The sequence below is a fragment of the Lacticaseibacillus saniviri JCM 17471 = DSM 24301 genome, assembly GCF_001311785.1.
In the GTDB taxonomy this organism is placed as follows: Bacteria; Bacillota; Bacilli; order Lactobacillales; family Lactobacillaceae; genus Lacticaseibacillus; species Lacticaseibacillus saniviri.
Map to the genome: position 1 here is coordinate 1 of NZ_BBBX01000018.1, position 57,671 is coordinate 57,671.

The window sequence follows — 57,671 nt, forward strand, 5'->3', positions numbered from 1 at the left end:
TTTTGTTGGTTTTATTATCACGGACATACGCCACAAGTCCCGCCAGCACAACGCTCAAGAACAATAATACTAACCGCTGTGGTAACGGTACTGCATAGGCGCGCCACGTTTCTTCCAGGCCACCTACGACAAGCATGACAACAAATAAACCAAAATTGACGCCAATTGATCATGTTAACCGCCTCTGTTATCAGCTTTGCGTCACCGTGGCTTACAAGGCTTGGTCATCCACCGCGTCCAATGCAGCTTGAATGGGTTTTAAGGTATCTGCCAAAGTGCTTGGCTCAAACGGTGAAGCCAGATGGCCCGTTTGAATCAGCTGTAATAAGGTTTGGCTGCCACCCGCTTTGGCCATTGCCATGTAGTCCGGCCAGGCCTGCTCGTCGTGGTCCACGTTGAATCGTTTCCAGAACTGATACGCGACCACTTGGGCAATCGTGTAGTCGATGTAATAGAAGGGTGATTCAAAAATATGCCCTTGGCGGAACCAGAAGATACCTGAATCCAATGCCGCGTTCTCGCTGTAATCGCGATCCGGCGTGTACTGGCGTTCGAGCTCACGCCACGCTTGCTTGCGCTCACTCGGCGTCCACTCGGGATGGGTGTAGATCTCATGTTGGAAATGATCGACCAGAATCCCATAAGGTAGGAACTCAACGGCATCCTGCAAGTGAGCGTACTTGTACTTTTCCGTCTCTTGGCCAAAGAAGAGCGTCATCCATGGGTAGGTAATGAATTCCATGCTCATTGAAAAAATCTCGGCGGCCTCAAATGTTGGAAAGACGGTATCCCCCGGCTTAATCCACTTGGCCTGATAGGTTTGGAAAGCGTGTCCTGCTTCATGTGTTAAGACGTCGACATCACCGGATGTGCCATTAAAGTTGGCAAAGATAAATGGTGCTTGAATCTCGGGCAAGAATTCTGCATACCCGCCACTCGCCTTCCCCTTCTTGGCGACCAGGTCGAGCAAGTTGCTGTCGACCATGAAGTCAAAAAGCTGCCAGTCTCTGGCGACAATTCGTGATACATCTGATTAGCCTTTGCCACCAATTCTTCCGGACTGCCCTGTGGCACCGCATTACCTGACTTGAACTGCACATCCAAATCATAATAGGCCAACTGATCGAGACCTAACCGTTTGGCCTGTTTCTCGCGCTGATGCAAGACAACCGGGACAACCTGCTCAAGAACGGCTTGGCGATACTTGGTCACAACGGTTTCATCGTAGTCAAACCGATCCATCATCACGTAACTCATCTGAGCAAAGTCGTCAAACCCCAAAGTTTGCGCCATCTTGGTGCGCACTTTGACCATCTCATCATAGATGCGATCAAAGTCAGCTTCGTGGTCACTAAAGAATTGCCAGTAAGCTTCATTTGCGGCCTTGCGCACTACCCGGTCCTGACTCTGCCGCAATGGGCCGAGCTGAGCCAGTGTGTAGACTTGACCATCAAACGGAATCTGGGCACTCGCAATCAGGTTGCTGTATTCACTGATCAGTTGATTGTCGCGTTGCTGGTCGGCAATGATAGCACTATCTTGCAATCGCAGCCGATCCTTAGCCTTCATCATAAAGGTTTTGGGGTACACTGCTGTTAAGACCTCTTGATAGGGACTCGCCAAAAGCTGTTTGAGATATGGCGCGGTCGCATCTTCGAATTGTGGGCCATACTCGTTCCAATAGTCATCTTCGGCCTGATAAAATTGATCAGTCGTATCAATCGTGTGGCGAATCGAGGCAATCATCGCCTGTGTATCGACATGATTGAGATAGGTCACTGCCTTGTCGGCCACTGCCAGAGCTTCATCGGCACTGCTGGCGTTCCCCAGTTGAATCTCGAGATCAGTTAAACGCTGTTTGAATGCCAGATAGTCTGGTCGTTCATAAGGTACTTGTGTAAAATCCACGCGCTCATCAACTCCTTTTATGTGACTAGCTTACATTACCAAGACAAAAAAGCACCCGCGTGGATGCTTTTTTATTGCGGTTTTTAGTCCGCAAATTGATTATCGATTAAGTTAGTTGCCTTCACTTCTTCAATGTTGTGGCTCCCCGTCAATTGCATGGCAATCAACAATTCGTTTTCAAGTTCCTTGAAGACGGCTTCAACCCCTTGACTGCCACCAAGGGCCAAGCCATAGATGACAGGCCGGCCAATCGCAACCAGATCAGCGCCACTTGCCAATGCCTTAAAGACGTGCATCCCACGCCGAACACCAGAATCAAAGACGATTGGTACCCGCTTGCGGGCAGCTTTAGCAACCACTTGCAAGGCATCGAAGGAAGCGACCCCACCGTCTAATTGACGGCCACCGTGATTGGAAACCCAAATCCCGTCGGCACCCGCTTGAATGGCAATTTCGGTATCTTCAGCGGTTTGGACACCCTTCACAAAGACAGGTAAGCCGGAGTAAGACTTGATAAAGTCGATATCCTTAGGACTCAGGGACTGCTTCGCTGACTTGTAAACATTATCCATGGTCTGATCGACCCCATTTTGATATGGGACGATTGGTAGGCCTACAGGGAAAGTAAAGCCGTTGCGCTTGTCCGCTTCACGATAGCCACCGACTGTTGCATCGGCGGTTAAGACGATGGCCTTGGCCCCATTTTTCTTGGCGACATCGAGCATTTGCTTGGTCGCATTGTCATCCTTACTTTGATAGAGCTGGAACCATTGTGGTTGGCCATTTGCTTCTGCGGCTTGCGCTTCATATGTTTCAGATGCAAAGGAACTGATGGTGAAAATAGTGCCGTAGCGACTGACACCCTTGGCCGTTGCCACTTCACCTTGTGTATTGGCTAACTTATGTGCCGCAACCGGCGCCATGATAATTGGTGAGGTTAACTTATCCCCCCAGAATGTGGTTGATGGATCAGGTGGAAATGCAATATCCTGCAAGACACGTGGTGCAACCAACTTGTGATTGAACGCCTTAATATTCTCCTGAATCGTGTACAGATCTGCGGCACCACTGCTGATGTAGCCGAAGCCACCCTTTGGAATCACCTTTTCAGCATCGCGTTCGAGATCATACACATTGATCACATTGAGTGGGTTTTCTGCGGAACTTGTTTGATAGTCTTGAGCCATAAGTCTTACCACCTTTGATATTAGTTGTAAGCAATTAAGTTTTGCACTCACGCTTACCATACGTTCATAATATCACGAGACGTAAGCGGTTGCAAAAGAATTGTATCGTTAATTCATTATTTAGTAATAATTTTGAACAAACAAAAAGGCTGCCCCGAGGGACAACCTTTTTGTAAGAATTAAGCTAAAGCTTTCTTAGCTGTTTCTGCTAAAGCTGTGAAGCTTTCTGGATCAGAAATAGCAAGATCAGCCAGCATCTTACGGTTCATGTCAATGTTAGCCAACTTCAAACCGTGCATTAACTTGCTGTATGATAAGTCGTTCATCCGTGCAGCAGCGTTGATCCGTGCGATCCAAAGACGACGGAAATCACGCTTCTTAGCGCGACGATCGCGGAAAGCATACCGGTATGAGACCATGACTTGGGTGTTAGCAGACTTGAAAAGTAAGTGCTTAGCACCGCGATAGCCCTTAGCAAGCTTTAAAACCTTTTTACGACGTTTACGAGTTACAGTTCCACCTTTTACACGTGGCATCAGAAATTCCTCCTCAAAAATAAATCTGGTTAGTATTACTTCATGTAGGTCAGCATTTGACGGATCCGCTTCATATCTGAATGGGACACTACGCCAGACTTACGTAATTGACGACGTTGCTTCTTAGTCTTACCGTGAAAACGGTGGGATGTATAAGCGTGGCTACGCTTTAAGGCACCGGAACCGGTACGCTTAAAACGTTTAGCTGAAGCACGGTGAGTCTTGAATTTTGGCATGACATTTTCCTCCTAAAAACAAATTACTGATTAATTTTCTTTATCAGCTTTTGGTGCAAGCATCAAGAACATGCTACGACCGTCCATCTTAGGACGGGACTCAACAGTAGCGATATCCTTGGTGGCTTCCGCCAGCTGTTCAAGAACTTTTTGACCAATCTCTTTATGAGTAATGGCACGACCCTTGAATCGAACGGACGCCTTCACCTTGTCACCCTTATTCAGGAACTTGATGGCATTGTTCAACTTGGTCTGGAAGTCGTTCTCCTCAATAGTAGGACTCAAACGAACTTCTTTAATGTTGATCGTCTTTTGCTTCTTGCGAGCATCACGTTGCTTCTTTTGAAGTTCAAAACGATACTTACCATAATCCATAATCCGGGCAACTGGCGGTTTAGCTGTAGGTGCGACTAAAACAACATCTAAATTAGCAGCTTCCGCGAGGGCGAGTGCGTCAGTGGTACTCTTAACACCCAATTGTTCGCCATCTTGAGCGATCAAACGAACTTCACGAGCACGAATACCATCATTGACCATCATATCTTTTGCTATGGTTGTTCACCTCCAGGTTTAGTCCGAGAAAATGCAGAAAGCGACCGGAGCACACTTGCTCCCGCCGCTAATTATATACCGTACGATATCAGCCCAGAGGTCCAAAGACTTAGGCGAGAAGCGGGAAACTTCTGCTTGTTTTCTCAACAGGTAATACTATACCGGATTCTTGCACGTTCGTCAAGTCCCTTTTCAGAAACCCCTATTCGTGCGCTGAAAATGCTGAATCAAACTGGACGACACCATGAAGATGAGCCAATGCATCAGCCATCATCGGTTTGATTAAGAAATCCTCTCGCACGTCAGCAGGTGCCTGAATGTCGAATTGACTGGCCGCTACAAAACCAAATGTTTGATAGTAATCAGCATCACCCATGACTGCAATCGCACGGCCGCCGTTATCAGCCACTTGTGCTTCAAGATAACCAATCATGGCACCACCGAGACCGTTACCTTGTAGCTCTGGTAAGACGCTGAGGGATGCGAGCACCCAAATGCGTTGATCGGCAAGCATTGACGCCATCAACATCGCGTGGCCGACCACACGCTCCTGATCATCAACCACAACAATATCATAATCGGGCCGATATTGCGCTGATTGTCGCAATCGGGTGACACGATTTGCTGCGGCTACATCGGCAAATGCAGTTTGAGTGACAGCTAGACTGGCCGCAATTGTTTGCGCCGTCACTGGTTTGATTATCATTGTTCCTTCACCTCGCACCTAGTGTACCGCAAAATCAGGTGAGCAAACAGGTATGATTGATGCTTACCGCTAGCCATAAAAAGAGACCACTAACAAAACATTCGCTTTGTTCATGGCCGCAATTCGCTGCTGATTTTTATTTTATTTGGCCCAGACGATACGATTGATCGTCTCGGTTTCGCACGTCTGTAGCACAATCTGTTCACCCTGGTCCGCGTTCACAATGTTAGGAAAGAGATTGATGCCCGTTCCCACTTGGATAGCCTGGTCATTGACCGAAGCCACCTTATAAACACGATAGGTGCGAACTTGATTGGAGAAATCAGTCACCGTGATGGCATCACCAACTTGAAGCCGTTTGACGGAATTGAAATTAGTGGGACCATCGTGCCCAATGATATGGGTCGATAATTGATCGGTAACTGATAATTGAGTCGCGCCCCCCCAGGTTTGACCCATGTTACCGGCAGGTGCATCAGCCACCTGCCGATCACCCGCAATCACGGGTGTTGTCAGGCCCAAAAACTGAACCTGACCGCGTGTTTGAAAATTGGCGTACTGACCATCGATCCACTGATCCCGCCCGAGTTGATACCAGGTTTGTCCATCACGCTGTTCGCGCGCAAGAACTCGCCATTGACTCCCATGAGCAAGATAGCGGCCGGTGAAACGACCTGAAATGCCAGACCAGAGCGCGATCCCGTAGCCTGGTTGATACTGAATGGTTGCAATGCCATTAATTGACTCTGCTGCGGCGACTGGACGTTCCCCCGAAAAACCAATCGCTAGACCTAATCCGACTAAAAAGCAACTATCAGTGATTTGATGCGCATTAACTTACACTCCCATACACATCAGCAGCTATGTTTAGTATAAGTCAGTGCCACACCTGATTGCAATCATAACATTTATTTTATAACTCAGTTTATATTATTATCACTCATTTTACGATGTTTTTTTCGCCAAAAAATGACTAGCAGCCCTAAAAGGATGATGACGAGGACACCAATGATGAGCCATAACCACCAATTATTGTTTCCGGGGCGGAAGATGTCTTGCTGTGTTGCCGCGGTTTGTGTGCCGGAAACGGTGAAATCCTTGGTTAGTTGCCAAGTTTTATTAGGTGCCTTAATGGTGACCTTAGCTTGATAATTGCCCGATGGTAACGGTTGACTACCTGTTGGAACAGCATAGTTAAATGTACTGTTAGGGGCGAGTGAACCTTTGGTGGTGGTCTTTTTGCAACGGTTCTACCGGATGCGCGATCCACAATTTTGACATCCATCGTCATCTGCGGAACGTACCGGGGCTGGTTGTTTTGTAATTTCAAGCTCACCACGGGTTTATTTTGCAAAACGGCCAAGTTGGCTTGTGATAGCGTCGGATTAGCTTGCGGTAATTGATCTTGCTCCGACAAAACCACCGCAATCGCAGACGCAAATTGATTGGTCAGTTCACCCGCTTTTGTGGCCGCCTTGGTTTGGTCTAAGGCATAGATACTCCCCAATAGCTGACCATTGAAGGCTTGTTTGGGCACGATATATTCAAACGTGACCACTTTGCCTTCTTCTGGTTTCAAGGTCACCGTGACCGGTTTCGGAAACAGACTGGTGAATGTGAACGCCGCTGCTGCGTTGGGTTGGCGTTTGGCCGGTGTGTAATCAATCTGTGCCGAATCATTGGTCGTCGCATTCACTGGCTGTACCAGAATCGTCCGACTCGTCGTCTTACTGCGATTTTGTACCAACACGGCAACCTTACCCGTTTTGCCGGGGGTCACCTTGAGATTGAAATAGCCGTTATCTGCCTGCTCGCGCTGATCTTGATTTTGGACCGGCTGCAACGTGAATTCAGCCCCAGCGGCTTGTACCAATTGGCTTTTTCCAAAAATAAAAATGTCATTAATAAACCAAAAAAAGTGATTAATCGTTTCATCGCAATTCTCCCTTATTGAGGGGCACGTGTCACAGTCCATGTGGCAATTGACTGATAGGTGCCCCGTTTAACCGCACCATTCGGTAAGGTAACAGTTGTATTGGTGTTCAGTGTCGCGTTGAGATCCCTGGTTTGATTTGTTAGCACTGGCTGGTTGTTGCCGTCACCAGTGATGGCAATATTCTGCCCATTCAGGCCGAGATTAAACTGCCCAATCGCCGTACTCGTTTGGCCGCCAAGAAAAGCATTTGACGCGGTCTGACGAAACGGGTTGAATGCGACGGCAAGTGACCATTGCGGCCCCTTCACTGATAAGAAATTGGCATTATTCCCATCATAAGCCTGACTCGTTTGATTCTGGCTCGTGTTCTTGAGGCGTAATACCACTGGTGTCGTACCGGCAAAGTCCTCTACCGTCGGATCTTGACCATCTGCCTTGGCAAACATCATGTTAGGCACGGCAATCAATTGCGCGGACTGTTGATTGACATGGAGCTGGGCAATATTGGAATAACGATTGATTGTTGTGGTATTACTCCCTGAAGTCACCTGCCAGCTCACTGTCACCTGGAAGTACATGCCATCTAATGCCATCGATGCATTTGGAACCGTCAATGTTGGTTTGTTTGTCACGCTTTGATCTGGCCAGGATTGCTCTTGATTGTTTGCGTTATAGAGATGCCAAGTATAGGTCGGTGTACCCACAACCCCAGTCAGATGATCGAGCGCCGTAGGATGATAGGACAGTGTTGCGCCCTCATTGAGGGTTTGACTCGTGATCCCGCCCACCGTCACCTGCGTGGTCCCAGTCAGGCCATTTGATGTCGCATGAAGTGTGGCCGCTGTTCCCTCATTCTTTAGCGACGCGTCTGTTGCACTGGCAGGAACTGTCGTTGTGAGGTTGACCAGACTGCTATCGGTGCGATCCAAGCTGCCTAATGAGGTCGTCCAATTATTGATTGGCGTCGTTGCGTTCTCTGGTGTCAGCGTCGCTTTGACCTGCGTGCTTTCACCCCACAGGATACTTGGATACTGGGGCGAAAGTGTGATGGCCGTTGCTGGCACCGCTTGTGGCGCCACATTGACCGTAAACACCCGCGAATAGCGAACATCGTTGGATAATGCACAGTGGCTTGATAATAATGCGTCCCGACACTCAGACCTGCGGGTAAAGTCACATCGGCCGAGGAGGTCGGCTCGCTGTGAGAAATCGACGTTCCAACATTAACCGCCTGCCAACTACCATTGACATATTCATTGACCGAAACCGAACTGATTTTATTACCAGTAAAAATAAACCAGCCATTTTGATTGACCGCGGTCATCGGCACCGTCACGCGCGTATTCGCACCATACACCACAGCGGTATCGGCAGGTTGCGCCGTTAATCCTGTGTTTGAGACCCACAGAACATTCACCAAGGGAATATACCCATAGCTCCCCGGATCAGATTGCGGATATTGTGGCGCTGGTGCCGCCCGTGTCTCTGCCAAAACGGGTGTTGGGGGCGTCGAGGTATCTAAAAGCTGGGCCACACCCAGAAAAAATCCCAATAGTAAGAGCCATTTCAGTAATCGGTTCATGTGCGCCCTCCTTTCACTTGGATTCAATTCACTGACTTTGTATGCTGTTTTATCAATCATATTTAGCTTATCTTTCTGCGGCCTTGAACTCAAGCAAAGCACTTTTGGCCACTAAAAAACGGTGCCGACATTCGCCGCCACCGTTGATTAAACTCATTATGAAGCTGCGGCCGTCAGTGTCCAGGTTAATGGTGTCTGGTACACAGCATTATTCTTTAGGGTCACGTTTTCGCCCCCAAAATTAACGGTTGCACTCTCAGTTGAACCCATAGTCCAGCTGAATTGGCCCTTACCTTGATCATCACCAGCAGTCGCAATCGATGCGCCTGTGGCTGTGATATCACTACCGGCCAACGCGATATTCGCCTATGAAGTTGGCTTGGTTGCCGTTGGCGCTGAGATAGCTAATGAAGCCTTGGTGATTGTGTCACTACCATCTGTCGTCGTCGTGAAATCACCACCGGTTTTCAGACTCAGTGTCCAACCGGAAGTCACCCCACGGAAGTCATTGATCTGAACCAAACCACCGGCGTTCCCGTCAAAGGCATTCGTGTTCTTGCTTGTCACACCAGATGTTGTCACACTATTATTCAAAAGGCTTTGTGTCCCGCCCTGAACGACTTTATCAATTGAGACGGTACTAAAGTTAAAGTCAGGCACCGCGATTAAGCGTAATTGACCACCTTGAATCGTGAACTCCGCTGAGGAAATCCCCGATGCAGGTCCACCCGTGGTACTGAAGTAATTGCCTGTACTTGTCACAGAGGTATTGGCTGACAAATTATATTGTGCATCGCCAGATCCAGTGCTCCCAGCTTCTGCTGCGGCGTGAACGCTTTGGGCAGTCACCCCCGCTGATGTTAACGCTAGTAAACTGGCACCAAAATCATCCATGTCTTTTTGAGCATTGATATTGCCCCCTTATCAATTTAATTGTACACAATATATCACGAATATTTTAATATGTCTAGTTTTAAAAACATAATAATTATTTCTTAAAGATTATTTGAATAATCATGGTATAGACCACGAATAAAATAAGGATAAAATGGTACTTGATATTTATTCACAAATAAAAAAGCATGTGCAACATTGAATAATCAATGTTGCACATGCTTTTTGATTGCGGCGGATTAATCCTTCACCGTCAATTATCGGCTGTAATTACCAATTTCAGCCACAATTGATTCGATGAACATCTTCGCTGATTCTTCGGTTGTCGAGTCTTCACCGTACTTACGAACGGCAACACCGGCTTCACCCATTTCCTTATCCCCAACAACTAAGGTATAAGGGACCTTCTTGGTTTGGGCTTCACGGATCTTGTAACCCATCTTTTCATTGCGGTCGTCAATCTTAACCCGCAGGCCTGCTGCGACCATCTTTTGACGCAATTCCTTGACGTAATCCATGTGTAAGTCCAAGTTAACTGGAATCAGTTCAACTTGTGTAGGAGCCAACCAAGTTGGGAAGGCACCCTTGTACATTTCGATTAAGTAAGAAACAAACCGTTCCATTGTGCCAACAATCCCACGGTGAATCATAACGGGACGGTGGTCTTCCCCATCGTTACCCACATATGTCAGATCAAAGCGTTCTGGCAACATGAAGTCTAACTGGATGGTGGACATGGTTTCTTCGTTGCCCAGGGCTGTCTTGGTTTGGATATCAAGCTTTGGACCATAGAAGGCAGCTTCGCCTTCAGCTTCATAGTAGTCTAAGCCCATTTCATCCATCGCAGCCTTCAACATGGTTTGGCTTTGGTTCCACATCTTGTCATCATCGAAGTACTTTTCGGTGTTAGCAGGATCGCGGTAGCTCAAACGGAAGGTATAATCATTGATGTTGAAGTCTTTGTAAACATCCATGATTAATGACAGAATCTTCTTGAATTCTTCTTGCACTTGGTCGAGCGCCACGAATGTGTGACCATCGTTCAAGGTCATTTCACGCACACGTTGTAACCCAGAGAGGGCACCGGACTTTTCATAACGGTGCATTTGACCCAATTCAGCAATCCGCAATGGTAATTCACGGTAAGAACGAATGTGATGCTTGTAAATTTGGATGTGGCTTGGGCAGTTCATTGGGCGCAATTCAAGCATTTCGCCGTCGCCCATGTCCATTGGTGGGAACATGTCTTCGCGATAGTGATCCCAGTGACCAGATGTCTTGTAGAGATCCAAGTTAGCAAGGACTGGTGTGTAGACATGTTCGTAGCCATCAGCAACTTCCTTATCGACGATGTAGCGTTCAATCGTCCGACGAATAGTTGCCCCGTTTGGCATCCAGTAAGGTAAGCCAGCACCGACTTCTGGATCAACGAAGAACAGGTCTAGGTCACGGCCGATGACACGGTGATCACGATCCTTGGCTTCTTGACGTCGCTTAGCATCTTCAACAAGGTCTTCTTCCTTGAAGTAAGCTGTCCCATAAATCCGTTGCAACATTGGGTTGGAAGACTTGCCTTCCCAATAAGCGCCGGCGACAGATAACAGGCTAAAGTGCTTCAAGACACTCAAGCTTGGTGCCAAAACGCCAGATTCAAAGTCTACGAAATCGCCTAATTGGTAGCCCTTGATGGGATCCCCTGCAGCTTCAACCAATTGCTTCTTGAAAGGATCATTCTTGAACATTTCAAAAGCTTCAGCACGGCTCAATAACACTGGCTTCAAAGCCGCATTGGCCTTGATTAATTCGCGCATCTTCTTAGCAACCGTTTCAAGATCGTCTGCAGAAACCTGACCATCCTTACGATCGGTGTCGTAGTAGAAGCCGTCTTCAATTGCAGCACCCTGACCGAAGTGGATATCGGGATAGAGTTCTTTTAACGCAGCAGCTAAAACAAATGCCCCTGTTTGCCAAAGAATTTGTAACCCTTCATCGCTATCCTTAGTGATAATTTCAAGGGCCCCATCGTGTTCGATAGGTAAGTTCAAGTCGATGAATTCACCATCGAGTTTACCGGCAACGGCCTTCTTAGCCAGGCTGTTACTGATACCACTGGCAATGGCTGAGACAGTTACGCCATCTTCAAAATCTTGTTGATGCTGATCTGGAAAAGTAATCTGAATTGACATATGTATAGCTTCCTTTCTTTTGAGAAAACAAAATCCCTGACGACACACTCATGTGTCATCAGGGACGATAAATATCGCGGTTCCACCCAGTTTGGAAGTTGCCTTCCCACTCATTTCCTCGTAACCTGAGGTCTTGGACCATATAGGTATCTCGGAAAGTGGTGCGGTTAACCGATCTGGCTTTCAGCAATTGCCAAACTCTCTGTGGGTGGTTACCTTTTTGCTTTCGTCTTCGATAAACTGATTAAACCACAACTTTGAATGACCTGCAAGTCAGGATAACAAAATTTTTCAGCTCAGGCGGCGATTGATGCCACCGACTGTGACCTCACGACTCAGATACTGAATGCGCTGCATGATGCGCTGCGCCTTAGGTAGCTCATCATCGCCGCGGTCGTTACCGGCCAGAAATTCGGTCAGTTCCGCCATGGTTTTATTTGATGTAAACAATGTCGGTAATTCTTCCTGCATGCGGTACTGCAGGATAATCCCTAACACTTCATCCCGAATCCAGGGACTGAAAGATTCAGCGCCGATATCATCCAACATCAAAATTGGGGCACGCTTGATGCGATTAATGGTTGGTACAACCTTTTGATCAGAGATGGCTGCCTTCATTTCGACCGCAAATGTTGGAAAATGCAGCAGTGTTGACGCCTGATTCTGGTCCGCCAAGTAATTGGCAATCGCGCCAATCAGATAGGTCTTACCGACCCCAAATGGCCCCGTCAGATAGAGGCCCTGGTGGAAGGTGGTTGGGTCGGTCGTTTGGGCCACCACAAAGTTGGTTGCCTCGTTGAGCGCCACCACACGGTCGGTTGCGTCATAATCTTCCAAGCGCGCATTGGCAATCGCTTTGGGCATATTCATCGTGGTCACAAGTGCGGCCTTGGCGCGGCCCTCATCCGCCTGGACTTTGCCCCGCGTTGGTTCATAGGCAACATCGATCAAGTGATTCGAGACAATTAATGTGGGTTGATAATCCGGCGCAAAAGGCTGTTCCCCTTTTTGCGTTTATTGCGTTCAGACACGAACTCATAGATTTTGGCTGCCCCACGTTCAATCGCATCCGGTGCCAATTCTTCTTCATTGGCGATCAGAAAACGATGCACTTCCTCATCTTGAAGGGCTTGCGCAATCATCTGTTGATAGGCACTAGTGAGTTCGCGCTGATTCATCAATTTTTCAATATGCTCACGAATGGTTTCCATCAGTGGCCTCCTTTCTCAATGCGGCCAGTTTCGCCTGATTGGCCGCGAGTTGGGCCTTCATCTCAGGGGTGACCTCTTCTTTTTAGGCTGATAATCAGGTTGCATCCACGCTGGGCGGGTTTCAACGCGACGGTTGGCACGTGGTCGCGTCGACTTACGCGCTGGCTTCTTGGTCACGAATTCGTGAATCTGGACCAACGCTTGCTCGGGACTGGTGACACCCGCCTTGAGCCAACTATTGACCACCGCATCCAAGTACGCCTGGTTGATAGAGTCGTTGGTTTGCAAGATGTAATCGACCAAAATATTAATCGTGGCATCGTCAAACACACGCCGCTGCTGCAACTTGAGTAATGCCTGAATCTCGTTATGGCCGGGATACATCTGCGCATTTTTCTTGTGCTTAGCGGCCACGATAAACTCGCGAATCGACATCTGTTTGGCGTCCTTTAAAAGCGCCGCATCAGTGTCCGCAACAGCCACCTTGGTGGATAACTGAGGTTGGACAGCAACCTTGTGTTCCTGTTTGGTGGCCGTCTGTTCAATATTGCGCCGTAACTGTGGCAAGTTGAGTTCACCTGTCATCACATTCGTTGCCGCTTCAATGTAACGCGCCAGATCCACTGGCTGCAAGCCATAGAACTTCGCCAACTGATAAATCGCACTCTGATACTTCTCGAGTTCGCCTGCCTTCAAGTTGCTGTTGGCTAACTGTTGTGCCAAAAATTCCCAGTCATAACCCTCACCGTTGCCGAGCGTCACCTTGGGGGCTTCACTCTGCACGACGGCTTGCTTGGCGGTTTCCACCGCAATGGGCGGATCGGTCAGCGCTTGGGCGCTAATGTGGAATACATCGAGGAAATCACTGGTGATATCCTGCCAAGAATCGCGCCGAATGGGACTGAGCTGAAAGTCCTGCCGCAACGTCGCAAATTGCGTCTCGCCCACGGTGTCATACAGCAGCACTGACAGTAAATCATCGCTGAAAAAACGATCCGGGCTGACTGGTGCATAGAGTTCGTAGGCATAAAAGCGCCCGAGTTGATCGACTTGTGTGTATGTTTTGAGTAGGCCGACTGCTTCGAGTTTGACCCGCGCGGTGAACAATTCATCGATGGAGACATGCAACAAATCCAACAAGCGTACGTGCTTCTTCCGGTCACTCAGACTCGGTCTGGGCGTAACTTCCTGCCACAACGTCAGGTACAGCGCAAATGCAACTGGGCCAATCAGTGGTTGATACAGTCTTGTCGCAACCTTCTGATCAAAGTCACTGAGATAAGTGGCCTGCGTGATGACGTAATCGTCTTGTGGTAAGTATGTTTCCGGTCGCTGCATGCAATCGTCTCCTCTCGTTTATTTTGATGGCATAAACATAGGGCTGGGACAAAACTTGCGTTTTCCCTCAGCCCCACTGTTATGCTTTGTCGTCGCCATGGCCTTTTGCCATCATTTCCTGCAATTCCTGCATGAAAACCGACATATCTTTGAACTGACGATAGACACTGGCAAAACGAATATAAGCCACGTCATCGACATCGGCGAGCCGATTCATGACGTACTCACCAATCGCTTGGCTACTGACTTCATTTTCACCAATCGCACGCAGTTGATTCTCAACTGCATCGACAATGCCTGTCATCTGTTCCATGGTCACCGGGCGTTTTTCAGCCGCACGAATCAGGCCTTTCAAGACCTTCTCGCGATTGAATTCTTCCCGAGTGCCATTCTTTTTGATTACCAATAATGGTGTCTGTTCAATTCGTTCAAATGTAGTAAAGCGAAAGCCACAATTCTCGCATTCCCGGCGCCGGCGAATGGCACGGCCGCCATCGGTTGGTCTAGAATCCACAACCCGCGAACTATTGTGGTGACAATGTGGGCACTGCACACATCCACCCTCTTTTAGTTGATGCCCCAATTATACCATAGATAACTGTTTTATTAAGTGGTCCACTTGGGATTTTGTGTGCGCGACACTTTCTTGATTATCAATCACATAATCAGCTCGCTTCACCTTGTCGGCCAGTGGCATCTGCGCCTTAATGCGCTTATCCGCCGCTTCTTGACTGAGTTGATTGCGCGCCATCAAGCGTTTGCGTTGGGTCGCAACATCTACGGTCACCACCGCAACACCATCGAAGACGTCCTGATAGTTTGCCTCAAACAATAAGGGAATGTCACCAACAACGAGTTCAGACTGCTTAGCGGCTTCACGCAACTGGGCATCGATTGCCTTTCGCAAATAGGGACGATAGATGGCATTCATCCGCTCACGAGCTTGATCGTCGTTAAAGACAATTTGCCCGAGTGCTTTGCGGTCGAGTTCATGATCGGGGGTCAAAATGGTCTGGCCAAACGCGTCGACAAGTCCCGCTAAAACAGGTGATTCTGGTGTGACCACGGAACGCGCAATGACGTCCGCATCGACAACCGGAATATTTTTATCCTTGAACATCTGACTGACGGTGGATTTGCCCGTCGCAATGCCGCCTGTGAGTCCCAAAAATACGTCACACTGTTCACCTCATTTGATTTTTGACAATGCGGACAGAAATTGGTGCCGCGTTGATTGACTTTGATTTTTCAATTGGTGTGGCACATCGATCGCAGGGTTGTCCCTTGCGATCATAGACGTGCAACTGATTCTGAAAATCACCCTTGTGGCCCGTCGCATCGAGATACGTGTGCGCACTCGTACCACGAGCTTTGGTAGCCAGTGCCAATTCCTCGATAATGGTATCGCGCAAGCGTTTGGCGTCGCGCTTGGTCAGGTGATTAGCGGGCGTTTCCGGATGAATCTTAGCTAACCACAGACACTCGTCAGCGTAGATATTTCCGACACCCGCCACCGTGCTCTGATCCAAGATCACGGACTTGATTGCTTTTTATGGCGTTGCAGCGTCTGATAGAACGCATCCACATCGAATGTGGCTTCAGTGGGTTCCGGGCCGATTGTTCTGAGGCCGGACAGCTGCATCTCTTCGCCGGTTTTCACCAGCGTCATGCGCCCAAACTTGCGCGAATCACGATAACGCAACTGGCTCCCATCGGTGAAGGTAAGCCACACGTGCACAAACTTGTGCATGGGATCATCGGCATGTTGGACCAACTCATACTTACCTTCCATCCGCAGGTGACTGACGATGGTGAGGCCACCGCTCAATCGAATCAAGAGATATTTACCCCGCCGATCCAAGCGTTCAACGCGTTGACCGGCGACTTGCTCTTGAAATTGATCCAGCCCATTGGTCAAAATTTTGCCCCAATTTGTCCCGACATCACGAATTGTTTTGCCCTGAATCAGCGGCGTGAGACTCGCGCGCACGGTTTCAACTTCTGGTAATTCTGGCACGCTATCCCTCCTTACTTGGCATCAAACCACGTCTTGCCATAGTGACTCTCAACCTTCAGCGGAATCGCCAAATCGACCGCTGAGTCCATCACGCTAGGCACGATGTCTTCAAGCGTTGCAATTTCTGCCGTTGGGGCTTCAAAAATCAGTTCATCGTGAACTTGAAGCAGCATGCGCGCCTTAAGACCTTCTTTGGCCAACCGGTCGTTCATGCGAATCATCGCGACCTTAATAATATCCGCCGCACTACCCTGAATCGGTGTGTTCATCGCGGTGCGTTCGGCAAAGCTACGCAGATTGAAGTTGCGTGAGTGAATCTGTGGCAAATAGCGGCGCCTATGGAACAAGGTTTCCACATAACCCTTTTCGCGCGCTTGTTTGACCATGTCATCCATGTACTGGCGCACCAGTGGATATTGTTCGAAGTAACCCTCGATGAAGGCCTTGGCCTGTGACCGTGTGATGCCGATGTTGCGGGCTAACCCAAAATCACTGATACCATAGACAATCCCGAAATTCGTTGCCTTGGCCTGCCGCCGCATGTCTGGTGTCACCTGATCGGGCGAGTCGAGATTAAAAATTTTCATCGCGGTGTTGGCATGGATATCGCGGTCTTCCTTGAAGGCTTCTTGCATATTAGGATCGCCGGAAATGTGCGCCAAGACCCGCAGTTCAATCTGGGAATAGTCGGATGAGAAAATCTGCCAATCGGGTTCAGATGGGACAAAGGCGTAGCGAATCTGCTTGCCCTCATCGCGAGCGGGAATATTTTGCATATTGGGGTCAACGGATGACAACCGGCCTGTCTGGGTCAGCGTCTGCAGATAGCGGGTATGAATCTTACCATCGGGTTGAACCGCCTTCAGCAAACCCGTTACGTACGTCGATTGAATCTTGTTGATGGTCCGGTAATCCAGAATGGTCTGAATGATGTCGTGGCTGGACTTCAATTCTTCCAGCACATCGACACTGGTTGAGTAACCCGTTTTGGTCTTCTTGACCACTGGCAAGCCCAGTTTTTCAAACAAGACTTCACCTAACTGCTTGGGCGAATTCAGGTTGAATGGCATGCCTGCTTGGGCATAGGCCTTTTCTTCCAGAATCTTCAGGCTCTGTTCGAATTCGCCGCCCATCTGCTTCAATGTGGTTTGATCCAATTGAATCCCCGTGATTTCCATCCGCGCTAAAACTTGAGCGAGTGGCATTTCCATAGCTGTGAATAATTCACTCTGATCCTGGTCAGCCAGGTCGGAAGTCAGGTGTGGGCGCAAGCCAATCAACGCCTGTGCCTTGTGCGCGAGATGTGCAAACAACACGTCGTCTGCGGGAATCTGGCGCTTGGCCCCTTTACCGTAGACATCCTCGTCCGTCTGTAACTGATAGTCATGGTCCATGGCCACGCGACCCAGATCGTTACTGTTTTCGTCAGGATTCAATAAGTAGGACGCGAGCAACACGTCAAAATCGATGTTCTGCAACGTGATATCGAGGCGATTAGCGGCCACAATATTGCGTTTTACTATCAAAAACAGACAGTGGCGCTTTTTCGAGCCAGGTTTTGACTTCAGGAATCGTCAACAGCGTGACATCCGTGCTGACAAATGTTTCATCTTCTGTTCCAATGAAGAACGCAAAGATATCAGACGTGTGATAGTTGTCATCTAACATCTCGAGTTCAAAGGCAACAGGCGTGGTGATTTTGGTCAACGCCAAAATGGTCTTGTCATCCAAGACGGTGTACTTAGCGGGCTTGGTGTCAACAACAGGCGCAGCCCCACCTAATTTGGCTAACGCTGTCTTCATTTCAAGTTCTGTGTAGATCTCGCGCAACCGATCCTCATCGTCCGGTTGATCAATGACATCCTGTAAGCCAATCGTGATCGGTGCATCCGTGATAATCGTGGCGAGCTTGCGGCTCATCAATGCCTGCTCCTTATCGTTGATGAGATTTTCTTTCATCTTGGAGGCTTTCAAGTCATCAATATTGGCGTAAAGGTTATCGATGGTCCCAAACTGATTCAACAGCTTGAGCGCGGTCTTTTCACCGACCTTGGTGACCCCAGGATAATTGTCCGAGGTGTCACCCATTAATCCCTTCAGGTCGATAATCTGGTCGGGCGTGATCCCCAGCTTTTCCTTCACGTGTTCTGGCGTATAGACTTCGAGCTCGTTCACACCCTTCACGGTCACATCCACGGTGACATGCGGTGTGGTGAGCTGGGTCAAATCGCGATCGCCGGTGACGATGATGCTTTCCCAACCGGCCGCTTGTGCCTGGCGACTCATGGTGCCAATGATATCATCGGCTTCATAATCCTTGAGTTCATAGTGCTTGATGCCACGCGCCTCGAGAATCTGTTTGATATAAGGCAGTTGCTCAATCAATTCGCTAGGTGTTTTAGCCCGGCCATCCTTGTAAGTGCTGAATTCTTTGGTCCGAAAAGTGGTGCTTCCCGCATCAAATGCGACCAACACAGCATCGGGTTGTTCATTCTTCAGCAACACTTCAAGCATGTTGTTGAAGGCATAAACCGCATTGGTGTGAACGCCGGCACTGGTCACGAAGCGGTCCAATTGCGAGTACATCGCAAAAACGCGCGAAACGCGACCGAGTTACCGTCTATCAATAATAATTTCTTTGCTTTTGCCATTGTGTTCCTCCTATGAGTGGTTGTGACAAAACAAAGCTTTGTCGCAATCCCTCTTTCGCTTTCCGAACAGTATCGATTAATCGCGTTCCAAAAGGCTGAGAATCCTCCCACTCAAAGCGCCTCTTATCACAGCTTCTCATTGCCTCCTAGAACATGCCATCCCTCATTGTACCAAAATCTGAGGGTGAAGCGGGCAATCTCGTGCCACAAAAAACGCGTTTGGCAAAACCATCACGGTCATGCGCAAACACGTTTCAGATCATCAGCTAGTTACGGTCACTGACACCGAAGATTTGGAGAATCGCAATAAAGAGATTCAAGAAATCAAGGTAGAGCATCAAGCGCCCTGCACAGCCAAGGAGTTGGTTGCTGCAGATTCGCCACCCATGCTGACATACATTTTCTTTAAATTCTGTGTGTCCCAAGCTGTCATGACAATAAAGATAATCAAGATGGCATAGGAGAGAATCATCGTCATGGTGCCGGAGTGGAGGAAGATGTTCACGATGGACATCAGGAAAACCCCGATGAAGAAAGTGAACGCGATGCTTCCTGCGCGACTGAGATCACGATTACCAAATCGGCCAACCAGCGACATCACGAGGAAGACAATCCCTGTTGTGATAAACGCCATTGCCACCGTTGTACCAGAGAACATGCTCATGATAACCGCGAAGGTCACCCCGTAACTGGCTGCGAGGGCCATAAACATCCCCGTCGCGTAACCGGCATTTTCTCGACCCCGACGGCCACTAATCATGAATGACAGAATCAGTGGCAGGAACAAGAAAATATAGTAGACGAATCGATTGGTGCCGATGAAATTGAAGAACTGTGTTTGGAACACGGTTCCCAATAAGTAGGTCACAAGCGCTGTGACCCCCATTCCTGCACCCATGGTACTGTATACCCGAGTAAAGAATCGAGTCATGCCTGTATCATTGACTAATCGACGTTCTTGCATAGAATCATCCTTTCGTTCAACTCATTGAATAAACCACATTATACAGGTGTCAGACCGATTTGTCAGTTGGACTTAGGACTGATATCGCTGAGCAAATCTTCATAGGCGCGTTCATACTTTTGAACGTCGCCGGCACCCATGAAGATCACAACGGCATTGTGGTAGTCCAACAGCGGTGACATGTCTTCAGCGTGCACGACTTCCCCACCGTTTTCAATCTTAGCGCCCAAGTCAGCGGCACTGATAGCCCCAGACTTTTCACGCGCAGAGCTGAAGATTTCGGTTAAGAAGACTTGATCGGCCTGATCCAAAATCTTGGCGAAATCATCCAAGTAAGCGATCGTCCGTGAGAAAGTATGTGGTTGGAAGACCGCAATCACTTCCTTGTCAGGATACTTTTGTCGAGCGGCATCCAGTGTGGCTTGAATCTCGCTTGGATGGTGCGCGTAGTCATCGATAATGACCATATCGGCCACTTTCTTTTCGGAGAAACGACGCTTAACCCCTTCAAAACTGGCGAGTTCTGTCGCAATTAATTCAGCATCCAGTTTTTCCATGTGACTCACTGCCACAACGGCCAATGCGTTTAAGACACTGTGTTCACCGAACAATGGCACACTGAAGTGACCGATTAATTCATCGTGGAAGAAGGCATCAAAACTGCTACCAGAAGTGGTCCGGTTGACGTTCTTGGCCACAAAGTCATCCTTGTCGCTCACACCGTAATAGTACACGGGCACGTCCACCTTCAGTTTACGCAACCATGGATCGTCGCCCCAGGCAAAGATGGCTTTCTTCACTTGTTTGGCTTCCGTTTCAAAGGCATCGTAGACGTCTTCAATACCGGTGTAGTAATCAGGGTGATCAAAGTCAATATTGGTCATGATCAGGTAATCGGGATGATAAGCGAGGAAGTGGCGGCGATATTCATCCGCTTCAAAGACAAAGAATTGCGAGTCAGGAATGCCCTTGCCGCTACCATCACCGATCAAGTAACTGGTCTTGGCCACACCACTCAACGTGTGGGCGAGTAAGCCGGTGGTGCTAGTCTTACCGTGCGCCCCAGCCACGCCAATACTGGTGAAATTTTCAATCAGGTGGCCTAAGAAATCGTGGTAACGGAAGAATGGCACTTCGAGTTCGAGTGCACGCTTGACTTCTGGGTGATCCTCGGTGAAGCTGTTTCCGGCAATCACGGTGTATTCTGGCTTGATGTTAGCTGGATCAAATGGCAACACTTCAATCCCCGCTTGTTCCAGGCCGCGTTGCGTGAAGGTGTACTGCGTGATATCGCTGCCTAACACGGTGTTGCCGAGATCATGTAAGACCAGTGCCAATGCACTCATCCCTGAACCCTTAATCCCAATAAAAAATATGTCTTTGTCTCCATAATCATTTCCTCTTCTCAGTTAGTTGTTTCTTTGATGTCATCCTTAGTCAAATACACATCGCGTGGTTTTGAACCATTGGCTGGTGAGATGAAATGCCGCATCTCGAGATCATCGATAATGTTTGCTGCCCGATTATAACCAATCGAGAATGCGCGTTGCAATTTCGAGGTTGAGATGGTCTTTTCATCCGCCAGATAAGTCAAAATTTGTGGAAACAGTTCATCTTGCGATTCCGCTTCCGCCGCTTTTTTGACCAGTTTGTCCGGCTGGAATAGATAGTGCACTTGGCGCTCGTGTTTGACAAAGTCGACCACTTGATTGACTTCGGTATCCACAAACGTGCCTTGCAAGCGAATCGGCTGACTCGCCCCACTACCCAAGTAAAGCATGTCCCCACGGCCCAATAAGCTTTCCGCGCCATTTTGATCGATAATGGTTCGCGAGTCGACTTGACTGGCAACCATAAAGGCCAAACGCGTTGGAATATTATTCTTAATCGTACCTGTGATCACGTCCACACTTGGCCGCTGTGTGGCAACAATCAAGTGAATCCCAGCAGCCCGCGCCTTTTGCGTAATGCGCGCAATATGGTCTTGAACTTCACTCGCCGCTACCATCATCAAGTCAGCTAATTCGTCGATGATGATCACAATGTATGGCAGCACTTGGGCGTAATCGCAGTGATCGCGCGCCTTTTGATTGTATTGCGCGAGGTTGCGCACTTGGGCAGAAGCCAAACGCTCGTAGCGGTTCTCCATCTCATCGACTGCCCACTTCAATGCGGCCGCTGCGGCTTTGGCATCAGAGATGACTGGTGATACCAGATGTGGTAAGTCATTGTAAGGCGCAAGTTCAACGGCCTTTGGATCAATGAGCATCAAGCGCACATCTTGTGGCGTCGATTTGTAAATCAGTGACATCAACAGACTGTTGATGAAAACAGACTTCCCAGACCCTGTTGCCCCAGCAATCAAGCCGTGTGGCATCTTGCCAAGGTCGGTCACGATTGGCTGGCCGAACAGATCGACCCCGAGCGCAATGGTCAGTGGTGATTTGGCCTCTTGGAAGGCCGGTGAATCCAGCACTTCGCGCAACATAACAGGCCGCGGTTTGAGATTAGGAATTTCAATCCCTACCGTGCGCTTCCCAGGAATAGGGGCTTCAATCCGAATGTCCTTGGCCGCTAATGCCAGTTTCAAATCATCATTCAAATTCGTAATCTTGTTGACCTTGACACCACTCGCCAACGAGACTTGGAATTGGGTCACAGTTGGGCCAACAGTGTGCGCCACGACCTCAGCGTCCACGTGGAAAGCCTTCAATGTCTCATTCAAGACATCCGCTTGATCCTCAACCCAGCTTTCCAATTCCGATTCATCGGGAACCACGGGATCGGCTAACAGCGACAGTGGCGGAAATTCATAAGTCTTTGTTGCGACTTCTGGTGTCTCTTCGTTAAATGCCAGTGGACTCGTGTCTTCTTTGGCTTCAACAACGGTGACTGGTGCCTGCACAATTGGCTTGGGTGCCGCTGAATCATCGTTGTCACTCACTGGTTGTGCATCTGCAGCGACTGGTTCAGTGGTGGGTGCCTCGGAAGTATTGCTGACAATTGCAGCTGGTGCTTCAGTGTCAGAAATTGTAACGGGTGCGGCACTTGTTGGCGTCGCGACTTGTCTGTGCTGATACCGCCAGAGTGCTTGCTGGATATCGACAGGTGATGGCAAGAAAATCTGCTTGGGACTCGCAACAATAGTCACGGTTTCCGCAGGTTCTTCAATCACCGTTTGCGGTTCTTCCTCGGCGGGCGTGGTTGCGGCCGAGACTGCGACTGCCGCCGTATCATCGCCGGTAGCTTGGTCGGTCATTTCTGCTTCATCGGCTGTTGCCAACTCATCCAGTGCTGTCATCGGTTCATCGCTCTCAATGACGGGCGTTGTTTCATCCACGATTTCATCAGTCGCGGCGGTTGTTTCAGGTTCAGCGGATGAAGTGTCCTCAATCGTTGGCGCTGTGGCCGTATCGACTTCGTCTTGAGTGTCATCGTCCTGTGGCTCAGGTTCAACATCCGAATCGCTGGCAACCTCATCACTCATCTCAAGCGAGTCCGCTTGCGGCGTTTCCTCAATCTGGTTTGATTCAGATTCGGTCATATCTGGTGTGACAGCCGATTCGGTGGCACTAATCGCCGTTTCTTCGGCAATCAGTTCATCATCCACATCGGGGCCCAACAGGTAAACCATTTCATCTAAACGCCGTAACTGGCGCATTATTTTTAAGTAATCGATTTGCTTAACGGGCTGATCGCGTTTCACCACACTATTGGGTGTTTTAAATTGTGCGAGTGGATCAGTCGATTTGTATTGTTCAGTGTCAGGAGCCGGCTTGGATTTGATTGGTTTGCTCGGCTGCTGCTTTGGCACAACGGGTGGCGTTTCCTTTGCGTGACGCCCCCTCAAGAAAGCGGGGCCATCATAATGATCCATGTCGATCTTCCTTTCTTCGTGAAACAAGCCACAAAATAATATTAACGCTTTTCATTTTAGCATAGATTAACTGTATCCGGTGGCGTTGTAAGGAAATCTTGAATCAAATTTAGTGGGGATTTGCCGAATAGAACGCACAAAAAAGATTGTGACAAAACACAAGTGGTTTTGTCGCAATCTTTTTTGACGCTCTACGCTTCTTGGGCAGCGACGACAGCTTCACCCTTGGCGAAATCAAATGGTTCGCCAGGCTTGAATGTGTCGGGCATCAGTAAAATACCTCGCCGTTGTGGTGCACCCTTCAGCTGTAATTCACGGGCACTGGCCATCATGCCACTGGATGGCACACCCCGGAGCGCCTGGCCAGATGATTTTACCATCTGGCATCATGGCGCCTGGTAAGGCGACCACTACAGTCTGTCCCAAATCAGCGTTTGGCGCACCGACCACGATCTGCAGGGTTTCACTACCGACATCGACTTTCGCCACATGAAGGTGATCAGAATCTGGATGGGCATCAAAGCTAACAATCTTACCAATCACAAATTTTGGCGTATCGTCCACTGTCATTTGACCAGGTAAGCCCGCCTCTTCAATCGCGTGATTCAAAGTGGCCACTTGATTAGCATTCAGTTGAATGCCACCGCTGACATTGAGGTCGCCCAACCACTGAGAAACACGAAAGAAGTTGTACCCGATCACTTGATCATCACCGTTGATAATGGCGGTGATATCGCCACTCTGTTGAGCGGTTTGGTCTGGGGTATCTTGGGCCATCACTGCGATTAACGTGTCATCGAGTGCTGTATTGTTATAACTGGTAATTAGCATAGTTGCCTCCAAATTCAGTAATTAATATTAAGCTGGTAATTGATTCATAAAGGCCTCGACTTCAGCCTTGGTCTTGCGATCCTTGTTGACAAACCGGCCGATTTCCTTGCCATCATCGAATGCGATGAAGCTAGGAATGCCGAACACAGCCATGTCCTGCGCAACTTCGATGTTGTCATCACGGTCAACTGAAACGAATTCGTAATCCTTGTATTCCGCTTCAATCTCAGGCATTACCGGCTTAATAAACCGGCAATCGCTGCACCAGTCGGCTGAGAAGAACAGGACTTTTTACCTGACTTTGCTGCGTCCAAAATTTCTTGATCCGTCTTATATTGTTTCATGATTACATTCCTTTCCATTGCGCGACTTATCTTCTATCTAAAAGTAAGTATATCATGATTTTAAATCCTGGCAATGCCGGCATCAAAAAGGGTATACTAGCAGTAACAAACGCACTGGCAAAAAGCCAGTCAGTCAGGAGTCTTAAACATGAAAAAATCTGTTGTTGCTACAAGTTTGATTGCCATCGGGGCACTGGGTGTCGCAGCCTATCAAAGCATCCGCCACTATCAGCACTACACAATCCCCCAACGCTTGCTCGCACAAATGAAGGCACAAGCGCTCGTCAGCGGCCCCATCACAGGCGCTTGGATTGAAATGGATCCCAAACCCTTTGGCGATGGTGACACCCTCGCCTATTACGGCGGCATCACGCGGGTTACTGACGACGGTTTAGTGCAAACCGAGTACGCCTACGATGCAGACGGACAGTTGTTATCTGCGAAGACTATCGCTTAAAGTGGGCCACTAGTTCGTAGATCCGGCCACCCTTTGAGGCGAATTTCTGTTCATATTCGGTCTCAATATTGTCTGTGACCCGCGCGTCTTTGTGCAGGTCTAAGGCAACGAAGTCAAACGCCATGCCATAGTTATTCATGCTGACAAGCGAAAATTCAAACAACCCTTGATTATCGGTTTTGAATTGGAGTTCACCATCAGGATCGAGAATGGCTTCGTATTGGGCCAAGAAATCCCGATAGGTGAGTCGGCGCTTTTCATGCCGCGTCTTAGGCCATGGATCAGAAAAGTTCAAATACAGCGCCGCGATTTCTGCGGGTGCAAAATATTCGGTGAGGTTCGCGCCATCACCCAAAATTAATTGCAGGTTGGGCAACTTGAGCTCAAGCTGCTTTTTTAGAATGATGCCGATTGCTGCTTCCTGTAATTCCAGGGCGATAAAATTACGTTCAGGGTAAGCCTTAGCCATCTCAATGATGAACTGACCCTTACCTGAACCGACTTCCAGTGACAGTGGCTGCGACTTCTCGAACCGGTCTTGCCACTTTCCCTGCATATCCGTCGGGGTTACCATGATGTACTCAGGATTAGCATTGATCAGTGGCTTTGCCCAAGGTTTGTTTCGTAATCGCATTGTTTTCCTCCATAAAATCGGCCGAAGCTAAGCCTCAGCCGCATTTGCCAATAACGCTTCTAGCCGGGCAACGGTATGTTGCACGGCGTCTTGGCGTTGTTCCAAATAAAATTGATTGATTTCATTAACTAAGTGATACACCCCGTACCAACTGATACGGCGTTCAAGTGCTGGTGTGAGCGCGGCGCCATACGTGTGCAGCCAGTGCTCCCAGCGCGGCCGAGCCACATAATTGACCAAAATAAAGCTCAAGTCGTAGGCACATCGCTCAAAACAGCCTGATCCCAATCGACCAGATAGAGTTGCTTTTGATTTGAGATGAGCCAGTTTTTGTGGGACAAATCACCGTGACAAACGCGATAGGCGCGTGGTGCTTCTGGCAGCTGCTGCAAGAAGCTTAATCCGCGTTGCACAACGGGCATCTGTTTGACAGCGGTATCTAGCGCGAGCCGATTGAGAAATGTTTTGGGTTCCTCTGGGGCCCCGCCCATGCGAGTCAGCATCTTCTTGAGTAGATCCGAATTGTGCACCCGCCCCAACAATCGTGCCACTTGGCGATTATCCATCTCGAAGCGTTTCAGTGTGCGCCCATCCAGCCACTCTTGGGCCGTGAGCACATCGCCGGTGACAATCCGCTTCGTCCAGATTAATTTCGGTGTCACGTGCTCAACGGATAAGGCCGCTAGAAATGGCGATGCGTTGCGCTTCAAAAAATACTTTTCATTGGCATGAATCCCTATGAAAGCTGTACCGGTCGTGCCCCCAGCGGGTTTTATCGACCAGCTCGCATCTAAATCAAAATCCATCGACAAAAACCCCTTTGAGCAAAACGCAACCAATCTCGATCATATCGATAGGCGTTGTAGCAGATTCTTTTCGCTGGCCGGTCGCTTAATCAAACCGGCGCAGTCGAAACGGCACATACCAGTATGCCATGCCAGCCGTAATCAGTAAACCACCAATTAAAATTGCGCCACTATTCATCAATTGCCACTGAATGAGCGAGATCAACGTCAGCACAACCACTTGGGCACTCAGCAGCACGAGAACCAAGCGCGAGAACGCCTGCTGCTTTTGTCCCTGTGGCAATGGATAGAGATGCACGAAGACCACTTCATCGTATTGTTGATAGAACGGAATCAGTTGGAAACCGACCAGATAAACAAACAAAACGGCCAGTAAGGCACTCAACCACCACTGATTGACAAACAGTAGTAAGACCCCGGCGATCAAGGTAAGTCGAACAAACAGGCCACTGAATTCCGTTCCCCGCAAGAAACCGCGCAAATACAGGTAACGCCAAGTGTTCTTTTGCTTCTTTGGAACCAAGGCCAACAGGAAATCCAGATACCGCCGACGCTTAACGCCGCCGTTCATCCCAGGTACATCCGTGAACAGATTATAGAAGCGATAGATCACACTCATCCGATCCTGCTCGCGCTGAATCATGACATCATAATCCAACTGTTGCTTAGGCAACCAACTACCGACTTGCCAACGAAAGCCCAGATCGGCGACCAGCGCAATCGTCATGCTGACGGCAGGATGAAGCCAAAAACCAAGCAGTAACGCGACCAGTGTTAATAAGAACACATAGCTGCGCCGCATATAGGTTTTTTACCCTCGTAGCGGTCCGTGAGTTGGAACCACATGTCGAGATCTTTCATTGCCATTAATGTCACTAACAGCGTGAGTACCCCGCTGACATCACTGAAGCCCAGTTTCTGTAGCAGTGGCCAACTGGCACCACCTAATAGTAACAAGAAGACTTCAGGCAATAATAAACTGTAACGGCGTGCCTTTAGGAGATACTTCCCAAAAGCGGATGCTTGCGGTAATAAGAACACCGCATCCGCCGGTTCGACCAGTGTGGCGAGTCGTCCCACTGGCACAGCGAGACTCAATAGTAGCGCCAAACCCGGTCCCAACCATATTGGTACCTGGGTCAAATTTTTAACAAATTGGCTGTAAGCGTACAGGGCAGCCCCCAGCATCACGATCAAGACCAACACGAAATGATCATTGAAGACCAATCGCAGATACTTGAACTGTTGTTGCTGGTGAGCCTTCACCCGCGTTTTCCATAGTTCAAGCATGTTATCCCTCTTTCGTCATTGCTAGATAAATATCATCCAGATTGGCTTCACTCATGCCAAACTGTTGTTTCAACTCGGCCAGACTGCCATTGGCGCGCACGGTCCCATTATTGAGTAAGACAAACTGGTCCGCATATTGTTGCGCCGTCGCCAGAATATGTGTCGACATCAAAATGCTGGCACCGGCGTCACGCTTGCGCTGTACAATATCCAACAAATCGTGAATCCCGAGCGGATCTAGGCCTGTGAAAGGTTCATCGATAATGAACAAATCAGCATTAGTCATGAATGCTGTCACAATCATAACCTTTTGCTTCATCCCTTTAGAGAAGTTATCCGGGAACCAATCCAGCTTGTTGTCCAAGCGGAAGGTCTTTAACATCTCATTAGCTGTCGCCCACGCCGTCTTTTTATCTAATTGATAGGCCATAATGGTCAAATCAATGTGTTCTTTCAGTGTTAGTTCAGGATATAGCACTGGTGTTTCGGGCACATAAGCGAGTTGCTGCCGGTATTCGTTGCTCCCTAAAGGCGCATCGTTTAGACTCACCGTCCCCGCTTGTGGCTTCAATAACCCGATCAGGTGCTTAATGGTAGTGGATTTACCGGCCCCATTCAGTCCGATTAATCCCACAACTTGGCCTGCCGGTACTTCAAAACTCAAATCCTTGATCACGGGAACTTGTCCATAGCCCCCGGTTAAATGTTCAACTTTTAAGCTCATACCGATCTTCCTAACATTCTGTTTTTCATGCTTCTCTATGATAGCATGGAAGCTAGCAATGACTAAATGAAAAGAGGAATTTTCTATGAATGATTGTATCTTCTGTCAAATTGTTGCCAACAAAATCCCAAACGTCACCGTTTATGAAGACGATGTCGTCAAGGCGTTCCTGGATATCACACAAGTGACACCAGGCCATACGCTAGTCGTCCCTAAGCGCCATGTTCCCGATATTTTTGCTTACGACACCGAGCTTGCGAGTGCAGTATTTGAACGTATTCCAATGATTGCCACGGCGATTAAGAATAGCAATCCCGACATCAAGGGCATGAACATCATGAACAACAATGGTGAAGTGGCTTACCAAAGTGTCTTCCACTCACATATTCATCTCCTGCCCCGTTATGATGACGCCGATGATTTTTCAATTCACTTCGGCGATCACAGTGCGGACTATGACACCGCCAAGCTCGAAGCCGTTGCCGAAACCATTCGGCATCAACTGGAGGTGCAATAATGGCCAAATTCTCAACGGGATTACTGATCGGCGGTATCGCCGGCACGCTTTATGCGCTACTCACAAGCAAGAAAACTGGCCAACAACGCCAACGCGAAGTGGCCAACTACTTTACCGATTTGACTCAGGCAACCGGGGACGTTCAGGCCGCTGTCGGTGAATTTGCGCAGGCCATGAACAATCTCAAACAAGAAATGAACCAAACGCTCCAACCCGCAATCAAGGACATCACTGCCTCTGTTGAGGAAGCCGAATTTGAAATGAGTCCCCGCGTTGATGCGATTAACAAGCGGGTCGAGGTCATCAATGACGCAGTTAATTCGATAACGCCAGATGATACAAAATAGTGTTGAATTCATGAAGCTTTTATGAAGTCTGCACATGTTTCAGTAAAATATGGTATATTAATAGTCGTGCTTATTCAGTAACTAAATTTATTTAGATTAGGATGTGTTTATTCATGAAGAAATGGCTCGTCGCTTTGACTGGCTTGGTTCTTGCATTAACCCTCGCTGGCTGTGCAAGTAATGGTGGTACTGTTGCAAGTTTAAAGGGTGCTAAGATCACTCAAGAGGACTACTACAAGGAATTGAAGAAGAGTGCTGCAGGTCAGGCTACATTACGTAACATGATCGTTCAAAAGGCACTTGAAGAACAATATGGTAGCAAGGTTTCTTCTAAGGAAGTCACTAAGAGCTTCAACGATGTGAAGAAGCAGTACGGTTCTTCCTTCTCTCAAGTTCTTGCACAAAACAGCTTGACCGAATCAAGCTTTAAGGATCAAATCAAGACTTCTCTCCTCTCAGCTGCGGCTTTGAAGGATCAAAAGAAGGTTACCGATGCTGATCTCAAGAAGCAATTCAAGAGCTACGAACCAAAGATTACGGTTCAACACATCTTGGTTAAGACTGAAGCCGAAGCGAAGACAATCATTGCCGAATTAGACAAGGATAACTCCGAAAAGAACTTCACAGCACTTGCCAAGAAGAACTCTACCGATACTGGTACTAAGGACAACGGCGGTAAGTTACCAGCCTTTGATAACACTGACACCAGCCTCGATAGCACCTTCAAGACGGCTGCATTCAAGTTGAAGCAAGGGACTTACACTAAGACCCCTGTTAAGACTCAATATGGTTACCATGTCATTCGTTCTATCAAGAACCCTGGTAAGGGCACAATGAAGGAACACAAGGCAGAACTCACCAAGCAAATTTACACAACTTGGCAATCTGACCAAACCATCATGAATGGTGTGATCACAAAGGTTCTGAAGAAGGCTAATGTTTCTATCAAGGATAACGACTTGAAGAACGTGCTTTCTAGCTACTTAAGCAGCAGCTCAAGCAGCAAGTAAACAAGCAATCAAAAACGGTCCACATCGCAATGATGTGAACCGTTTTTTGTGCAAAAAGGTGAAGCCAGCCGGCCTCACCTTTTTCGTTGATGCATTAATTAGTGCCAGGATCCGGATAGGTCTGGCCCTTGGTTGGGCGATAGAACCGGCGATTGTCCATGCCGAATAATCGTTCCGTGAAGTCCCCTGGTTCCGCGTGTTGATACGCTGTGGTCAACATATTGATTGACGCGTCTAATTCATCCAAATCATGCAAAATCTGTGCCTCGAGCAGCTGTGGCCGCACAGGAGAACCGTATTCCAGCAAACCGTGATGTGCGAGCACAACATGCCGTAGCATCAGCATGTCTTCCGCTTCGAGATTGATTTTGAGTTCCTTAGCCGCTTCGACAATTGCCTCATCCACCAACACGATGTGGCCGATGAGATTCCCAGCCAGCGTGTACTCCGTGGACACAGGCCCCGTCATTTCGATGGTTTTGCCCATGTCATGCAGAATAGCGCCCGCATATAACAGTGACTTGTTGACACTGCTGTATTGGTTCACAACGCTCTGCGCGAGCCGCAAAATACTGAGCGTGTGGAACGCTAAGCCACCAGCAAAAGCGTGGTGATTGGACTTTGCGGCAGGAAATTCATAAAACTCGGGATGGTCGTGCAATAATTTGCGCACGATCCGATTCCAGTTGGCATTGGTGATCTCAAAAACGAACTCATTGATTGCGTCGATGATCTCGCTTTCTGGTTCTGGTGCGCGTTGGAGAAACTGTTGTGGATCATTGCCCTCTTCTTGAGTCGCCAGGCGCATGCTGTGAATCTTAATCTGTGGCTTGTCTTGATAGAGCTCACGCTTACCGGACAGCAAGACCACTTCTCCTGCCTTGTACTGCGCGATATCAGCTTCTGATGCGTCCCACAATTTGGCCGTAATCTGCCCTGATTGATCTTGGAACACCAGTGCGATGAATTTCTTACCGTTCTTTGCCACGCGGACATCTGCCGACTTGATCAGAACGGGAATCTTCAAATCCTCGCCATTCTGAAAATCAAATAACCGCTTTGCCATATTCGTCACCTTTTCTATTCTATCTTATGCTGTTATTATCATACCGATTACGCGGCTAAATAGCAAAAATTGCCTGAATGAAACACAAAAACGGCCGTGACAGACCGAAGTGGGCGTGTCACAGCCGCTTAAAGCCAAAGTTTATTCACCGCGATAAATCTTAACGATTGGTTCGCTGATGATTTGGTTCAATTCATCCATCATCATGGATAATTGTTGTTCCTTAGCCATCAAGTCTTGGATAGGTTGAATATCCTTCATCTTGTCGCCAAGGTCTTGCAAGCTCTTCAAATCATCTTCAGAGAATTGTTGGCCCTGCATTTGCATTTGTTGCAATTCCATTTGCTTTTGTTGGAATTGTTGGAATAAGGCGTAAGCCACTTGGTCCAACTTCAACATATCAAAAGCCTTCTTGAGATCTTGATATTGTTGGGTTGTTTCTAAGTCCTTTGCCATTTGGTTTGCGCTATCGTAAATGTTTGCCATGTTATATCCTCATTTCTATGGTTACTCGAACCACGATTTAACGTTATTGTACCATTCTCCCACAGTATCGCGCGCCGTATCTAATCCATTTTTAATGCCATCCTGCAAATTGTTCCAGGTGTCTGAGGTGCTTTCACTCGGTGTCTGCACTTCGGCCAGTTCCTTGGCATCTTTGGTATTAAATTGCGTTTGCGGTGAGTTTGGCAAGAGGTTTTCCATCTCCAGTTTGAAGATTGGCGCAACCCCATTTTCACTCGTGCCCTGCAGGAAGTGTTGCGCATCCGTACTTGGGAACCCAATCCAGGTTGCGACCACCATATCCGGTGTATAACCCACAACCCATTGATCCTTGGTCCCATAGCCCCAGTTGCTTGGCACTTCCGTACTGCCGGTCTTACCCGCCACGGTATAGCCACTCGGTGCAGCGGTCTGTCCCGTGCCATCCTTGAAAGTCCCAATCATCATGCTGGTCATCTCTTTTGCAATCTTGCTGGTGATGATGCGCTTGCTCTTGGTGTCCGTGTTATCGACCACGGTCTGACCCGTTGCATCGACAATTTTGCGGATAAAATGTGTTTCTGGCAATGTCCCACCGCTCGCAAAAGCAGAGTAGGCCCGCGCCATGGTGAGTGGTGAGAAGCCTGTTTCCACCCCACCTAAAGCCGCAGCGAGATTCTGATCCTGCTGCTTCAAATCAATCCCGAAACGTTCAAGGCTAGAAACACCCTTGCTGACACCAATCTTATTCAAGAGCCAAACAGCCGGCGCATTGAGCGATTGTGCTAATGCGGTATACATCGGCACGCTGCCTTGATAGGTATCGGTCGCATTGTTTGGGGTGTAATTGTTCTTACCATAACTCTGTTTCTTGTCCACCAAGATGGAGTCATAATGATAGCCGGATTCAAGCGCTGGTGTGTAGACCATCAGTGGCTTAATCGTGGAGCCTGGGCTGCGTTGGAGTTGTGTCGCGTAGTTGTAACCTAAGAAGACGTGTTCGCCCCGTGAACCAACCACAGCGAGCACACCACCGGTTTTAGGATCAACGACAACCGAGGCGCCCTGGACTTGCCGCCCATCGGCCGCATTCGCAGGAAATGCCCAATCCTGGTCAAAGCTTTGCTCTAACTTGGTCTGATAGGTCTGGTTCAGTGTGGTATACACCTTATAGCCCTTATTCATCAGATCATCGGCCTTGATGCCGTCTTTTTCCGCTTCTTCAATCACGGCATCAAAGAAGGAAGGATACTTCTGTGCGTTATTCGCAGAATACCCATCGCTGATCACCAGCTGTTCACCCTTAGCCGCAGTGGCCTGAGCCTGCGTGAGTTTGTTGTTGTCGACCATCAACCCGAGAATCAAATTCCGCCGCGAAATCGCGTTATCCATGTGGTCAACGGGATTATAGAAACTTGGACTGCGCAGCATGGCCGCAATTGTGGCGCCTTCACTGGCATCGAGTTGGCTCGCGTTTGTTGAAATAGCGCTTAGCCGCATCTTGAACGCCCCAAATCCCGTTACCAAAGTAGGCGTTATTGAGATACATCGCTAAGATATCCTGTTTGGAGTACACTTTATTGAGTTGCACCGCCAAAAAGATTTCTTGCGCTTTACGCATGATGGTCTGTTTCTGGGTCAAGAGTGTATTCTTGGCTAGCTGCTGCGTGATGGTACTCCCACCACCGGTAATTTCACCGCGGTGGATGACCAGACTCACAGCAGAACGCAAGATACCTTTAATTGAGAAGCCGGGATTCGTATAAAAGGTGCGATCTTCAGTTGAAATCACCGCATCTTGTACCGATTTTGAAATGGCATTCAGGTCCACATAGGTCCCCTTTTGCGCATACAATTCGCCGGCCTTTTTGATTGCTTTGGTCATAGATATTGGTTTTCGTTTGGAGTGAACTCTTAATGTTTTGCACATCAGCCGTTTTGGCTTGGTACGTAAAATAAGTACTAAAGCCCAAAATGACTGTTAAAATAAGAAGTATCGCCCATCGAATAATCTGGAATCGATGGCAAAACCAAACAAGTTTATGCCAAGCATTCACCAAATATGGCTTGATCGTCGCCCATATTTTTTTAGAATGTCCATCGTCATCCCCCTGTCTTGTGCCATATTTTAGCATATTCCTACTTCTTGCGCCGAAATGACGTTGAAGCTTAGCATTTATTTATTGAATTGGAGCAATCATATTGATCACTTTTACACAGCAACTCACGACAACCATCGCCTATGATTCCGTCAGAACGATGCTACAACAACTCATGGTCCCAAAGACCACTCAGCACGAACTGCGCATTCACCAAAGTGTGCTGATCAACGGCACGTATCACACGTTCAATCAACCAGTGGCCGCCGGTGCGCAGATTACTTTGACCTACCAGGACGCGCAGCCACCCATCTATGTGCCCACAAATCGACCTGTGACCATCGCCTATGAGGACCACGACTTGTTGGTTGTCGATAAACCGGCTGGCATCAAGGCTCATCCGAATCAGCCGGACGAAACGCAAACGCTGATGAATCGCGTTGCTGCCTACCTCGCACCCATGCCTGCCTACATCACTCATCGCTTGGACATGTTAACGAGTGGCTTAACCCTGATTGCGAAGGACCCACTCACCCAAAACATCATCAACCGCCAACTCGCACAAAAGACCATGACCCGCGAGTACGTGGCACTTGTCGCACCCGATATTCCAGATCACGGAACGATTAGTGCACCCATCGGGCTGGATCCAACTGACAAGCGCAAACGTATGGTGACAAAAGATGGGCTACCTGCTGTGACCCACTATCAGGTCATTGCCCGCACCGCTGAGTGGGCACAGATACAGCTGCAGTTAGAAACCGGACGCACCCACCAAATTCGTGTCCACTTGGCGAGCATCGGTTTCCCCATTCTGGGCGACCCGCTTTATGCGCCTGGATTTCAAACCACACGCCTGTTTTTGCACGCCGAAACCCTGCGTCTCACGCAGCCTTTTACGGCTCAACCGCTGGTGGTCCATCAGCCGGCGCCATTTGGAATCATGCGCTAAAAAACAACAAAAAGAGCGATCATGACAGAATTCAAAAGATTTTGTCACGATCGCTCTTTATTTAGTTAACTTGTTTCATTCTATAAGGAGAAGGCGTGCTGATATTGGTCATTAAACCACTCAGCAGCTTCTTCATCTGGACTGATGATCACGATTGTATCGTGACCCGCCACCGTTCCAACAACTTGTGGAAACTTAATGTCATCGATAATGGCAGCCAAAAGGTTCCCATTGCTCGGCAGGGTGCGGATGACATTGATAAACTGGACCCGCGTGATACCGAGTCCCACTTCCCGAATCGCCGTGGCGAGTCGTTCCATTTGAGATTCCGTATCAGCTCGAAAAATAGCATAACGCAGTTGTCCATTGGCGTCTTGTGCTTTCACCACACGCATTTCACGGATATCCCGTGAAATTGTGGCTTGAGTCGCTTCGATACCGGCGGCCTTGAGTGCTGTCAGTAACTCGTCTTGAGTCGCAATGGGCTGCTGGTTAATAATTTTGGCTAACGCGTTTTGTCGTTCAGTCTTATTCAAATTATCCACCCGATTTCTTCATCAATACTGCCATTATACCAGACAGAAAGAGATTTGTGGGTGCTTACATTTCGGCCGGTGCGTTAACCCCCAGCAGAGCCAGGGCGTTGGTCAATACTTGGCTGATGCTTGAAACCAAGGCCAAACGTGCAGGTAATTCAGCGTCATCCACCAGAATCTTGGTGTTAGCGTAGTACTTATTGAAGGCCTTAGCCAACCGCAGCGCGTATTTCGCAATCACTGATGGTTCGTAGGCTTTGGCTGCTCGAGCAACCACATTTGGATAGTCAGCCAACAACTTGAGAATATCCCAAGCAGAGGTATCGCTCAAGGCAACTTCTGCTGCAGGACTCACATCCGTCTTCTTCAAGATACTGTTGGCCCGGGCATTGGTGTATTGCACGTAAGGACCTGTTTCGCCTTCAAAGCGCACCACTTCTTCGAGGTTGAAGTCGAAGCTATCTAGCCGTTCATTCTTCAGATCATGGAAAATAACGGCACCGACGCCGACATCGTGGGCAACTTGATCCGCATTTTCAAGATCAGGGTGCTTTTCAGCAATCTGCTTCTTGGCCAAATCAATCGCGTCATTCAGCACTTGTTCGAGTAAGACGATATTCCCCTTACGTGTGGAGAGCTTCTTGCCATCCTTGGTAATCAAACCAAATGGAATGTGGTGGATTTCATCCGCCCAGTCGTAACCCATTTCTTTGAGTACGGCCTTCATCTGTTCGAAGTGTTCCCGTTGTTCATTCCCAACGACATACAGACTTTGAACAAAATCATAGGTTTCCTTACGATAGATTGCAGCCGCCAAGTCACGTGTCATGTATAAGGTGGCACCATCTGACTTCTTGATCAATGCGGGGTTGAGGTTGTACTTCTCAAGGTCCACAATTTCAGCACCTTGACTGGTTTGTAAGAGATGCTTATCCACTAAGGTTTGTACAACAGGGTCCATCTTGTCGTTGTAGAAAGCTTCACCATTGTAGGAATCGAAATCAATGCCCAACTTAGCATAGATCCGGTTGAATTCCTTCAGTGATTCTTCACGGAACCATGCCCAGAGCTTGGTTGCTTCGGGATCGCCATCTTCTAACTTCTTAAACCAAGCCCGCGCTTCGTCGTCCATTTCAGGCTTTGTTTCAGCCTCTTCATGAAAGCGAACGTAGTATTCAAGCAAGTGCTTGATCGGATCAGCCTTGACTTCTTCTTCGCTCCCCCACAACTTGTAAGCCACAATCAACTTACCAAATTGTGTACCCCAGTCACCTAAGTGATTGATTTTGATTGGGGTATAGCCCGTCTTGGTCAAAATATTGGCCAACGCATTCCCAATCACGGTTGAGCGCAAGTGACCCATGGACATTGGCTTAGCGATGTTAGGGCTCGACATATCGATGGTGACGTCACCTACGCCCAGGGTTTGACTACCGAAGTTGTCGCCCGCTTCATCGATGGCCATCAGTGTTGCATGAGCAAAACTCATCTTATCTAAGAAGAAGTTGACGTAACCACCCACGGCCTTTACGGCTTCAAATGGGGTCGCATCAATTGTTGGGGCCAATTCGGCCGCAATTTTGTTAGGTGCCATCCGTTTGATCTTGGCTAATGCGAATGTTGGAAACGCATAATCCCCTAAATCGGATGTTTTGGGTGTCTCTAATAGGTCACTGATTTGGTCTGCACTGAGTTCAGGTAACACAGCAGCGAGTGCCTGAACAACTTGATCCTTAAACATAAATTTCCTCCTTCTGCGAAAAATGGCCCGTCTCCTCCAGAATAATCTGAAAGAGACGAGCCATCGCCCGCGGTACCACTCTAATTGACAAAGTCCACTTTATTCTTCAATTGTTGCTCTCAAAAGCGCGCGGACGAACATCACGTAGTCGTTTGCACTGACCGACCTCACTGGAACGTGTGTTTTCGCCTTCCTCTTTCTCACCGAGCTTGTTGCATGTAGTGTAACCTAATTTGTGAAACGACGCAACGCGAATAACGGCATCAATTCACAAAACAGGATGAGATTTCATCCTGTCCATGAAGCGGTTGACGAGAATCGAACTCGCGACACCAGCTTGGGAAGCTGGAGTTTTACCACTAAACTACAACCGCATATTGCGTCGCCTTGACAACAAAAACAATTATACCGAAATGACAGGATTTTGCAAGCGAATCAATATATGTTTTGATGAGAAAAACATTAACGTTTTACATTTAATTTTAACGAGAGTACAATGAAGTTATTAAAAAGATTTGAACATTATTCACAATAGAGGCGACCGTCATGCAAGAAGCATCAACGCGACGACTATTTTTTGTTTCTCATACCATTAAAACTGATCGTGGGTACAGCATCAAGTTCCCTAATATTCCAAATGGCTATGCAAAGGGAACAACTTATGAAGAAACGCTGTATTACGCTTATCGGGTGCTCAGCGATTTCTTGAGCCATCTGCCAAAGGATGAAGTCGCCATGACGGCCTATACCTTGCGTGACCTGCCGGAAGTCGATAGTGACAATGACTTCTATGCGCTGGTCAGTGTGCCAGAGAATTTCGATCCACATCAGATGCGGACTTACTTCACCTTACCCCAAGTGCCACCGGCTGAAATTCGCCAAAAGGCCAATGCGATTGCAAAAATCATCTCAAATCAAGAGGATCTGGCCACTTTATGATACACTATGGCTAGTGAGGTGATATCGTGGAGGAAACAGCAACGTTCAACTGCCCTGCTTGCCACCAAGCCATGACTTTTGGTCAGGTACGGTGCCCAGCTTGTGGCACATCAATTTTTACCGAAATCTATCTGAAGACTATTGGAATCAACGTAAGCGCAAGCTATTGCGGCAGACAGCGGCCATTAGTCAAGCAAAGCGTTAACGATGCTCGGATTTATCACACTAATCCTCTTTCTCGGTGCCGGAATCATTTTTATCTTGGGCCTGCTTTGTTGGCTCGTCATGATGACACTGGACAAGAACCCCAAATGGGCGAGACGCGTTACCCTCACCAGTTTCTCATCGCAATCGTGGCATTAGTTGCCAATGCGTTGCGCTAATCCAAACATTCAATGCAGACGTTGGCAGAAAGGTCCCCGACTTTTTCCGTCAGCGTCTATTTTTATGTGCTGCAGTCAATTCGCAATGCAAAAACAATCGGTGCGCCACAGTTTGCATCTCTCACTCAATTCAAACACTCGAATATTACCGTCTAATTTTCTTTTGTTTCTCATCCTCTCGTTTTACGCTAAAATGAAAACAATACACATAAGGGGGAGTCATCCATGGCACAATTAGCGACGACAATCGGCGCCTTTCACTTTGACAATGTTTTAATGAATGCAAGCGGGGTTCACTGTTACGATCTCACACAGTTACATGAACTCGAACAATCTGAGGCCGGTAGCCTGACGACAAAGAGTGCCACTTCAGCTAAGCGCTTGGGGAATCCCGAACCACGCTACGCCAAATTGGCCTTAGGTAGCATCAACTCCATGGGCTTACCCAATGAAGGCCTTGATTACTATCTCGATTTTGCTCTAACGCACCAACAGCAATTGCCGGATCAACCCATCTTTATGTCCATCGCAGGGCTCACGCTAGAAGACAACATCGCCATGGCACAAAAATCGAAGCCAGTGATTTTGCTGGTTTAACAGAGCTCAACCTCTCCTGCCCGAATGTCCCAGGCAAGCCTCAGGTTGGTTACGACTTTGACCGAACAAAATATGTCCTGGATACAATATTTGAATTTTTCACCAAGCCACTCGGTGTGAAGTTACCACCTTACTTTGATCTCGCCCAATTCGATGAAATGGCAGCGATTCTCAATCAGTACCCACTGGTTTACGTGAATACCATTAACAGTTTGGGGAACGGCTTGTGGGTTGATCCCACGGACGACACCGTGGTGATTAAGCCTAAGGGTGGATTTGGCGGTATCGGTGGGCAGTACGCTAAGCCAATTGCACTTGCCAACGTTCGTGCGTTCTCCCAGCGCTTAAAACCAGAAATTCAAGTTATCGGCACGGGTGGTATCTACAACGGTCGCGATGTCTATGATCTGATTCTCTGCGGTGCCAGCATGGTGCAGGTGGGTTCAGCATTATACGAGGAAGGCCCAAGCATCTTCGCCCGCCTCAAGCAGGAGCTGGCAGCCGAAATGCAGGCTCACGGTTATCACAGCATTGAAGACTTCCGCGGCAAACTGAAAATAATGGATGCGGAGGCGTAATCATGCAACCATGGAAATTCGTTCGGACTAATATCGGTGCCTACTTCAAGCGTTGGGGCAGCTACATCGTCCTGACCTCCGGCACAAGCCTATTCATTTCGTTGATTATGATTCCTATCTTCAACGCGATGACGCAATTTGTGCTCAAGAACAGTCAGGTCGATTATGTTTCCTACACCAACCTCCTCAATATTTTGACGCAACATCCGTTCACGGTGCTCTTACTATTCTTGATACTCGTGCTCATCCTACTGACCGTCTATTCGCAATTTGCCTTTCTCCTCTTTGGAATCGAGCACATCCGCCACGGGCAACCGTTACGCTTAGGTAAGCTTCTCCAGCAAACCTTCCGCTCGTGGGGCCGGTTGCGGCCAAAGATGATTGGCATTCTCATGGGCTATTTCATCATTATCCTGCCCTTTGGCCACTTTGTTTTCAACTCCCAACTGTTAAGCAAGGTCACCATTCCCGACTTTATCAATGAATATATCGATGAACACTTACCGCTATTGATCTTGCTGATAGTGCTCTCTGTCCTCATCATCTGGGTAGCGGTTCGCCTCTTAGCCTTTATCCCCGCCATCATTATGGGGAATAAGTCACCAAACACAACGCTGAAAGCGAGTTGGAATGCCTCACGCGGTCAGTTCTGGCGTATCTTATGGGCCAATGCACTGATTGCGATTGTCGGGGGTGCATTAACGGTCGTCGGCATGGTCAGCATTTACTTGATTCAGAAGTACATCGATACGTCCTTCCCACACGTGGCGCTGGGCTTTGCCATCGGTAACTTGACCTTGTTGCAAATCTATCAAGAATTCGTGCTGAGTTTCAATACCGTCATGGTGCTGCGGTTAGCCATCAAATTGGCGGAACAAGCAGATCTGTTGCCACAGTATGACACCCCGCTCGTTTCTGATCGTAAGCACAAGATCATCATGCGGTTGGCTGCTGTTGTCTTAATGATTCTGGGTGGCTCCGTTGTCAGCATCGTCAATTTTGTTTACCTGGAAGGCTTAGTCACCAGCAATCCGCTGACCATCTCCCACCGCGGTGTGGACGATGGCAACGGCGTCCAAAACACGATTCCGGCGCTTGAAAAGACCAGCAAGGAAAAACCTGATTACGTTGAAATGGATATTCACGAAACGAAGGACAACCAGTTTGTGGTGATGCACGATGAGAACCTGGAAGCGTTGGCCGGTGTGAATAAACGGCCACATGATCTCACCTTGAAGCAACTCACCAAGCTGACGGTCAAAGAAAACGGGCATCAAGCAAAAATTGCCAGTTTGATGATTACCTCAAAACCGCACAGGGCTTGAATCAAAAGCTACTGATTGAAATTAAGACAACACCGATGGACAGCAAGGGTATGTTGAATCGCTTCATCAAGAAGTACCAGGCTTCCATTTTGAAGCACAAGGATCGCATCCACTCGCTCGACTATCATGTCGTTCAAGGGCTCAAACAAAAGGCGCCGAAGTTGTATGTCAGTTATATTTTGCCATACAACCTCACCTTCCCTGACACCAAGGCCAACGCCTATACGATGGAAGCCACCACACTCAATGGTGATTTCGTCTCAAAGGCGCATGACAACAAACAAGACGTATTCGCCTGGACCGTCAATGACGACACCACGATGCAGAAAATGATGTTTGCGGATGTCGATGGGATTATCACGGACAATCTCAGTGAGCTCAAGGAAACAATCAAAGAAACCAATGACAAACCAAGTTATGCGGATCAAATCTTGAACTTCACCGTGAACCTCAATACCAGCTTCAACACACCAGAAAATTAACCACAAAAAAGGAACTGCGACGAATTGTCGCGGTTCCTTTTTTGCCCTATCAAGGTTAAACACTCAAATCCTTGACTACTTGAAGTAGTACCGTACTGTTTCCAGTGCACTGGTTGGCATCAGTAACTTGCCGTATTCGGACAAGACATCAGCGGAAATGTTACTACGATCACCATATTCCAAAGCAACCGCAATTTCATCTTGCGCCTCTTGTGCCGAAATTGCATTATCAAAGAATGTCAGAACCAGGTAGTAGTCATTTTTGTATTGATACAAGTCGCTTGCGCCACCTTCGAGGCGAAGGACACTGGCCAGACTAATCAAGTCTTCAAAATCAGCGAGCTTGATAACAACAGCTTGTTGATGACTATCCTTCGCATCGATGTAACTGCCTTCGTCAACGGGTTCATCAGACTGATTATCATCCAATCCCTGAAGCTGTTGTTTGATGAAGTCAGGCACTTCCTCGACGTTACCGAGGTCAGCGAGATTAAAATCATCCGAGTCATCATCATCTTGTTCATCAGGATTGTTACGACTGATGAGCAATTCTAAGCCTGATTGGCTAGGCATCACTTGGAAAGTAACAGCATCGTTTGTCGCAAAAGAATGATCCTTATCAACTTCTTCTAAGATGCTGTAGAAGAAGCCCTCAATTTGTTTATGATTTCCCAGTAAGTCAAGCACTGTAATCCCTCGGGCAGCGAGGTCTTCGTTGCCTAACAACACACGAATTGTATTATCGTTAATTCGTTCCATTTCCATGATGATTTGCACCTCACTTCAATCACGGTTACCGTTATTTACGGTTCACAGTTATTATATCAGATAATCACTGTTAGCGCATTGTACGTCATTTATTAAATTAATTCAAGGGACTTAAGGCCAATAAAAACCAAACCAACAAACACTATCGTGATCGCTGATTTGGTTCTTCTTAGAAGCCCGCTAATAATTGAGCTTGTTGTAATTCCAGTGTCCGAACAGAGCGTGGTAAGAAACGACGAATTTCATCTTCGTTGTAACCTACTTGTAGGCGCTTTTCGTCCAACATGATTGGCCGACGCAACAAACCAGGTTCTTGTGCGACTAAGTCAATCAATTCGTTCATTGATAAGTCTTCCAAATCAATACCTAATTCTTGGAAAATCTTTGAACGGGTTGAGACGATTTCTTCAGTGCCTGATTCCGTCATCCGTAACAATTGTTTAATCTCATCCTTATTCAGTGGATCAGAGAAAATGTTGCGTTCAGTAAACGGAATGTTGTTTTCTTTCAGCCATGCACGAGCCTTACGGCATGAGGTGCAACTCGGGGATGTGTATAATGTGACCATTTTGCTCGCTCCTTTTTCTTGACATCTGCTTTTTGATTACTATTTAAGTATACCCGACTGGCACATCGGATAACAATCAGATTGACAGAAAAAATTTATATATACTGAAATCATAAATGAACAAATTTGGATAAATGGTCTATTATATAAAAAATATTAAAGGCTTAATTGCGCAAACTGACCATTAAAATAGTAAACGCCTCGAACGGACTAGACCTAAAAAAGCTTAAATGCTTAAGCGCAAATTATTTTGGCTAATACGACGGGCACATCGCCGGCACTCGCCTGAGCCTGCTGCAAGAGTAACGCCTGATTGGCATGTGGTAAATGTGTGAGTAGTAATTGATTCACGTTTGCCGCATTGGCTAACGTGCCGGCCTCCGGTGCTGTCAAATGCCAGCGTGGTGCAGGTTGATCAGCCAGGAAATTCGTATCTGCCATCAGTAAATCGGCGCCCGTGGCAAAGCGCGCCAAATCACTGAAGTACCGGGTATCGCTGGTATTGACAATCGTCTTACCAGTCGCCTTTTCCGTGACGCGAACGGCAAAGGCAGGCACTGGATGCTGTGTCTCCATAAATGTCAATGTCAGTGGCCCGAGGTCCAAAGTGGTATCTGCTGTATAGCCAAATCCTTTAGTAAACGGTTCAAAAGTCAACGCCGCATAATTCAGCGGATCCTTGGTGTGACCGTAAATCGGAAGCACATCATGCTTCTTGGTATCTTGGGTCAATTGCCAGTAATATTGCAGAACACCCAAATCCGCTGTGTGATCGTGATGATAATGTGTCAATAACACGGCATCCAATTGGGCTGGTGGCATGATCTTTTCAAGTGCCATTAGCGCCCCAGAACCGATATCCATCAGCAAATGATAATCACCGCTGGTAATCAAATAAGCGCTGGTCCCCCCATCTTCACGTGGGTAACCGCCGTAATAACCTAAAATCTGTAAGTCCATCTTGCTTCTTCCTTTCTAGTCCCCGAGAAAACGCTTATAATACAAATTGGAGGTGTTTCTCATGGCAACTATTCAAACTGTATTTGGGAGTCGAGCTTTCTTAACACAATTGCAAACCAAGCAAGCCGCTCCTACGCTCCTGCTCAAACCGGAAAGTCACGGGCTCGATTACATGCTACTCGATTCAACCGGTCGCGGGCAATTCACGCTACCATTAAGTATAACGTTTTGGCCACTCGTGGCGAGCTCCAGAAGAAAAATTATGTCCACATGATGTACTTTAATCTCGCGGCCGATCAAGAAGCAATCTTTGTGGCTCAAATGAAGACCTTTTTTGATGCCTATGAGCAATTCCCGCATATCACTGGGCTCACATTGATGCGACTCGACGCCAAGCAGATTCAATTTGTCTTAATGAGCAGTTGGGTCAGTGGGAGTGACTTCTTCGCATTGAAGTCAACGCCGGCGTTTGCCCCACTGAATAAATTCATGAATCGAGCGGCAGATCAATTGGGCTTCCATGAGAACGGCTACCGGGTCATCGATCCTGATGACGATCAAAACTAATCATACCTGCCAATCACAAAAATCACCACCAACGATCCCATGTGGAGTGTTGATGGTGATTTTTGTATCGTCTCAACTGGGTTGAATTAGAAGACAGCTAATCGTTTTAACGGTTGGTTGACCATCCGATTCACTGCCCGAGCGGTGATGAGGTAAAACCCAGCGTACACCAGCACATAAATCCCGCTCACGACAATCCCCAACCAGGTCGCCGGATTATCCAATGCATCAGATAGGAAATGCAGTAGTAACAAACTGTGCAGACTGCCAACAATCAGCGGCAGACTGAAGATAATCAGCGTTTGGCGGTAAACCATGTGTTGAACGGCCTTAGTTTGCATCCCTAATCGTTTCAAGGTTTGAATGCTATCCACTTCCGTCTGCGCGATGGCCAATTGCTTTAACATCAGAATAGAACCTGTCGCTAGCATGAAGACCACCCCAATCAATAACATCAAGAAGAGCAGAAAGCCGAATAACGCATCCGCCTGCCGACGTTCCGGTAGTAACAAGCCGATACTTTCACGTGAACTGTAGAGATCCGTTGCACGGGAGTTTTGCGTGAAATAAAAGAGATCATGCTTGTTTTGATACATGAAATCCTGCATATCATCTTGGTTCGCAATCGGTGTCAATGCCTTTGTCACCGCTGTTCGGTCTTTATTCGTCGCAAAATCATAGAGTGCCAAGTGATCTTTTTGGCCCTCCAGTTGCGCGTACACGCGGTCTGAAACAATCATTGCGCGTTCAAAATAGTTGTAGCCGCCTAGTGGATAGCGGTCAATGAGATACTTCACCTTAAGATTCACTTGGTTCGGCATGATTTTTAGCGGGCCCCAATTGCGATGTCGAGGGCCCTTGTTTGATTTATATGTACTGCGATCATAGAGAATCAGCGCCGTCTCCTTGCCGTGGAGTTGCAAATCATCCAGTTGCGGTTCGACCTTGCGTGCGCGTTGGTAGGCAGATAGCGACATGACCGTGTACGCGTGTCGATTATGCTCGGTGAGGTTACCTCGGTTGACCAAGGTGACTTTTCCCGTGACAATTTTGCCTTCAATGGCCACTTGATGCAGTGGCGTGATAGCCAGTTTATCCAGCGTCTGGTTGACCGGCTTAATCCCGCGACCGTTTGCGACCACCGCTGCGGGCAGCGAGAAAGCGACCTCCGCTTGACCAGCTTGATACATCATTGCGGCACTCCCCAAAACGGTGATGGTGGCCATACTCAGCATCGTTGTCAGCCACAGTGAATGCATGTTGACGCGGATGCGCTTAGCAATATTGGCCAAAACAATCATCTGGCCATTTTGCCAATAGAGCTTAGGAAAATGCCGCAGCCAGTTCAAAGCGACCCGGATACCTGAGGTGAAGAACCAATACGTGCCCAGCGCCATTGCGACCAGGGCCACGCCTAACAGCCCGATCATCACATTATTGCGCAGTAACAGGTCCATCATATTGAGCAACGCCCAATAGCTAAACCCAATCAGGATCACACTGAAGCCCGCCAGCCAGTAATCGCGCCGCCGAACGCGCAGCGCCTGGTCAGCGTGCGAGATCTTGCGGATGAGATTCAAAAGACTCGTATTGTTCACAAAGATTGCATTGAGGGCGCCTTGCGCTAAGTACAAGATGCCAAAATAACAACGACATCCCGAATTGCCCTGCCGGATACCAGAAGCCCCACACTGAGATGCAGGTGCAACATTCGCACCAGAATCATCGCAAACAGTTTGGAAACCAGAATCCCTAAAGCAATCCCAGCAACAACCGTTACGGCACCCACCATTAAACTTTCAACAATCAGACTGCCGGTTAACTGGGCACGGGTCAACCCCATGAGCCGGTATAAGCCCAGCTCACGGGTGCGGCGCTGCATCCGAAGCGTATTGAGATAAATCAGAAAGGTCACACTAAACAGCAAAATCACGACAAGCGCCAGGTTCAAAAATGCTGGCACCAAGCTCGAGCTGTCCAAAATTTGGCTGCCGACTGCAAAATAGGTTTATAGTCAGTCAACGCGGATAACGCATAGACCAACATGACAATCAGTGCTGCAACGGATTCAGTGAGATAGTAAAGCCGGCGATGGCGCGTGATGCTCTCACGCGCGAGTCTAACGTACATGCGTATGACCGCCACTGATGGTCGCCTCCATATCAATGATGCTATTGAAAAACTGTTGCCGGCTGCCGTGCTTAGTCACTTCTGCAAAGTACGCGCCATCCTTGATGAAGACAATGCGATTGCAATAGCTCGCGGTGAACGCATCATGCGTCACCATCATAATCGTGATGTCCTCTTGCAGATTAATTTCTGTCAGGTACCGCAACAATTCCGTTGCCGCTGCCGAATCCAAACTCCCTGTGGGTTCATCCGCAAAATCAGCTTTGGTTTGGTAATCATCGCCCGCGCACTCGCTACGCGTTGTCGCTGGCCGATACTGAGCTCACTGGGATAGCGGTTCAGCAATTCATTGAGGCCCAGAATTTCACTGACCTGTACGATTCGCTGATCAAAATCTGCAGGCAGTTTGGGCGTTAATGTGAGTGGCAACGCAATATTTTCTTTGACCGTCAGATTATCGAGTAAATTAAAATCTTGGAAAATGAAGCCCAATTCCTCGCGTCGAAAGTTAGCCAGTTCGGCGTCACTCATGGCAGTCACGTCCTGACCACCCACGACAACCTTGCCGGATGTCGGTTGGTCAATCGTTGCCATGATATTGAGCAAGGTGGACTTTCCCGCCCCACTGGGACCCATAATGCCAACAAACTCACCTTCATCAATCTTAAACGACAGATCATTGAGTGCCTGAACGCGATTCTGGCGGTGACCGTACATCTTGGTCACATGTGACACGTCTACAATTCGCATAATTATTCCTCCAAAGCCTATATTAACAAATTTATCCATTGACGGCGCTTGTACTCACTCAATCAAACCGTTACCATTAAACACAAGAATGGAGTGACTGACATGTTTAAAATCATGGTTGTCGAAGATGATCAAACTATCGCGCAACTCGTTGCGGATAACCTCGGCAAGTGGCAACTCGACCCTGTTGTCGTGACCGATTTTGCAACCGTCTTTGAACAATTTCTAGATGTGAAGCCCCACTTAGTTTTACTCGATATCAACCTGCCCGTATATGACGGATTTTACTGGGTCCAAAAGATTCGCGACGTCAGCAAGGTCCCCGTTATCTTCATCTCCAGTCGCAATACCAATATGGATATGGTGATGTCGATGAACCTTGGCGCCGACGATTTCGTCAACAAACCTTTTGCCATCGAAGTGTTGATTGCAAAAATCAACGCGTTGCTGCGGCGCACTTATAATTATAGCGACCAAAACGCGGATGCGCTGGAACACAACGGACTATTATTGAATCTTAAAAACGGCATGGCGCAAGTTGGCGATACCCAAATTAACCTCTCCAAAATGAATACAAACTCCTCCAGATTTTGATGCGCCAGCACGGTCAAATTGTCAGCCGATCCAAATTACTGCGGGATCTGTGGCAGGATGAACGGTTCGTTGATGATAACACGCTCACGGTGAATATCAATCGCCTGCGGAAGAAAATTGACGATGCCGGCTTGCCTAATTACATTGAAACAAAAATCGGTCAGGGATACATCATTCCTTAGGAGGAGAAAAGATGCCATTTCGGATTTTTCTCAAAGCGCATATCGCTAACAGTCTCTTCTTTCTGTTGGCCCTGTTCGTCTTTGATCTCATTCTATGGCTGGATCCGCTGCATCAGATTCAGTTGAATACAGTCCTCTACGTCAGTCTCATCGTCATTTTGATGGGGATGGTTGCACTGGTTTGGCGCTATCAAAAACAAACGCGTGGCTCAAAGAAGTGGCCGCGCGCAGGGATGACCCTGAGCAGGCACTTGATTGGCCGCTCCTGCCGACAGACGACCCTGAGCAGGCTGTCGTCGCCAATGCGTTTAACAGCGTGCTCAAAGCCCATCACGACCAGCTGGAGCGTTTGCTCAATGAGCAGCAAGATCAAAAAGCGTTCATTGATTCCTGGGTCCATGAAATCAAAGTGCCCTTGGCAGCCGGTGACTTATTGGTCGACAGCCTCGATGGCCAAATTCCAGAATCGACCTTTGAACAGCTCACGCTACAACTGGATCGTATCAGTTTCTACGTCGATCAGGTGCTCTACTACTCACGATTGGACAGTTTCAGTCATGACTACCTACTGCAGGAATATCCGCTCAAGCAGATTATCAATGATGTTGTGGTCAGCCTGCGCAATCAATTCATCAGTAACCAGATTCAATTCGAGTTGCGCGGTGAGGATCAAACCGTGCTCACGGATCAGAAATGGCTGCGTTTCATTTTGAGCCAAATCATGGTGAACAGCCTTAAGTACACCGATCCAGGTGGTAAAATCATCGTCACGCTATCCGATCAAAATAATGAGGTACAGCTCGCAGTGAGTGATACCGGTATCGGCATTGCTCCCGATGAACTGCACCGCGTCTTTGATAAGGGCTTTACGGGTCAAAATGGTCGCAACGCGAATCAAAAGGCCACGGGATTAGGCCTCTATCTGGCTGATCGACTGGGACAAAAGCTGAACCATCAGTTAACCATCGAATCAGAACTGAGGCACGGAACAACGGTTATCATCCACTTCCCTTACCTGAGCTATTACCAAGACACCGGTGTCAGCCTCACCCACAGTCGGCAATAAGCACGTTATTTTAACGTCATGATAGCGATTACTCCAGGCTTGATATCACCCTATTTCACAATAAAAAGAACGCCGACCTCAATGATGAAGTCGGCGTTCTTTTTATTGCATATGACTGGACAGACCGAGAGATTGTGATATGATTAACGAGTAATGAATTGTGTTAAATTTAATTGGTTGCAACGAAAGGAGTTTTTCATTCATGAAAGTTATTGTTGTTGGTTCATCTCACGGTGGTTACGAAACAGTGCGCGGTATTTTGGCAGCGCATCCAGAAACTGAAATTCAGTGGTACGAAAAGGGTGACTTCATTTCATTCCTTTCTTGTGGGATGCAACTATACTTAGAAGGCGTTGTCAAAGACGTCAATACAGTGCGGTATGCCACTGCTGAAGGTATGCGGGCACAAGGCGTGCACGTTTTTGTCCGCCAAGAGATTGCTTCAGTTGACGCCAATGCCCACACAGTGACCGTTAAGAATCTCGTGGATAACACAACCCGTACTGAAAGCTATGACAAACTCGTGCTCAGTGCAGGTGCGGTACCATTCACCTTGCCTGTTCCCGGCAACGACCTGAAGAATATCTATGCGATGCGCGGCCGTGACTGGGCCAAGAAGCTCAAGTTAAAGACCGTCGATCCCGATCTGCAAAACGTTGTGGTGATTGGTGGCGGTTATATCGGCGTCGAGGCGGCCGAAGTGTTCGCCAAAGCTGGCAAGCATGTGACGTTGATTGATATGATTCCACGGGTCTTGGGCCTCTACTTAGATGAAGAGTTTACCGATACGCTGACCGACACCATGAAAGCCAACAATATCTATCCTGCTACAGGCCAAGCCATCAAGCAATTCAATGGTAAGGATGGCGCAGTGACAAGCGTTGTCACTGATCAAGGCGAGTACCCTGCAGAATTAGTGATTCAAGCGGCCGGCATCAAAGCAAACACGGACTGGCTCAAAGATACCTTGAAGTTGGATGATCACGGTTTGATTGAGATTAATGACTATCTTGAAACCAGTGCCCCTGATGTCTACGCTGTCGGCGACGCAACCTTAGTGCCATTTGCGCCAACTGGTGGCCATTCACGGATTGCGCTTGCGACCAATGCACGTCGTCAAGGCCGCATTGCCGCAAAGAACGTCCTGGGCGACAAGACCAAGATGCCAGCTGTCTCCGGTGCCTCTGCCTTATCAGTCTTTGACTATCACTTTGCTTCCGTTGGGGTTAAGGCTGGGACAGCCGATGGATTAGGAATCAATACACAATCCGTCTTTGTCACAGACACGGTGCAACCACCATTCGTGACTGAAGACGCTGGCAATGTTCCCGTCTACTTCAAGCTGACCTACGCACCAGAAGATGGCCGCATTCTCGGTGGTCAGATCATGTCCAAACGTGACGTGACTGCCAACATTAATGCCATCAGTTTAGCCATTCAAGGCCACATGACATTAGATGATTTAGCTTATGCTGATTTCTTCTTCCAACCTGGATTTGACCGGCCTTGGAACATCATCAATGTTGCTGCCCAACAAGCATTACTCAATAAATAATAAAAAATGGGCGTCCAGTCAATTGACTGGACGCCCATTTTCATTTGGAGCACATCTAACTACGCTTGAGTTTCAAGGTCATCGCATTCAATGCCACAACCACCGTGGATAGGGACATTAAGATGGCCCCTACCGCTGGGCTCAAGATAAAGCCGATTGGTGCTAGGATACCAGCTGCCAGTGGAATCGCCAAGATGTTATAGCCAGCGCCCCACCAGAGGTTCTGAATCATTTTGGCATTGGTTGCCTTAGCCAGCTTCAAGAAGTTGAGCAAATCAAACGGATCACTGTGAACTAAGACAACATCGGCTGAATCAATCGCGACATCGGTACCTGCCCCAATCGCAATCCCAATATCCGCCTTGGCCAAACTAGGCGCATCATTCACGCCATCGCCGACCATGATGACCTTGCCTTTCTTCTGATAGGCTGTCAGTTGTGTTAGCTTATCTTCTGGTAACAGTTCACTCTGCACTTCGTCGATGCCTAGTTGTTCAGCAACAGCTGCGGCCGTGCCTTGATTATCCCCAGTCAACATGACGCACATAATTCATTTCTTTGAGACCGCTAATCAGCGCCTTACTATTTGGCTTGATCTGATCACCCTCTGCCAGCCCACCAACCAATGTATTGCCCTGAATCAAGTAAACCACCGAGTTACCGTTGCTGGTCCAGGTTGCAAAGTCAGTTTGATCGTAAGCAATATTTTGACTGCTCAAGTACCGCGCGTTCACAATTTGGTACGTGGTATTTTCGACGGTCCCTGTAAGCCCAATCCCCTTTTGAACACTGACATCACTCGCAGTGAGTGGAGTTAATTGCCGAAAGCTTGCGGCAGACTTGATGCCATTAGCCAAAGGATGATCGGAATGTGTTTCAAGAGCTGCAAGAATGGCCAAAACATGATCAGCATCCATGGTATCAACATAACTCTGAATAGCGTTAACGGCGAAGTCACCCTGCGTCAAGGTTCCCGTCTTATCCATTAAGACGTACTTCACCTTGGTGGCATCTTCCAGGGCCTGCCGGTTCCGTAACAATAAGCCGTTGGTGGCCGCGATACTGGTACTACGAGCCACAACCAATGGAATGGCCAATCCGAGGGCATGTGGACATGCGATGATGAAGACGGTGACCATGCGTTCGAAGGCTTGGTCGAGCCCTTGTGGTAGCCAGAAAACGAATGCCAGAATACCGACGATTAAAGCGGCATAGAACAACCAAGAAGCCACACGGTCAGCCATACTTTCAGCTTTAGACTTTGCCGCCTGCGCATCAGAAACGAGTTTCATCACTTGCGCCAGGTAGCCCGTTTCACCGGTGCCGGTGACTGTCATCTCAATCACGCCATCGCCATTAACAGCACCACCGATGACCTTATCAGCCTTAGTTTTGGCCACCGCACGCGCTTCACCTGTCACCAGTGATTCGTTGACGGTCGTTGAGCCACTGACCAAGACCCCATCGGTTGGAATCTGTTCACCAGCCAAAACACGCAAGGTTTGGCCCTCGTGGACCTGGCTCAATGGCATGTCTTGCACTTGACCATTATCGACAACGTGTGCCTGACTCGGTAGCAGGGCCGCCATTTTCTCAACCGCAGAGCCTGCAGCCATGACAGAGTTCATTTCAACCCAGTGACCTAATAACATGATGACAATCAACGTCGCCAGTTCCCAGAAGAAGTCCATCACATGGCCACTCGGATTAATGAAGTGATTGGCGATAAAGGCATACAGCGAATAGCCATACGCCACGGTAATCCCCATCGCAATCAATGTCATCATTGCCGGTGCTTTACTCTTCAGCTCATCGACCGCGCCTGTGAGAAATGGTTTCCCTCCGTAGAAATACAGGAAAGTCGCCAAAATCAAAACGATATAGTCAGAACCTGGAAACGTGATCGGCAAGCGGAGCCCGAAAAGATTGAGATCCATCCCCATAAATGGTGAAAACAATAAAATTGGAATCGTGGCTACTAAGCTAACCCAGAAGAGTTGCTTGAGATTACCCATGTGCATCATATGACCACCACCCATGTCGTGGCCCATATGACTGTGATCCATCCCGCTCATGTTGCTCATATCATGATTCATCTTTGAATGGTCCATGTTGTTCATATCGTGATTCATCTTTGAATGATCCATGTCGCTCATATCGTGATCCATCTTTGAATGATCCATCTTTGAATGATCCATGTTGTTCATCTCGTGTTTAGTCATGATATTCCTCCTAGCATTGGCAATCATCGGGCAAACAATTACAATCAACCTTCTCTGGCGCAGTTTTTGCCTTTTGCGTCAACACGGCTTGTAACTGTGCGATATCATGCTGCGAGAGTGTCAATGCGTTGATCAGATTTTCTAAAGTTTGTCCGGCTTTCATGGCACATAGATGGTCAAATAGTGCTTGTGTCGCCTCATCCATGGCCGCTTGTTCAGGAATAAGGGCGCGATACCGAAATTCACGACCTTCTTTTTCAGTACTCAGTGCTTGTTTCTTAACCAACCGGCCTAAAAAAGTTTTCGTTGTCGCACTTTTCCAACCCATTTTTTCTTCTAGAATGGCTGTCAAATCATGTGTGGTTGCACTCCCAAGTGTCCAGATCACACGCATAACTTCCCACTCCGATTGACTAATTTCTGCCTGAACAGTATCCATATGCCCGCCTCCGTTTACATTTGTAATCTATGTTTATAATTTACATCTGTAAATGATAAAAGTCAAGTCTAAGAATGAAGTAATCCGAAAATAATTGCCGTCGGGCTTCACATCTCTTTTCTATTCAAACACAAAAAGCACTGGTGCCAAAAGCAATCTGCTTTTGAGACCAGTGCTTATCTCAGTTGATTTACGATTTCATCAAATCATTGATGGCTTGATTAACCTGGGGCTCGCTAAACGTTGTATCTTTATCCGATTTGTGCTGCCAAACGTCGTCGTAGCTACCTTGTTTGTTCTTGATCCAAAGGCCGAAATAGGCACTCCATCCCATCCGAAATGTTGGCCGTTGCTTATACAAGGCTGAATAAGGTTCGAACGGTTGGGTCATCCGATTCGCGAAAATCACAACCTTCTCACCAGGCATTGGCAAGCGATATCCCGGCGCATTCTCATAAGTGACAGTTTGTTGATTAATCCCAGTTGTCTTAGCTTTAGTCGGTGCTTTGAGTACTGGTTTCATCAATTTCTGACCCTTTGTAAAACCACCATGTAGGACAACATTGACCAATTGTTGCTTCTTAATTGCCTTTGCCCCTTTCAAGTCTCGATCGACCTTGATCACAACTGCAGTTTCAATATAGCCAGTTTCCGGATCTCGAGCAGGTAATACTTGCCACTGGGTAACTTCACCTGCAAAAACTCATTCCTGGCATTTTTTCAATGCGGAAATCGTGTGCGGTGGACTAGCAAATAAATCTGTTGTATTAATTTCCACCGTCTCGTGTTTGACTTGGCGCATGACTTTTGCCAGCGCCGCCCCATTTTGTTTGCCTGTCGGCTGTGTTGCTTTTTGTGTCACCTTTTGTGGTGCTTTTGGTGTTGATTGATTCGATGATGAACAACCACCCAGAGTTGCTATTGCAATGATGCCTAATAAAAATACCCATCTTTATGCATATCCTCGCCTCCAATTTCTAATATCAGTATAACTGATATCGTTTTCATTAGCGAGAATATTCACAACTTAAGTTTCAATTTCAGAACAAAATAGATTAATCGTGTTCCAAAAGATTGGGAATCAGGATTAACTAGGATTGAATCTCAAAACGTCTTTTGTCACAACTTCAAAAAAGACGCGCCAACAAAGTCAGCGCGTCCATTTATTCTTATTGATCAGTTGTCTTCTTGACTAAAGCCAAGTTTTCATCGTTTGAGATGCTTTCGTTCAATGCTTGATCGGCTAACTTAGCCATATCTGCTGTTGAAAGACGCTTCATCAAGCTCCGAATCTTCAAGACAGAAGTTGCGGACATGGAGTATTCGTCCAAGCCCATTCCAAGCAGAATTGGTACCATGATTGGGTCGCCAGCGGCTTCCCCACACATACCAGCCCACTTGCCTTCCTTGTGTGCGGAGTCAATAACATGCTTGACCAGACGCAAGATAGAAGGGTTATATGGTTGATAGAGGTAAGAAACATGTTCATTACCACGATCAGCAGCCATCGTGTATTGGATTAAATCGTTGGTCCCGATTGAGAAGAAGTCAACGTGCTTGGCGAATTGATCTGCCAAAACAGCTGCAGCAGGAATTTCAATCATGATCCCGAGTTGAATATCATCGGCAACCTTGACGCCATCCTTTTGCAAGTTAGCTTTTTCTTCCAAGAAAATAGCCTTAGCAGCTTCGAATTCTTGGATTGTTGCAATCATTGGGAACATAATCCGCAATGTCCCAAACGCGCTGGCACGCAAGAGTGCGCGCAGTTGTGTCCGGAAGATATCTTGCCGATCTAAACTAATCCGGATAGCCCGGTAGCCCAAGAATGGGTTATCTTCTTCGGGAAGTGGTAAGTATGGTAAATGCTTATCGCCCCCGATATCCATTGTCCGAACCACAACGGGTTTTGGACTCATGGTTTCAAGAACCTTCTTGTAAGCCTCAAATTGATCGTCTTCGGTTGGTAATTCCGCAGAATCCATGTATAAGAATTCTGTCCGGTAAAGACCAATCCCTTCAGCACCATTGGCTAAGACACCATCAAGATCCTTAGGTGTCCCGATGTTAGCAGCAACATCATAGTGCTTACCATCAGCGGTAATGGAGGTAGCGGTCTTTAAGGTTTCCCATTCGGCCTTTTGCTTTGCATATGCATCTGCTTCCTTTTGGAAACGTGCAATGTCGTCAGCACTTGGTTCAACGATAACATCACCGGTTAAGCCATCAACAGCGACCATTTGGCCATCCTTGACGTCTTGGGTGATGCTTTGTGTCCCAACAACAGCTGGGATTTCGAGTGAACGCGCCATGATTGCAGAGTGTGCAGTCCGGCCGCCAATATCAGTAACGAACGCCTTAACGAATTTCTTATTGAGTTGTGCCGTATCACTAGGTGTGAGGTCATGCGCAATCACAATCACTTCTTCATTAATCAGCGCTGGGTTAGGCAATGACACGCCCAAAAGATGTGCCAATACCCGGGTTGAAACGTCGCGAACATCAGCCGCGCGTTCCTGCATATATGCATTATCAGTCATTGCTTCAAATGTCGCAATGAACATGTCTGAAACGTCCTTAAGGGCAGCTTCAGCATTCTCATGGTCATCGGAAATCTTGCTTTCAACCGCACCGGTGAATTCTGGGTCAGCCAGAATCATCATGTGAGCATCAAACACTTGAGCTTCTTCTTCGCCCAGTGATTCCGCAGCCTTTTCTCGAATTAATTTGAGTTCTGCGTTGCTTTGATCTAACGCGCTGTGCAGCCGATCGATTTCCTTCTTTGGATCATCAATTGATGCCTTCGAAAATGACAAATCGGGTTGCACTAACATGTAGGCTTTCGCTGTTGCGATGCCATCACTAGCGGCGATCCCTTTGAGTTGCTTTGTCATTATTCAGCTAAACCTTCTTTTTTCATGGTTTCGTCGATTGCTGCGATTGCATCAGCTTCGTCAGCACCTTCGGCAGAGATAGTCACATCGGCACCTTGGCCAACACCTAAGCTCATAACGCCCATGATGGACTTCAAGTTCACAGACTTGCCCTTGTATTCAAGGTTGATGTCGGAGTTGAACTTGCTAGCTGTTTGTACCAATAATGTTGCTGGGCGTGCGTGGATACCTGTTTCTGCAATAACATTAAATTCGCGTTTTTCCATGATTAATCTGCTCCTTTTAGATAGACATTCTTTTTCCGAATCCATCGCTGGATATCCGGTTCTTGTAAACCTTACCATTTTTAAAAGCGCCAGACAAGCCTTTCTTTGAAAATTATCCGCTTTCATTCGATTGGTACCGGTAGATAATAACCCCACTGCGTTGCGCCGTTCCAACAATTTCTTTTCTGGCGGCGTAGTTGGTCCAGACGGCACGAAATGCCATAAATTCTTCTGGTTGGACCTCGAGTGAGTCAATACTGCCGTCACGCAGTTGATCCAATAATGCGGCATAATCTTGAGTCAAAGTTTTCGCCCCCTTTTGACCTCTATGTTAGAGTGTCTTTAGTAGTAAGACAAGCCATTTTTAAAAAAGTTAGCACTCTCGAGTGTCGAGTGCTTGATTTTTATTCTGATGGGTGTATACTTTGTTCATGGTCAAAAAAGGTCAGACATTCTCTGACCTGACTTTTATACTGAAAAGCGAAAGGGTGTGACCAACCAATGCTGTGTGAGAATTGTCATCAAAACCCAGCGACCATCCACTTAACAACGAATGTGAATGGTGAACGGCAAGAAATCAATCTTTGCCAAAGTTGTTATCAACTTCTCAAAAACCAAGCAGGAGGCACTATGAATCCAACAAATGCATCTAACGATCCATTTGGTTTCGGTAGCTTGGATGATATCTTTCGCGCAATGAATCAGGGCATGGATCAACAACCACAAAGCCAACAACCTAACCGACCTGCGACACAAGCCGGCAATAATGGTGGTGGCGGCCGCAATAA

Annotated in this window: 53 protein-coding genes, 1 tRNA gene and 12 pseudogenes (1 of these 66 running past the window's edge); 15 read left to right on the forward strand and 51 right to left on the reverse strand. The window is 47.8% G+C overall.

Going from position 1 to position 57,671, the window contains the following annotated elements; translation table 11 throughout:
- Positions 1–211 precede the first annotated feature (211 nt).
- From JCM17471_RS16815 to JCM17471_RS09550, 25 genes and pseudogenes are all read right to left on the reverse strand, one after another.
- Positions 212–1,908, reverse strand: a pseudogene (locus JCM17471_RS16815) (M3 family oligoendopeptidase).
- An 83-nt stretch (positions 1,909–1,991) separates the two neighbouring features.
- Entirely contained in the window at positions 1,992–3,095 is a 1,104-nt protein-coding gene (locus JCM17471_RS09435) for an alpha-hydroxy-acid oxidizing protein (RefSeq protein WP_054777679.1), read from the reverse strand.
- Between the two features lie 179 nt (positions 3,096–3,274).
- Positions 3,275–3,631: a 50S ribosomal protein L20 gene (gene rplT, locus JCM17471_RS09440; RefSeq protein ID WP_054777680.1), complete on the reverse strand. Its 357-nt coding sequence runs from the start codon at positions 3,629–3,631 to the stop codon at positions 3,275–3,277.
- Between the two features lie 35 nt (positions 3,632–3,666).
- Positions 3,667–3,867 carry a 50S ribosomal protein L35 gene (gene rpmI, locus JCM17471_RS09445; RefSeq protein WP_054777681.1) on the reverse strand — a complete coding sequence of 67 codons (201 nt, stop codon included), beginning with the start codon at positions 3,865–3,867 and terminating at the stop codon, positions 3,667–3,669.
- Positions 3,868–3,897: 30 nt separating this feature from the next.
- Positions 3,898–4,404 (reverse strand): translation initiation factor IF-3, encoded by a 507-nt coding sequence (infC, locus tag JCM17471_RS09450; RefSeq protein WP_054777731.1) that lies wholly within the window; start codon positions 4,402–4,404, stop codon positions 3,898–3,900.
- A gap of 217 nt (positions 4,405–4,621) precedes the next feature.
- The gene (locus JCM17471_RS09455; protein ID WP_054777682.1) at positions 4,622–5,125 is read right to left on the reverse strand and encodes a GNAT family N-acetyltransferase; all 504 of its coding nucleotides are present in this window, start codon (positions 5,123–5,125) and stop codon (positions 4,622–4,624) included.
- Between the two features lie 141 nt (positions 5,126–5,266).
- The gene (locus JCM17471_RS14470; RefSeq protein ID WP_054777683.1) at positions 5,267–5,647 is read right to left on the reverse strand and encodes a sortase domain-containing protein; all 381 of its coding nucleotides are present in this window, start codon (positions 5,645–5,647) and stop codon (positions 5,267–5,269) included.
- Positions 5,638–5,862: a hypothetical protein gene (locus JCM17471_RS14475; RefSeq protein WP_054777684.1), complete on the reverse strand. Its 225-nt coding sequence runs from the start codon at positions 5,860–5,862 to the stop codon at positions 5,638–5,640. The genes JCM17471_RS14470 and JCM17471_RS14475 overlap by 10 nt, the downstream gene beginning before the upstream one ends.
- Positions 5,863–6,045: 183 nt before the next feature.
- A pseudogene (locus JCM17471_RS09470) lies at positions 6,046–7,100 on the reverse strand (WxLIP family cell surface protein).
- The gene (locus JCM17471_RS09475) at positions 7,073–8,125 is read right to left on the reverse strand and encodes a hypothetical protein (protein ID WP_156321670.1); all 1,053 of its coding nucleotides are present in this window, start codon (positions 8,123–8,125) and stop codon (positions 7,073–7,075) included. The pseudogene JCM17471_RS09470 and the gene JCM17471_RS09475 overlap by 28 nt, the downstream one beginning before the upstream one ends.
- Entirely contained in the window at positions 8,044–8,643 is a 600-nt protein-coding gene (locus JCM17471_RS09480) for a hypothetical protein (RefSeq protein WP_054777687.1), read from the reverse strand. Before JCM17471_RS09480 ends, JCM17471_RS09475 begins: the two co-directional genes overlap by 82 nt.
- A gap of 156 nt (positions 8,644–8,799) precedes the next feature.
- Complete coding sequence (locus JCM17471_RS09485; protein ID WP_054777688.1) at positions 8,800–8,997, reverse strand: hypothetical protein; 198 nt, start codon at positions 8,995–8,997, stop codon at positions 8,800–8,802.
- 12 nt (positions 8,998–9,009) lie between these two features.
- Positions 9,010–9,537 (reverse strand): WxL domain-containing protein, encoded by a 528-nt coding sequence (locus JCM17471_RS09490; RefSeq protein ID WP_054777689.1) that lies wholly within the window; start codon positions 9,535–9,537, stop codon positions 9,010–9,012.
- Between the two features lie 257 nt (positions 9,538–9,794).
- Positions 9,795–11,723, reverse strand: a complete 1,929-nt coding sequence (gene thrS / locus JCM17471_RS09495; RefSeq protein WP_054777690.1) for a threonine--tRNA ligase — start codon at positions 11,721–11,723, stop codon at positions 9,795–9,797.
- Positions 11,724–12,014: 291 nt separating this feature from the next.
- Positions 12,015–12,934, reverse strand: a pseudogene (gene dnaI / locus JCM17471_RS09500) (primosomal protein DnaI).
- A 57-nt stretch (positions 12,935–12,991) separates the two neighbouring features.
- Positions 12,992–14,272 carry a replication initiation and membrane attachment family protein gene (locus JCM17471_RS09505; RefSeq protein ID WP_225354247.1) on the reverse strand — a complete coding sequence of 427 codons (1,281 nt, stop codon included), beginning with the start codon at positions 14,270–14,272 and terminating at the stop codon, positions 12,992–12,994.
- 79 nt (positions 14,273–14,351) lie between these two features.
- Complete coding sequence (gene nrdR, locus JCM17471_RS09510; protein ID WP_054777691.1) at positions 14,352–14,825, reverse strand: transcriptional regulator NrdR; 474 nt, start codon at positions 14,823–14,825, stop codon at positions 14,352–14,354.
- 30 nt (positions 14,826–14,855) lie between these two features.
- Positions 14,856–15,440 (reverse strand): dephospho-CoA kinase, encoded by a 585-nt coding sequence (gene coaE / locus JCM17471_RS09515; protein ID WP_082395284.1) that lies wholly within the window; start codon positions 15,438–15,440, stop codon positions 14,856–14,858.
- Positions 15,441–15,472: 32 nt separating this feature from the next.
- Positions 15,473–16,289: pseudogene (gene mutM, locus JCM17471_RS09520) on the reverse strand (bifunctional DNA-formamidopyrimidine glycosylase/DNA-(apurinic or apyrimidinic site) lyase); the annotation flags it as partial.
- 11 nt (positions 16,290–16,300) lie between these two features.
- Positions 16,301–18,940: pseudogene (gene polA / locus JCM17471_RS09525) on the reverse strand (DNA polymerase I).
- 337 nt (positions 18,941–19,277) lie between these two features.
- Entirely contained in the window at positions 19,278–19,904 is a 627-nt protein-coding gene (locus JCM17471_RS09530; RefSeq protein ID WP_225354248.1) for a Bax inhibitor-1/YccA family protein, read from the reverse strand.
- A gap of 62 nt (positions 19,905–19,966) precedes the next feature.
- Positions 19,967–21,280, reverse strand: a complete 1,314-nt coding sequence (gene murC / locus JCM17471_RS09535; RefSeq protein WP_225354250.1) for a UDP-N-acetylmuramate--L-alanine ligase — start codon at positions 21,278–21,280, stop codon at positions 19,967–19,969.
- Positions 21,281–21,309: 29 nt separating this feature from the next.
- On the reverse strand, positions 21,310–23,781 hold the full coding sequence (locus JCM17471_RS09540) for a DNA translocase FtsK (protein ID WP_082395285.1): 2,472 nt from the start codon (positions 23,779–23,781) through the stop codon (positions 21,310–21,312).
- 191 nt (positions 23,782–23,972) lie between these two features.
- A pseudogene (ytpR, locus tag JCM17471_RS09545) lies at positions 23,973–24,612 on the reverse strand (YtpR family tRNA-binding protein).
- A 27-nt stretch (positions 24,613–24,639) separates the two neighbouring features.
- Positions 24,640–24,903 (reverse strand): annotated as a pseudogene (locus JCM17471_RS09550) (thioredoxin family protein); the annotation flags it as partial.
- Between the two features lie 201 nt (positions 24,904–25,104).
- Between JCM17471_RS09550 and JCM17471_RS09555 the strand changes: the two are divergent.
- Positions 25,105–25,413, forward strand: coding sequence for a hypothetical protein (locus tag JCM17471_RS09555; RefSeq protein WP_054777694.1), 309 nt, complete (start codon positions 25,105–25,107; stop codon positions 25,411–25,413).
- On the opposite strand, the gene trmB is transcribed toward JCM17471_RS09555, so the two are convergent.
- The 6 genes from trmB to JCM17471_RS09580 form a co-directional block, all read right to left on the reverse strand.
- Positions 25,403–26,047, reverse strand: a complete 645-nt coding sequence (gene trmB, locus JCM17471_RS09560; protein ID WP_054777695.1) for a tRNA (guanosine(46)-N7)-methyltransferase TrmB — start codon at positions 26,045–26,047, stop codon at positions 25,403–25,405. The genes JCM17471_RS09555 and trmB overlap by 11 nt on opposite strands.
- A gap of 27 nt (positions 26,048–26,074) precedes the next feature.
- On the reverse strand, positions 26,075–26,287 hold the full coding sequence (locus JCM17471_RS14135; protein WP_156321671.1) for a hypothetical protein: 213 nt from the start codon (positions 26,285–26,287) through the stop codon (positions 26,075–26,077).
- 8 nt (positions 26,288–26,295) lie between these two features.
- Positions 26,296–26,853, reverse strand: a complete 558-nt coding sequence (locus JCM17471_RS09565; RefSeq protein WP_156321672.1) for a phosphotransferase family protein — start codon at positions 26,851–26,853, stop codon at positions 26,296–26,298.
- Between the two features lie 85 nt (positions 26,854–26,938).
- Complete coding sequence (locus JCM17471_RS16000; protein ID WP_162208377.1) at positions 26,939–27,640, reverse strand: ABC transporter permease; 702 nt, start codon at positions 27,638–27,640, stop codon at positions 26,939–26,941.
- Positions 27,628–28,143 (reverse strand): ABC transporter permease, encoded by a 516-nt coding sequence (locus JCM17471_RS16005; RefSeq protein ID WP_054777697.1) that lies wholly within the window; start codon positions 28,141–28,143, stop codon positions 27,628–27,630. Before JCM17471_RS16005 ends, JCM17471_RS16000 begins: the two co-directional genes overlap by 13 nt.
- A 1-nt stretch (position 28,144) precedes the next feature.
- Complete coding sequence (locus JCM17471_RS09580) at positions 28,145–28,867, reverse strand: ABC transporter ATP-binding protein (RefSeq protein ID WP_054777698.1); 723 nt, start codon at positions 28,865–28,867, stop codon at positions 28,145–28,147.
- 85 nt (positions 28,868–28,952) lie between these two features.
- Here JCM17471_RS09580 and JCM17471_RS09585 point away from each other — a divergent pair, with 85 nt between their 5' ends.
- The 3 genes from JCM17471_RS09585 (at position 28,953) to JCM17471_RS09595 (ending at position 30,741) form a co-directional block, all read left to right on the forward strand.
- A complete protein-coding gene (locus JCM17471_RS09585) occupies positions 28,953–29,384 on the forward strand; it encodes an HIT family protein (RefSeq protein ID WP_054777699.1) in 432 nt (143 codons plus the stop codon).
- Positions 29,384–29,731 carry a YtxH domain-containing protein gene (locus tag JCM17471_RS09590; RefSeq protein WP_054777700.1) on the forward strand — a complete coding sequence of 116 codons (348 nt, stop codon included), beginning with the start codon at positions 29,384–29,386 and terminating at the stop codon, positions 29,729–29,731. Before JCM17471_RS09585 ends, JCM17471_RS09590 begins: the two co-directional genes overlap by 1 nt.
- Positions 29,732–29,844: 113 nt before the next feature.
- Positions 29,845–30,741, forward strand: a complete 897-nt coding sequence (locus tag JCM17471_RS09595) for a peptidylprolyl isomerase PrsA (RefSeq protein WP_054777701.1) — start codon at positions 29,845–29,847, stop codon at positions 30,739–30,741.
- Positions 30,742–30,835: 94 nt separating this feature from the next.
- On the opposite strand, the gene JCM17471_RS09600 is transcribed toward JCM17471_RS09595, so the two are convergent.
- From JCM17471_RS09600 to JCM17471_RS09610, 3 genes and pseudogenes are all read right to left on the reverse strand, one after another.
- Positions 30,836–31,807, reverse strand: coding sequence for a 3'-5' exoribonuclease YhaM family protein (locus tag JCM17471_RS09600; RefSeq protein WP_054777702.1), 972 nt, complete (start codon positions 31,805–31,807; stop codon positions 30,836–30,838).
- Positions 31,808–31,948: 141 nt separating this feature from the next.
- Positions 31,949–32,293, reverse strand: a complete 345-nt coding sequence (locus JCM17471_RS09605) for a YlbF family regulator (RefSeq protein WP_054777703.1) — start codon at positions 32,291–32,293, stop codon at positions 31,949–31,951.
- Between the two features lie 21 nt (positions 32,294–32,314).
- Positions 32,315–34,362, reverse strand: a pseudogene (locus tag JCM17471_RS09610) (PBP1A family penicillin-binding protein).
- A 133-nt stretch (positions 34,363–34,495) separates the two neighbouring features.
- Here JCM17471_RS09610 and JCM17471_RS09615 point away from each other — a divergent pair.
- Positions 34,496–35,341: an RluA family pseudouridine synthase gene (locus JCM17471_RS09615; RefSeq protein WP_500778361.1), complete on the forward strand. Its 846-nt coding sequence runs from the start codon at positions 34,496–34,498 to the stop codon at positions 35,339–35,341.
- An 80-nt stretch (positions 35,342–35,421) separates the two neighbouring features.
- Here JCM17471_RS09615 and JCM17471_RS09620 read toward each other — a convergent pair whose 3' ends face one another.
- The 3 genes from JCM17471_RS09620 to JCM17471_RS09630 form a co-directional block, all read right to left on the reverse strand.
- Positions 35,422–35,877 carry an arginine repressor gene (locus tag JCM17471_RS09620; protein WP_054777734.1) on the reverse strand — a complete coding sequence of 152 codons (456 nt, stop codon included), beginning with the start codon at positions 35,875–35,877 and terminating at the stop codon, positions 35,422–35,424.
- Between the two features lie 64 nt (positions 35,878–35,941).
- Positions 35,942–37,618 (reverse strand): arginine--tRNA ligase, encoded by a 1,677-nt coding sequence (gene argS, locus JCM17471_RS09625; protein ID WP_054777704.1) that lies wholly within the window; start codon positions 37,616–37,618, stop codon positions 35,942–35,944.
- 303 nt (positions 37,619–37,921) lie between these two features.
- Positions 37,922–37,992: transfer RNA gene (locus JCM17471_RS09630), tRNA-Gly, on the reverse strand.
- Positions 37,993–38,164: 172 nt separating this feature from the next.
- On the opposite strand from JCM17471_RS09630, the gene JCM17471_RS09635 reads away from it, so the two are divergent.
- From JCM17471_RS09635 to JCM17471_RS16610, 4 genes and pseudogenes are all read left to right on the forward strand, one after another.
- Complete coding sequence (locus JCM17471_RS09635) at positions 38,165–38,557, forward strand: hypothetical protein (protein WP_054777705.1); 393 nt, start codon at positions 38,165–38,167, stop codon at positions 38,555–38,557.
- 608 nt (positions 38,558–39,165) lie between these two features.
- Positions 39,166–40,115 (forward strand): annotated as a pseudogene (locus JCM17471_RS09640) (dihydroorotate oxidase).
- A gap of 2 nt (positions 40,116–40,117) precedes the next feature.
- Positions 40,118–41,440, forward strand: coding sequence for a glycerophosphoryl diester phosphodiesterase membrane domain-containing protein (locus JCM17471_RS09645; RefSeq protein WP_054777706.1), 1,323 nt, complete (start codon positions 40,118–40,120; stop codon positions 41,438–41,440).
- Complete coding sequence (locus tag JCM17471_RS16610) at positions 41,437–41,922, forward strand: glycerophosphodiester phosphodiesterase family protein (protein ID WP_054777707.1); 486 nt, start codon at positions 41,437–41,439, stop codon at positions 41,920–41,922. Before JCM17471_RS09645 ends, JCM17471_RS16610 begins: the two co-directional genes overlap by 4 nt.
- A 75-nt stretch (positions 41,923–41,997) precedes the next feature.
- Here the strand turns inward: JCM17471_RS16610 and JCM17471_RS09655 are convergent, their stop codons facing one another.
- The 3 genes from JCM17471_RS09655 to JCM17471_RS09665 all read right to left on the reverse strand — a co-directional run bounded on the left by JCM17471_RS09655 (position 41,998) and on the right by JCM17471_RS09665 (position 44,218).
- Positions 41,998–42,687: an adaptor protein MecA gene (locus JCM17471_RS09655; RefSeq protein ID WP_054777708.1), complete on the reverse strand. Its 690-nt coding sequence runs from the start codon at positions 42,685–42,687 to the stop codon at positions 41,998–42,000.
- 172 nt (positions 42,688–42,859) lie between these two features.
- On the reverse strand, positions 42,860–43,258 hold the full coding sequence (gene spxA, locus JCM17471_RS09660) for a transcriptional regulator SpxA (protein WP_054777709.1): 399 nt from the start codon (positions 43,256–43,258) through the stop codon (positions 42,860–42,862).
- A gap of 234 nt (positions 43,259–43,492) precedes the next feature.
- On the reverse strand, positions 43,493–44,218 hold the full coding sequence (locus JCM17471_RS09665) for an MBL fold metallo-hydrolase (protein WP_054777710.1): 726 nt from the start codon (positions 44,216–44,218) through the stop codon (positions 43,493–43,495).
- Positions 44,219–44,279: 61 nt separating this feature from the next.
- Between JCM17471_RS09665 and JCM17471_RS09670 the strand changes: the two genes are divergently transcribed.
- Positions 44,280–44,492 carry a hypothetical protein gene (locus JCM17471_RS09670; RefSeq protein WP_054777711.1) on the forward strand — a complete coding sequence of 71 codons (213 nt, stop codon included), beginning with the start codon at positions 44,280–44,282 and terminating at the stop codon, positions 44,490–44,492.
- Complete coding sequence (locus JCM17471_RS09675; protein WP_054777712.1) at positions 44,489–44,785, forward strand: hypothetical protein; 297 nt, start codon at positions 44,489–44,491, stop codon at positions 44,783–44,785. The genes JCM17471_RS09670 and JCM17471_RS09675 overlap by 4 nt, the downstream gene beginning before the upstream one ends.
- 86 nt (positions 44,786–44,871) lie before the next feature.
- On the opposite strand, the gene JCM17471_RS09680 is transcribed toward JCM17471_RS09675, so the two are convergent.
- From JCM17471_RS09680 to JCM17471_RS09695, 4 genes and pseudogenes are all read right to left on the reverse strand, one after another.
- The gene (locus JCM17471_RS09680; RefSeq protein WP_054777713.1) at positions 44,872–46,419 is read right to left on the reverse strand and encodes an FtsX-like permease family protein; all 1,548 of its coding nucleotides are present in this window, start codon (positions 46,417–46,419) and stop codon (positions 44,872–44,874) included.
- Positions 46,410–46,748 (reverse strand): FtsX-like permease family protein, encoded by a 339-nt coding sequence (locus JCM17471_RS09685; protein ID WP_225354251.1) that lies wholly within the window; start codon positions 46,746–46,748, stop codon positions 46,410–46,412. Before JCM17471_RS09685 ends, JCM17471_RS09680 begins: the two co-directional genes overlap by 10 nt.
- Positions 46,733–46,915, reverse strand: a complete 183-nt coding sequence (locus JCM17471_RS14145; RefSeq protein ID WP_054777715.1) for a hypothetical protein — start codon at positions 46,913–46,915, stop codon at positions 46,733–46,735. The genes JCM17471_RS09685 and JCM17471_RS14145 overlap by 16 nt, the downstream gene beginning before the upstream one ends.
- A pseudogene (locus JCM17471_RS09695) lies at positions 46,905–47,665 on the reverse strand (ABC transporter ATP-binding protein). The gene JCM17471_RS14145 and the pseudogene JCM17471_RS09695 overlap by 11 nt, the downstream one beginning before the upstream one ends.
- Before the next feature lie 102 nt (positions 47,666–47,767).
- On the opposite strand from JCM17471_RS09695, the pseudogene JCM17471_RS09700 reads away from it, so the two are divergent.
- The 3 genes and pseudogenes from JCM17471_RS09700 (at position 47,768) to JCM17471_RS09710 (ending at position 51,062) form a co-directional block, all read left to right on the forward strand.
- Positions 47,768–48,441, forward strand: a pseudogene (locus JCM17471_RS09700) (response regulator transcription factor).
- A 181-nt stretch (positions 48,442–48,622) separates the two neighbouring features.
- Positions 48,623–49,507 carry a sensor histidine kinase gene (locus JCM17471_RS09705; protein WP_162208379.1) on the forward strand — a complete coding sequence of 295 codons (885 nt, stop codon included), beginning with the start codon at positions 48,623–48,625 and terminating at the stop codon, positions 49,505–49,507.
- 202 nt (positions 49,508–49,709) lie between these two features.
- Complete coding sequence (locus JCM17471_RS09710) at positions 49,710–51,062, forward strand: FAD-dependent oxidoreductase (protein WP_054777716.1); 1,353 nt, start codon at positions 49,710–49,712, stop codon at positions 51,060–51,062.
- A gap of 55 nt (positions 51,063–51,117) precedes the next feature.
- On the opposite strand, the pseudogene JCM17471_RS09715 reads toward JCM17471_RS09710, so the two are convergent.
- The 7 genes and pseudogenes from JCM17471_RS09715 to ykzS form a co-directional block, all read right to left on the reverse strand.
- Positions 51,118–53,311, reverse strand: a pseudogene (locus JCM17471_RS09715) (heavy metal translocating P-type ATPase).
- Positions 53,295–53,723 carry a CopY/TcrY family copper transport repressor gene (locus JCM17471_RS09720; RefSeq protein ID WP_054777717.1) on the reverse strand — a complete coding sequence of 143 codons (429 nt, stop codon included), beginning with the start codon at positions 53,721–53,723 and terminating at the stop codon, positions 53,295–53,297. The pseudogene JCM17471_RS09715 and the gene JCM17471_RS09720 overlap by 17 nt, the downstream one beginning before the upstream one ends.
- A 190-nt stretch (positions 53,724–53,913) precedes the next feature.
- Entirely contained in the window at positions 53,914–54,327 is a 414-nt protein-coding gene (locus JCM17471_RS09725) for a hypothetical protein (protein ID WP_156321676.1), read from the reverse strand.
- Between the two features lie 99 nt (positions 54,328–54,426).
- Positions 54,427–54,585: a hypothetical protein gene (locus tag JCM17471_RS14150; protein WP_156321677.1), complete on the reverse strand. Its 159-nt coding sequence runs from the start codon at positions 54,583–54,585 to the stop codon at positions 54,427–54,429.
- A gap of 307 nt (positions 54,586–54,892) precedes the next feature.
- Entirely contained in the window at positions 54,893–56,617 is a 1,725-nt protein-coding gene (gene ptsP, locus JCM17471_RS09730) for a phosphoenolpyruvate--protein phosphotransferase (RefSeq protein ID WP_054777719.1), read from the reverse strand.
- Positions 56,617–56,883, reverse strand: a complete 267-nt coding sequence (locus JCM17471_RS09735; RefSeq protein ID WP_054777720.1) for a phosphocarrier protein HPr — start codon at positions 56,881–56,883, stop codon at positions 56,617–56,619. The genes ptsP and JCM17471_RS09735 overlap by 1 nt, the downstream gene beginning before the upstream one ends.
- A gap of 112 nt (positions 56,884–56,995) precedes the next feature.
- On the reverse strand, positions 56,996–57,187 hold the full coding sequence (gene ykzS / locus JCM17471_RS09740; RefSeq protein WP_054777721.1) for a protein YkzS: 192 nt from the start codon (positions 57,185–57,187) through the stop codon (positions 56,996–56,998).
- Positions 57,188–57,384: 197 nt separating this feature from the next.
- Here ykzS and JCM17471_RS09745 point away from each other — a divergent pair, with 197 nt between their 5' ends.
- Positions 57,385–57,671, forward strand: the start of a protein-coding gene (locus JCM17471_RS09745) for an ATP-dependent Clp protease ATP-binding subunit (protein WP_082395287.1). 1,951 nt of this gene lie beyond the right edge of the window; the window shows 287 of its 2,238 coding nt (coding positions 1–287); it begins with the start codon at positions 57,385–57,387; its stop codon lies beyond the right edge, outside the window.

Bases quoted from the DNA above. Each gene is read 5' to 3' on its own strand.
- JCM17471_RS09435 (WP_054777679.1), bottom strand. From the start codon at position 3,095: ATGGCTCAAGACTATCAAACAAGTTCCGCAGAAAACCCACTCAATGTG.
- rplT (WP_054777680.1), bottom strand. From the start codon at position 3,631: ATGCCACGTGTAAAAGGTGGAACTGTAACTCGTAAACGTCGTAAAAAG.
- rpmI (WP_054777681.1), bottom strand. From the start codon at position 3,867: ATGCCAAAATTCAAGACTCACCGTGCTTCAGCTAAACGTTTTAAGCGT.
- infC (WP_054777731.1), bottom strand. From the start codon at position 4,404: ATGGTCAATGATGGTATTCGTGCTCGTGAAGTTCGTTTGATCGCTCAA.
- JCM17471_RS09455 (WP_054777682.1), bottom strand. From the start codon at position 5,125: ATGATAATCAAACCAGTGACGGCGCAAACAATTGCGGCCAGTCTAGCT.
- JCM17471_RS14475 (WP_054777684.1), bottom strand. From the start codon at position 5,862: ATGGCATTGCAACCATTCAGTATCAACCAGGCTACGGGATCGCGCTCT.
- JCM17471_RS09480 (WP_054777687.1), bottom strand. From the start codon at position 8,643: ATGAACCGATTACTGAAATGGCTCTTACTATTGGGATTTTTTCTGGGT.
- JCM17471_RS09490 (WP_054777689.1), bottom strand. From the start codon at position 9,537: ATGGATGATTTTGGTGCCAGTTTACTAGCGTTAACATCAGCGGGGGTG.
- thrS (WP_054777690.1), bottom strand. From the start codon at position 11,723: ATGTCAATTCAGATTACTTTTCCAGATCAGCATCAACAAGATTTTGAA.
- JCM17471_RS09505 (WP_225354247.1), bottom strand. From the start codon at position 14,272: ATGCAGCGACCGGAAACATACTTACCACAAGACGATTACGTCATCACG.
- JCM17471_RS09530 (WP_225354248.1), bottom strand. From the start codon at position 19,904: ATGCAAGAACGTCGATTAGTCAATGATACAGGCATGACTCGATTCTTT.
- JCM17471_RS09540 (WP_082395285.1), bottom strand. From the start codon at position 23,781: ATGGATCATTATGATGGCCCCGCTTTCTTGAGGGGGCGTCACGCAAAG.
- JCM17471_RS09555 (WP_054777694.1), top strand. From the start codon at position 25,105: ATGAAAAAATCTGTTGTTGCTACAAGTTTGATTGCCATCGGGGCACTG.
- trmB (WP_054777695.1), bottom strand. From the start codon at position 26,047: ATGCGATTACGAAACAAACCTTGGGCAAAGCCACTGATCAATGCTAAT.
- JCM17471_RS09565 (WP_156321672.1), bottom strand. From the start codon at position 26,853: ATGGATTTTGATTTAGATGCGAGCTGGTCGATAAAACCCGCTGGGGGC.
- JCM17471_RS16005 (WP_054777697.1), bottom strand. From the start codon at position 28,143: ATGCTTGAACTATGGAAAACGCGGGTGAAGGCTCACCAGCAACAACAG.
- JCM17471_RS09580 (WP_054777698.1), bottom strand. From the start codon at position 28,867: ATGAGCTTAAAAGTTGAACATTTAACCGGGGGCTATGGACAAGTTCCC.
- JCM17471_RS09585 (WP_054777699.1), top strand. From the start codon at position 28,953: ATGAATGATTGTATCTTCTGTCAAATTGTTGCCAACAAAATCCCAAAC.
- JCM17471_RS09590 (WP_054777700.1), top strand. From the start codon at position 29,384: ATGGCCAAATTCTCAACGGGATTACTGATCGGCGGTATCGCCGGCACG.
- JCM17471_RS09595 (WP_054777701.1), top strand. From the start codon at position 29,845: ATGAAGAAATGGCTCGTCGCTTTGACTGGCTTGGTTCTTGCATTAACC.
- JCM17471_RS09600 (WP_054777702.1), bottom strand. From the start codon at position 31,807: ATGGCAAAGCGGTTATTTGATTTTCAGAATGGCGAGGATTTGAAGATT.
- JCM17471_RS09605 (WP_054777703.1), bottom strand. From the start codon at position 32,293: ATGGCAAACATTTACGATAGCGCAAACCAAATGGCAAAGGACTTAGAA.
- argS (WP_054777704.1), bottom strand. From the start codon at position 37,618: ATGTTTAAGGATCAAGTTGTTCAGGCACTCGCTGCTGTGTTACCTGAA.
- JCM17471_RS09635 (WP_054777705.1), top strand. From the start codon at position 38,165: ATGCAAGAAGCATCAACGCGACGACTATTTTTTGTTTCTCATACCATT.
- JCM17471_RS09645 (WP_054777706.1), top strand. From the start codon at position 40,118: ATGCAACCATGGAAATTCGTTCGGACTAATATCGGTGCCTACTTCAAG.
- JCM17471_RS09655 (WP_054777708.1), bottom strand. From the start codon at position 42,687: ATGGAAATGGAACGAATTAACGATAATACAATTCGTGTGTTGTTAGGC.
- spxA (WP_054777709.1), bottom strand. From the start codon at position 43,258: ATGGTCACATTATACACATCCCCGAGTTGCACCTCATGCCGTAAGGCT.
- JCM17471_RS09665 (WP_054777710.1), bottom strand. From the start codon at position 44,218: ATGGACTTACAGATTTTAGGTTATTACGGCGGTTACCCACGTGAAGAT.
- JCM17471_RS09670 (WP_054777711.1), top strand. From the start codon at position 44,280: ATGGCAACTATTCAAACTGTATTTGGGAGTCGAGCTTTCTTAACACAA.
- JCM17471_RS09675 (WP_054777712.1), top strand. From the start codon at position 44,489: ATGATGTACTTTAATCTCGCGGCCGATCAAGAAGCAATCTTTGTGGCT.
- JCM17471_RS14145 (WP_054777715.1), bottom strand. From the start codon at position 46,915: ATGTACGTTAGACTCGCGCGTGAGAGCATCACGCGCCATCGCCGGCTT.
- JCM17471_RS09710 (WP_054777716.1), top strand. From the start codon at position 49,710: ATGAAAGTTATTGTTGTTGGTTCATCTCACGGTGGTTACGAAACAGTG.
- JCM17471_RS09720 (WP_054777717.1), bottom strand. From the start codon at position 53,723: ATGGATACTGTTCAGGCAGAAATTAGTCAATCGGAGTGGGAAGTTATG.
- ptsP (WP_054777719.1), bottom strand. From the start codon at position 56,617: ATGACAAAGCAACTCAAAGGGATCGCCGCTAGTGATGGCATCGCAACA.
- JCM17471_RS09735 (WP_054777720.1), bottom strand. From the start codon at position 56,883: ATGGAAAAACGCGAATTTAATGTTATTGCAGAAACAGGTATCCACGCA.